This is a genomic window from Alteromonas sp. W364 (assembly GCF_031846205.1).
Taxonomy (GTDB): domain Bacteria; phylum Pseudomonadota; class Gammaproteobacteria; order Enterobacterales; family Alteromonadaceae; genus Glaciecola; species Glaciecola blandensis.
This window is the reverse complement of record NZ_JAVRID010000001.1, coordinates 173014-230684: the sequence shown is the minus strand read 5'-3', so window position 1 is coordinate 230684 and position 57671 is coordinate 173014. Positions and strand designations below refer to the sequence as shown.

At 42.0% G+C, this 57671-nt stretch carries 50 protein-coding genes, 1 tRNA gene and 1 other RNA gene (2 of these 52 only partly in view); 27 read left to right on the top strand and 25 right to left on the bottom strand.

Annotation, left to right across the window (positions count from 1 at the left end; genetic code table 11):
* Nucleotides 1–145: the 3' portion of a hypothetical protein gene (locus RM556_RS00975; RefSeq protein ID WP_311360083.1), read on the top strand. The gene continues 140 nt to the left of window position 1, outside the view; only the last 145 of its 285 coding nucleotides appear in the window; its start codon lies beyond the left edge, outside the window; its stop codon occupies nt 143–145.
* 40 nt (nt 146–185) lie between these two features.
* Here the strand turns inward: RM556_RS00975 and RM556_RS00970 are convergent, their stop codons facing one another.
* Nucleotides 186–3257 (bottom strand): FAD-binding and (Fe-S)-binding domain-containing protein, encoded by a 3072-nt coding sequence (locus RM556_RS00970; RefSeq protein WP_311373646.1) that lies wholly within the window; start codon nt 3255–3257, stop codon nt 186–188.
* Between the two features lie 264 nt (nt 3258–3521).
* Here RM556_RS00970 and RM556_RS00965 point away from each other — a divergent pair, with 264 nt between their 5' ends.
* Nucleotides 3522–3677 (top strand): hypothetical protein, encoded by a 156-nt coding sequence (locus RM556_RS00965; protein WP_311360081.1) that lies wholly within the window; start codon nt 3522–3524, stop codon nt 3675–3677.
* 316 nt (nt 3678–3993) lie between these two features.
* Here the strand turns inward: RM556_RS00965 and ppsA are convergent, their stop codons facing one another.
* Complete coding sequence (gene ppsA, locus RM556_RS00960; RefSeq protein ID WP_311360080.1) at nt 3994–6369, bottom strand: phosphoenolpyruvate synthase; 2376 nt, start codon at nt 6367–6369, stop codon at nt 3994–3996.
* Between the two features lie 203 nt (nt 6370–6572).
* Between ppsA and RM556_RS00955 the strand changes: the two genes are divergently transcribed.
* Nucleotides 6573–7385 carry a pyruvate, water dikinase regulatory protein gene (locus RM556_RS00955; protein WP_311360079.1) on the top strand — a complete coding sequence of 271 codons (813 nt, stop codon included), beginning with the start codon at nt 6573–6575 and terminating at the stop codon, nt 7383–7385.
* Between the two features lie 18 nt (nt 7386–7403).
* Here RM556_RS00955 and RM556_RS00950 read toward each other — a convergent pair whose 3' ends face one another.
* The gene (locus RM556_RS00950) at nt 7404–7763 is read right to left on the bottom strand and encodes an RnfH family protein (protein WP_311360078.1); all 360 of its coding nucleotides are present in this window, start codon (nt 7761–7763) and stop codon (nt 7404–7406) included.
* Nucleotides 7763–8194 (bottom strand): SRPBCC family protein, encoded by a 432-nt coding sequence (locus RM556_RS00945; RefSeq protein WP_311360077.1) that lies wholly within the window; start codon nt 8192–8194, stop codon nt 7763–7765. The genes RM556_RS00950 and RM556_RS00945 overlap by 1 nt, the downstream gene beginning before the upstream one ends.
* Nucleotides 8195–8309: 115 nt before the next feature.
* Here RM556_RS00945 and smpB point away from each other — a divergent pair, with 115 nt between their 5' ends.
* A complete protein-coding gene (smpB, locus tag RM556_RS00940; RefSeq protein ID WP_311360076.1) occupies nt 8310–8780 on the top strand; it encodes an SsrA-binding protein SmpB in 471 nt (156 codons plus the stop codon).
* A 25-nt stretch (nt 8781–8805) separates the two neighbouring features.
* On the opposite strand, the gene RM556_RS00935 is transcribed toward smpB, so the two are convergent.
* Entirely contained in the window at nt 8806–10029 is a 1224-nt protein-coding gene (locus tag RM556_RS00935) for an NADH:flavin oxidoreductase/NADH oxidase family protein (RefSeq protein WP_311373645.1), read from the bottom strand.
* Between the two features lie 188 nt (nt 10030–10217).
* Between RM556_RS00935 and ssrA the strand changes: the two genes are divergently transcribed.
* From ssrA to RM556_RS00875, 12 genes are all read left to right on the top strand, one after another.
* Nucleotides 10218–10575: a transfer-messenger RNA gene (ssrA, locus tag RM556_RS00930) on the top strand.
* Nucleotides 10576–10773: 198 nt separating this feature from the next.
* Complete coding sequence (locus RM556_RS00925) at nt 10774–12027, top strand: integrase domain-containing protein (RefSeq protein WP_311373644.1); 1254 nt, start codon at nt 10774–10776, stop codon at nt 12025–12027.
* Between the two features lie 11 nt (nt 12028–12038).
* Nucleotides 12039–12296, top strand: coding sequence for a hypothetical protein (locus RM556_RS00920; protein ID WP_311373643.1), 258 nt, complete (start codon nt 12039–12041; stop codon nt 12294–12296).
* A gap of 96 nt (nt 12297–12392) precedes the next feature.
* Complete coding sequence (locus RM556_RS00915; protein ID WP_311373642.1) at nt 12393–13223, top strand: hypothetical protein; 831 nt, start codon at nt 12393–12395, stop codon at nt 13221–13223.
* A gap of 99 nt (nt 13224–13322) precedes the next feature.
* Nucleotides 13323–13607: a hypothetical protein gene (locus RM556_RS00910; RefSeq protein ID WP_311373641.1), complete on the top strand. Its 285-nt coding sequence runs from the start codon at nt 13323–13325 to the stop codon at nt 13605–13607.
* Entirely contained in the window at nt 13604–13990 is a 387-nt protein-coding gene (locus RM556_RS00905; protein WP_311373640.1) for a hypothetical protein, read from the top strand. Before RM556_RS00910 ends, RM556_RS00905 begins: the two co-directional genes overlap by 4 nt.
* A gap of 1 nt (nt 13991) precedes the next feature.
* Nucleotides 13992–14405: a hypothetical protein gene (locus tag RM556_RS00900; RefSeq protein ID WP_311373639.1), complete on the top strand. Its 414-nt coding sequence runs from the start codon at nt 13992–13994 to the stop codon at nt 14403–14405.
* A 25-nt stretch (nt 14406–14430) separates the two neighbouring features.
* Nucleotides 14431–14847 carry a hypothetical protein gene (locus RM556_RS00895; protein WP_311373638.1) on the top strand — a complete coding sequence of 139 codons (417 nt, stop codon included), beginning with the start codon at nt 14431–14433 and terminating at the stop codon, nt 14845–14847.
* A 247-nt stretch (nt 14848–15094) separates the two neighbouring features.
* Entirely contained in the window at nt 15095–15325 is a 231-nt protein-coding gene (locus RM556_RS00890) for a hypothetical protein (protein WP_311373637.1), read from the top strand.
* Nucleotides 15326–15395: 70 nt separating this feature from the next.
* On the top strand, nt 15396–15581 hold the full coding sequence (locus RM556_RS00885; protein WP_311373636.1) for a hypothetical protein: 186 nt from the start codon (nt 15396–15398) through the stop codon (nt 15579–15581).
* A 504-nt stretch (nt 15582–16085) separates the two neighbouring features.
* On the top strand, nt 16086–17858 hold the full coding sequence (locus tag RM556_RS00880; RefSeq protein WP_311373635.1) for a phage major capsid protein: 1773 nt from the start codon (nt 16086–16088) through the stop codon (nt 17856–17858).
* Nucleotides 17859–18107: 249 nt separating this feature from the next.
* On the top strand, nt 18108–20186 hold the full coding sequence (locus RM556_RS00875) for a hypothetical protein (RefSeq protein WP_311373634.1): 2079 nt from the start codon (nt 18108–18110) through the stop codon (nt 20184–20186).
* A 313-nt stretch (nt 20187–20499) separates the two neighbouring features.
* Here the strand turns inward: RM556_RS00875 and RM556_RS00870 are convergent, their stop codons facing one another.
* The 3 genes from RM556_RS00870 to RM556_RS00860 form a co-directional block, all read right to left on the bottom strand.
* A complete protein-coding gene (locus tag RM556_RS00870; protein ID WP_311360074.1) occupies nt 20500–21006 on the bottom strand; it encodes a type II secretion system protein in 507 nt (168 codons plus the stop codon).
* Between the two features lie 110 nt (nt 21007–21116).
* Nucleotides 21117–21317, bottom strand: coding sequence for a hypothetical protein (locus tag RM556_RS00865; protein ID WP_311360073.1), 201 nt, complete (start codon nt 21315–21317; stop codon nt 21117–21119).
* On the bottom strand, nt 21314–23755 hold the full coding sequence (locus RM556_RS00860; RefSeq protein ID WP_311360072.1) for a bifunctional diguanylate cyclase/phosphodiesterase: 2442 nt from the start codon (nt 23753–23755) through the stop codon (nt 21314–21316). The genes RM556_RS00865 and RM556_RS00860 overlap by 4 nt, the downstream gene beginning before the upstream one ends.
* Nucleotides 23756–23967: 212 nt before the next feature.
* Here RM556_RS00860 and RM556_RS00855 point away from each other — a divergent pair, with 212 nt between their 5' ends.
* Nucleotides 23968–24690 (top strand): hypothetical protein, encoded by a 723-nt coding sequence (locus tag RM556_RS00855; protein ID WP_311360071.1) that lies wholly within the window; start codon nt 23968–23970, stop codon nt 24688–24690.
* A 133-nt stretch (nt 24691–24823) separates the two neighbouring features.
* Here RM556_RS00855 and rpsO read toward each other — a convergent pair whose 3' ends face one another.
* The 6 genes from rpsO to rimP all read right to left on the bottom strand — a co-directional run bounded on the left by rpsO (nt 24824) and on the right by rimP (nt 31452).
* Nucleotides 24824–25093, bottom strand: a complete 270-nt coding sequence (gene rpsO / locus RM556_RS00850) for a 30S ribosomal protein S15 (protein ID WP_311360070.1) — start codon at nt 25091–25093, stop codon at nt 24824–24826.
* Between the two features lie 113 nt (nt 25094–25206).
* A complete protein-coding gene (gene truB / locus RM556_RS00845; RefSeq protein ID WP_311373633.1) occupies nt 25207–26181 on the bottom strand; it encodes a tRNA pseudouridine(55) synthase TruB in 975 nt (324 codons plus the stop codon).
* An 87-nt stretch (nt 26182–26268) separates the two neighbouring features.
* Nucleotides 26269–26667: a 30S ribosome-binding factor RbfA gene (gene rbfA, locus RM556_RS00840; RefSeq protein ID WP_311360068.1), complete on the bottom strand. Its 399-nt coding sequence runs from the start codon at nt 26665–26667 to the stop codon at nt 26269–26271.
* A 147-nt stretch (nt 26668–26814) separates the two neighbouring features.
* Nucleotides 26815–29424 (bottom strand): translation initiation factor IF-2, encoded by a 2610-nt coding sequence (infB, locus tag RM556_RS00835; protein WP_311373632.1) that lies wholly within the window; start codon nt 29422–29424, stop codon nt 26815–26817.
* Between the two features lie 24 nt (nt 29425–29448).
* A complete protein-coding gene (gene nusA / locus RM556_RS00830) occupies nt 29449–30942 on the bottom strand; it encodes a transcription termination factor NusA (protein WP_311360066.1) in 1494 nt (497 codons plus the stop codon).
* Nucleotides 30943–30993: 51 nt separating this feature from the next.
* Nucleotides 30994–31452, bottom strand: a complete 459-nt coding sequence (gene rimP / locus RM556_RS00825; protein WP_311360065.1) for a ribosome maturation factor RimP — start codon at nt 31450–31452, stop codon at nt 30994–30996.
* A 437-nt stretch (nt 31453–31889) separates the two neighbouring features.
* On the opposite strand from rimP, the gene RM556_RS00820 reads away from it, so the two are divergent.
* The 4 genes from RM556_RS00820 to RM556_RS00805 all read left to right on the top strand — a co-directional run bounded on the left by RM556_RS00820 (nt 31890) and on the right by RM556_RS00805 (nt 35121).
* Nucleotides 31890–32192, top strand: coding sequence for a 4a-hydroxytetrahydrobiopterin dehydratase (locus RM556_RS00820; protein ID WP_311360064.1), 303 nt, complete (start codon nt 31890–31892; stop codon nt 32190–32192).
* Between the two features lie 169 nt (nt 32193–32361).
* A tRNA-Met gene (locus RM556_RS00815) sits at nt 32362–32438 on the top strand.
* Between the two features lie 179 nt (nt 32439–32617).
* A complete protein-coding gene (locus tag RM556_RS00810; protein WP_311360063.1) occupies nt 32618–34513 on the top strand; it encodes an EAL domain-containing protein in 1896 nt (631 codons plus the stop codon).
* Between the two features lie 89 nt (nt 34514–34602).
* Nucleotides 34603–35121 (top strand): prepilin-type N-terminal cleavage/methylation domain-containing protein, encoded by a 519-nt coding sequence (locus RM556_RS00805; protein ID WP_311373631.1) that lies wholly within the window; start codon nt 34603–34605, stop codon nt 35119–35121.
* A 74-nt stretch (nt 35122–35195) separates the two neighbouring features.
* Here the strand turns inward: RM556_RS00805 and RM556_RS00800 are convergent, their stop codons facing one another.
* Nucleotides 35196–37859, bottom strand: coding sequence for a TonB-dependent receptor domain-containing protein (locus RM556_RS00800; RefSeq protein WP_311373630.1), 2664 nt, complete (start codon nt 37857–37859; stop codon nt 35196–35198).
* 205 nt (nt 37860–38064) lie between these two features.
* Nucleotides 38065–38508, bottom strand: coding sequence for a MaoC family dehydratase (locus tag RM556_RS00795; protein ID WP_311360060.1), 444 nt, complete (start codon nt 38506–38508; stop codon nt 38065–38067).
* Nucleotides 38509–38635: 127 nt separating this feature from the next.
* On the opposite strand from RM556_RS00795, the gene RM556_RS00790 reads away from it, so the two are divergent.
* Nucleotides 38636–39535: a LysR family transcriptional regulator gene (locus RM556_RS00790; protein ID WP_311360059.1), complete on the top strand. Its 900-nt coding sequence runs from the start codon at nt 38636–38638 to the stop codon at nt 39533–39535.
* Between the two features lie 46 nt (nt 39536–39581).
* Here RM556_RS00790 and RM556_RS00785 read toward each other — a convergent pair whose 3' ends face one another.
* Nucleotides 39582–41381, bottom strand: a complete 1800-nt coding sequence (locus RM556_RS00785; protein WP_311360058.1) for an acyl-CoA dehydrogenase C-terminal domain-containing protein — start codon at nt 41379–41381, stop codon at nt 39582–39584.
* A gap of 51 nt (nt 41382–41432) precedes the next feature.
* Complete coding sequence (locus RM556_RS00780; RefSeq protein WP_311360057.1) at nt 41433–43556, bottom strand: 3-hydroxyacyl-CoA dehydrogenase NAD-binding domain-containing protein; 2124 nt, start codon at nt 43554–43556, stop codon at nt 41433–41435.
* A 372-nt stretch (nt 43557–43928) separates the two neighbouring features.
* Here RM556_RS00780 and RM556_RS00775 point away from each other — a divergent pair, with 372 nt between their 5' ends.
* The 3 genes from RM556_RS00775 (at nt 43929) to RM556_RS00765 (ending at nt 46212) form a co-directional block, all read left to right on the top strand.
* A complete protein-coding gene (locus RM556_RS00775; protein ID WP_311373629.1) occupies nt 43929–44852 on the top strand; it encodes a haloalkane dehalogenase in 924 nt (307 codons plus the stop codon).
* Nucleotides 44845–45609 (top strand): SDR family oxidoreductase, encoded by a 765-nt coding sequence (locus RM556_RS00770; protein ID WP_311373628.1) that lies wholly within the window; start codon nt 44845–44847, stop codon nt 45607–45609. The genes RM556_RS00775 and RM556_RS00770 overlap by 8 nt, the downstream gene beginning before the upstream one ends.
* A gap of 204 nt (nt 45610–45813) precedes the next feature.
* Nucleotides 45814–46212 carry a DUF3718 domain-containing protein gene (locus tag RM556_RS00765; protein ID WP_311360054.1) on the top strand — a complete coding sequence of 133 codons (399 nt, stop codon included), beginning with the start codon at nt 45814–45816 and terminating at the stop codon, nt 46210–46212.
* Between the two features lie 117 nt (nt 46213–46329).
* Here RM556_RS00765 and RM556_RS00760 read toward each other — a convergent pair whose 3' ends face one another.
* The 4 genes from RM556_RS00760 to RM556_RS00745 are packed head-to-tail and all read right to left on the bottom strand — an operon-like array spanning nt 46330 to nt 50317.
* Complete coding sequence (locus tag RM556_RS00760; RefSeq protein WP_311373627.1) at nt 46330–47304, bottom strand: NADPH:quinone oxidoreductase family protein; 975 nt, start codon at nt 47302–47304, stop codon at nt 46330–46332.
* A gap of 1 nt (nt 47305) precedes the next feature.
* Nucleotides 47306–48343 (bottom strand): phosphotransferase family protein, encoded by a 1038-nt coding sequence (locus RM556_RS00755; RefSeq protein WP_311373790.1) that lies wholly within the window; start codon nt 48341–48343, stop codon nt 47306–47308.
* A 27-nt stretch (nt 48344–48370) separates the two neighbouring features.
* Nucleotides 48371–49585, bottom strand: coding sequence for an acyl-CoA dehydrogenase family protein (locus RM556_RS00750; protein ID WP_311373626.1), 1215 nt, complete (start codon nt 49583–49585; stop codon nt 48371–48373).
* Between the two features lie 60 nt (nt 49586–49645).
* Nucleotides 49646–50317: a histidine phosphatase family protein gene (locus tag RM556_RS00745; protein WP_311373625.1), complete on the bottom strand. Its 672-nt coding sequence runs from the start codon at nt 50315–50317 to the stop codon at nt 49646–49648.
* Between the two features lie 238 nt (nt 50318–50555).
* Here RM556_RS00745 and hemN point away from each other — a divergent pair, with 238 nt between their 5' ends.
* Nucleotides 50556–51938 carry an oxygen-independent coproporphyrinogen III oxidase gene (gene hemN, locus RM556_RS00740; RefSeq protein ID WP_311373624.1) on the top strand — a complete coding sequence of 461 codons (1383 nt, stop codon included), beginning with the start codon at nt 50556–50558 and terminating at the stop codon, nt 51936–51938.
* Nucleotides 51939–52004: 66 nt separating this feature from the next.
* On the opposite strand, the gene RM556_RS00735 is transcribed toward hemN, so the two are convergent.
* A complete protein-coding gene (locus RM556_RS00735; protein WP_311373623.1) occupies nt 52005–54398 on the bottom strand; it encodes a zinc-dependent metalloprotease in 2394 nt (797 codons plus the stop codon).
* 216 nt (nt 54399–54614) lie between these two features.
* Between RM556_RS00735 and RM556_RS00730 the strand changes: the two genes are divergently transcribed.
* On the top strand, nt 54615–54986 hold the full coding sequence (locus tag RM556_RS00730; protein WP_311360048.1) for a hypothetical protein: 372 nt from the start codon (nt 54615–54617) through the stop codon (nt 54984–54986).
* A gap of 21 nt (nt 54987–55007) precedes the next feature.
* On the opposite strand, the gene recD is transcribed toward RM556_RS00730, so the two are convergent.
* Together recD and recB are read right to left on the bottom strand one after the other, a co-directional pair.
* On the bottom strand, nt 55008–57134 hold the full coding sequence (gene recD / locus RM556_RS00725) for an exodeoxyribonuclease V subunit alpha (RefSeq protein ID WP_311373622.1): 2127 nt from the start codon (nt 57132–57134) through the stop codon (nt 55008–55010).
* Nucleotides 57134–57671: the 3' end of an exodeoxyribonuclease V subunit beta gene (recB, locus tag RM556_RS00720; RefSeq protein ID WP_311373621.1), read on the bottom strand. It continues 3338 nt past the right edge of the window; 538 of the gene's 3876 nt are visible here — the last part of the coding sequence; its start codon lies off the right edge, out of view; its stop codon occupies nt 57134–57136. The genes recD and recB overlap by 1 nt, the downstream gene beginning before the upstream one ends.

Genomic DNA, 57671 nt, shown 5'->3' with positions numbered 1-57671 from the left:
ACAGCAATCGTTAGAATTCGCTAAAATCCAATTTGAAAGCGATATAAAAACGATGTTGGCCGGCAAGCCTTTTGAATACAAAAGAAGCTTCTTTGCACGGAACTCTGAACAAAGCCGTTCAGATAAAACGTTATCAGAAGAATAAACAAATAATGACACGGGCTGGGATCCCCCAGCCTATGTAGTTATTGTTGCTGTAGCGCCATAGAGAGCACTTCAATGGGGTGTTTAGGACGCTCAGATTCAAAACGCTTTACTTGACTACGACAAGAATACCCAGTCGCTAGTATTTCTTGATTATCAACTTTAGATTGCTGTACTACGCCAGACCAACTGAGGTCATAAATCCCCTTTGAATTATTAAGTTGTTCTAATTCGTGCCCATAGGTTCCAGCCATACCACAACAACCAACCGCTTTTATCTGTAAATTCAAACCTGCCTGACGAAACACGTCTTGCCATTGTTGTTCACTTTTAGGAAGGGCTGTTTTTTCAGTACAGTGCGCTAATAAATTGTACTGTTTATCTCTTAGGTCATTGCCTTCACTGCTGCCTGCAGCTAACAATTTGGCTTTTTGTGGAGCAGCTAAATTAGACAGCCACTCTGTTGCTGTTAAGACTTCGAAATGACCCCTCCTATCACCTAATATTTTGGTATATTCATCTCGATAACAAAGGACTAGAGAAGCGTCAATTCCGATCATCGGAAGATTCAAGGATGCTATTTCATTCAGTAGCCCTGCAGTCGTGCTCGCTGTTTTCTCAAATCTATCCAGAAAGCCTTTCACATGCTGCGCTTTACCATTCGGTGAAAACGGCAACAATACGGGTTTCAAGCCTAAAGCCTGTATGACTTTCACTAGGTGCTCGACGCACTCTGCATCATAGAAACTGGTAAAAGGATCTTGCACCACCACAACGTGTTTACTGCGGTCTTGCTCGCTCATACTTTTCAAGATCTTGAGGTCTTTGTCGCAGTTTACGTTTTCCAGTCTTACACGCAGATTTGGTTGCGATAACAAGGGAGCATCCACATAACCTATCGTTTTGCGTATCGCCCCTTTTATGACACCTGCATCTAAAAAGAAATTGAAAAAACGTGGAAACTTAGCCATCGCTGGCGCGAGTGTTTCAACGTTGGCAACAAAGTAATCCTTCAATGGTCTAGCATAACGCTGATAATAAATTGATAAAAAGCGCGCTCTGAAGTCTGGCACATCGACACCGACCGGACATTGGCTAGAGCATGATTTACAGGCCAAGCAACCGTTCATCGCTTCAAATACTTCATGTGAAAAGTCAGCTTGCTTACTCTTGCCATTACGTAGCTTTTGCCACCAAGAGCTATGAAACTGTTTATAAGTCAGTGCGGTGGAATCAACGTCTTCACGACTAAGTAAACGCAACCATTCCCGTATGAGTCCAGCTCGACCTTTTGGGCTATGGCGTCTGTCAGACGTAATTTTACTTGATGGGCACATTGGGGAGCTGGTGTCATAATTGAAGCATAAACCGTTGCCATTGCAGCTCATAGCTGGCTCAAATTCTTGTTTAAACGCAATTGGTATGGTGCGATCAAACGTCGCTCGTTTTGTATCTGCTACTTTGACCAAAGTTGCATCTGAATCTAATGGCGTACATATTTTACCAGGATTCATTTTGTTCAATGGGTCAAAGGCAGATTTGATTTTACGAAGCTCGATGTATAAGTCTTCGCCAAAGAACGCGGGGGCATATTCACTGCGATAGCCTTTGCCATGCTCTCCCCACATCAATCCGCCATATTTTGCAACCAAGGCAACGACTTGATCGGAAATTGTATTGACGAGCAGCTCTTGTTCAATATCACACAGGTCCAAGGCCGGGCGCACGTGTAAAACGCCCGCATCAACGTGACCAAACATACCATATTGTAAACCATGGCTATCCAAAAGGTCGCGGAACTCCATAATAAAGTCAGCGAGGTTTTCTGGCGGCACCGCCGTATCTTCGGCAAATGCAATTGGTTTTTGGCTACCTTTCGTTTTGCCTAGCAAACCTACCGATTTTTTGCGCATGCCATAAATTTTATTAATATCACTGCGCGAATAGGTCACTTGAAAACCGATGACACCATCATCACCATTTTCAGCAGATTGCCTTAGCGATTCAGATAAGCTCGCAATTTTGGCTTCTATTTCATTTTTGTCATCACTGTTATATTCCACCATGTTCAAACCCAACATGGTTTTACCCTCTACATCAGTGATTAAGTCAGCTACGCTATGCCAAACAATATCCGCTCGTGCAAGATTCAGTACAGTACTATCAACGGTTTCAACCGAGGTTGCATTTGCTTCAATCATACTGGGAGCATGACGCAAGGCGGACTCAAACAAATCATATTTGACGTTCACCAGTGCAGTATATTTCGGAATTTTAGTTATGTTTAACTTGGCTTCAGCAACGAAGGCCAAAGAACCTTCTGCACCCGTTATCAAGCGACTGAGGTCTATTGTCTGCTTTTCATCGTTGTACACATGTTCCAAGTCATATCCGGTCAAGAATCGGTTTAAACGCGGGAATTTAGCTAGAATTTGCTGTCGTTTATCTATCGCTGTCGCCAGCACTTGGCGCATAATTCGACCGAGACTACTTTCTTCGTTTGCAATTTCCTTCGCTTGCTCTACAGAGATTGGCTGAGTCTCGATAAGCTCTCCATTCGCAAGGACTGAACGCAAACCCAATACATGATCACTGGTTTTACCATATACAAGACTGCCTTGGCCTGATGCGTCAGTGCTTATCATGCCACCCACGGTCGCTCTATTGCTAGTCGATAAGTCGGGAGAGAAGAAATATCCCATGGGCCGTAGATAATCGTTCAACGCATCCTTTACCACGCCTGACTGTACTCTAACCCACCCCTCGTCAGCGTTGTACTCCAGAATCTTATTCATATAGCGCGAGGTATCAACAACCACACCAGGCGTTAGCGACTGTCCATTGGTCCCTGTGCCGCCTCCTCTGGCACTAAAACTGACACTAGGCCACTGCGATGCAATACTGGCAATTAAGCCCAAGTCGTCGGTGCCTCGTGGGTGCAGCACAGCTTGTGGCAACTGTTGGTAAATACTGTTGTCAGTAGCAACCGCTAATCGACTAGCATAGCTAAACTCAATGTCACCAGCGTACTTGCTCTCGCGTAAGTGGTCTAAAAATGCCCGTACATCTGCGTTAATAGTGTCTCGGGGCGATAAGATAGGTAATGCTGTCAACTAAGCTCTCCTTTTAAGCAAGCTCAAGTATATCTACTACGTTAAAAATGCTCTAGTCGGTTTATGGACCATTTTAATTTTTCTTATATCTTTCTCAAAAGCAAAGCCCTTAACAATAAGTCAATTGTCCCGCCACCTGAATTTAAATATAGCAATTTATACCTAATTAGGTTATTATCTCTTCTGCCGATAGTTTAATGAGAGGACAGAAATAAAGGCGTGCCACACTATTGCGCAACAGGCACCCAAGAATTGGAGTAAGAAATGAAGAAATTTTTCAAAAAGTTATTAAAGAAACGTCACCCCTATGCTCCCGTAGCATATCTAGGCCGCAAGACCGTTGAAGGCTCTATGGGCTGCAAAGTGGTTAAGACCAAGAAGTTATATAAACTCATACAAGAAGAGCAAGCTCAACACTAAGCAAGTGTTAAACAAATAAATCTCTTCTTTTAATCGCAGTGCTCACATTTATCGAATAGCTTACTGTTAAGGCTTGTGCCAACCCAACACGATCAAATGTTAGCTCTGTGATATGAACAAGCGCTCGCCCATAAAATTCTCGTTGGTTCATCTTCATAAAGTTCATAACGGCATGAGAACACAATCACGAATATGAAACATGTTTTTTTATCTACGCAGATCCAAATGAGCTAAAACGAAAAGAGCGCGGTGAATACATTTTCACTGCGCCCTTGTTTTGGCTTCTGTCGTGAGGCCCTTTAAGATTTACACAAGTTTAACCATGCTTTTCAGCTAAGTATAACCATGTTTCAACAACGGTATCAGGGTTGAGAGAAACAGAGTCTATTCCTTGTTCGACTAACCAAGCTGCAAAGTCTTCATGGTCAGATGGTCCCTGACCACATATACCAACATACTTGCCTCGTGCTTTCGCTGCTTTGATCGCCATCGCAAGTAAGGCTTTCACTGCAGGGTTACGCTCATCAAATAAATGTGCAATCAAACCTGAGTCTCTATCCAAACCAAGCGTTAGCTGTGTCAAGTCATTAGAACCAATAGAGAAACCGTCAAAAATGTCGAGGAACTGATCTGCTAACAAGGCGTTTGAAGGCAATTCACACATCATAATAATGCGCAGTCCATTCTCTCCTTTTACCAGTCCTTGATCGGCTAACAACTCAATGACCTTTTCACCCTCTTCCAATGTGCGAACGAATGGGATCATGATCTCTACATTGGTTAAGCCCATGTCATTTCGAACACGCTTAATCGCTTCACATTCCAAGGCAAAACAGTCTCTAAAATCTTCAGAGATGTAGCGACTTGCACCGCGAAAACCTAGCATTGGATTTTCTTCGTCTGGCTCGTATTGGTAACCACCTACCAGATTAAAGTACTCATTTGACTTAAAGTCTGACATACGCACAATCACTTTCTTCGGTGAAAATGCTGCGCCAATCGTCGAAATACCTTCAACTAATTTTTGAATATAAAACTCTACAGGTGATTCATAACCAGCAATCATTTCTGAAATTTCGTCTTTCAACTCTTCAGGCTGCTCATCGAAATTCAATAGTGCTTTAGGGTGAACACCAATCATTCGGTTAATAATAAACTCAAGACGAGCCAAGCCAACACCTTCATGCGGTAAGCGCGCGAAGTCGAATGCTCTGTCTGGGTTACCGACGTTCATCATAATATTCAGAGGTAGATCAGGCATAGAATCTATGCGTGAGGTAATGACTTCGAAGTTTAGTTCTTGGTTATAGATATAACCGGTGTCACCTTCAGCACAACTCACGGTAATCGCATCACCAGTCTCAATACTATCGGTAGCATTGCCGCAACCAACAACCGCAGGAATACCCATTTCACGCGCAATAATAGCGGCATGACAAGTACGGCCACCACGATTAGTAACAATCGCTGAGGCTTTCTTCATGATAGGCTCCCAATCTGGGTCGGTCATATCGGTGACCAGCACATCGCCCACTTCAATCATGTCCATCTCAGCGATTGAACCTAGTACTTTCGCTTTACCAGCACCTATTTTGTGCCCTATCGCACGACCTTCACAAACAATCTTGGTTGCATCACTTGTCAATTGAAAGCGCTCAATGACTTGCATGTCTTCGCGACTGCGCACAGTTTCAGGTCTTGCTTGCACAATGTATAGCTTGCCATCGATACCATCTTTCGCCCACTCAATGTCCATAGCACGGCCGTAGTGCTTTTCAATCGTCTGGGCTTGTTTAGCGAGTTCCATGACTTCTTCATCGTTAAGAGAGAAGCGCATGCTATCGGCTTTATCAATATCAACAATTTCGACTTGTTTTCCGTGCTCAAGGTCATCCGAGTAAATCATTTTGACTAATTTACTACCTAAATTACGGCGAACGATAGCGGGATTACCAGCATCTAGGGTTGGCTTGTGTACATAGAATTCGTCAGGATTCACAGCGCCTTGAACAACCATTTCGCCTAACCCAAATGAGCTGGTTACAAACACAACGTCTTCGAAACCAGACTCGGTATCAATAGTGAACATGACGCCTGAAGATGACATATCACTGCGCACCATGCGCTGGATACCTGCAGAAAGCGCAACGCCTTTGTGGTCATAACCTTGGTGTACGCGATAGGAAATAGCGCGGTCATTAAACAGCGAAGCAAACACGTGCTTGATGGCAACTAACACCGACTCGTACCCTTTCACATTTAGAAAGGTTTCCTGCTGCCCTGCAAAAGAAGCGTCAGGCATATCTTCTGCTGTTGCAGATGAACGAACCGCAAAAGATGCCTCATCGCCAGCTTCACCCTGAAGATGAGTAAAGGCAGATTTAATTTCTGCCTCTAGTTCAGGCTGGAACGGCGTATCGAGTATCCATTGACGAATATTCTTGCCCGCTTCAGCAAGCGCATTGACGTCATCAACGTCCAAAGCATCCAAAACATCGTGTATTTTAGCTTCAACTCCACTTTGTTCTAGAAACTGATTAAATGCGTGTGATGTTGTTGCAAATCCTCCCGGTACTTGAACACCTGCATTCGACAGGTTTGATATCATTTCTCCCAATGATGCATTTTTACCACCCACACGGTTAACATCATCCATGCCCAATTCTTGATACCAAAGTACGTATTCTTGCACTGCTTAAAGCCTCCAGCTTGTTTAATTGCCGATAAGTTTTTTGTCACGTTTTGTTGTAACAAGGTATGATTAATTTCATGCGATAGTACACAGCTGTAAATTACTGTTTACTTTCCGCAGTCGGGATTCTAAATTGTCCCTCATAAGAAAGTAAAATTTAATTTATTTTCGTAATTAATTTACAACAATGTTAAGGAGATGTTGTGCGCACCGCTTTTTACATATCAGATGGTACAGCCATTACCGCAGAAGTTTTTGGGCACGCTTTGCTGTCTTTATTTCCCACAGAATTTCAACATATCACCATTCCTTTTGTTGAAACAGAACAACATGCTCTTGAGGTCTTAGAAAAGATAAAACAGCATTTTGAAGAAAGTGGAGACCGTCCATTAGTTTTTTATACGATGGTAAATAGCGATGTTCGCAAATTAATGAGTCAATCGGTGGGTATTAATTACAACTTTTTAGACCAGTTTGTTGCGCCTCTTGAGAAGGTCATCGGTTTGCCTTCTAAACCAGAAAAACATCGCACACATAGTATCCATGAAAAAACGTATGATATTCGAATTGAAGCCGTAAATTATGCTTTAGCAAATGATGATGGAAGTAACCTCAAAGATTACCATGAAGCTGACATTATTCTAGTCGGTGTATCACGCTCGGGGAAAACGCCTACCAGTTTATATTTGGCACTACAGTATGGAATTAAGGCGGCAAATTACCCATTTACAGAAGATGACATGGGCGATATTTTAAAACTACCGGCAACTCTAAGACGATTTCAGAAGAAACTATTTGGGCTAACCATTGATGCAAATCGATTACATCAAATACGCTCAGAACGCAAAGCCAACAGTCGTTACGCATCTATGCAGCAATGTCGAATGGAACTTAGAGAAGTGGAAAATTTATATCGAAAAGAGAAGATACCGTTTCTAAACAGCACCAAATTCTCTATTGAAGAAATATCGGCAAAAATATTGGCAACCACGGGCTTACAACGAAGAAAGTACTGAACTTAGTAGGCCGCATCACTATTTATCAGTTGGCTGCTCTTTTGCTTTAAGTGAATTAGGTCGGCCGCCTGTTACCTTATCGGCCCTGCCCTCTTCTTTGGCTTTTTCAGCTCGGCGTTTACGTACTTCTTTTGGGTCTGCAATCAAAGGACGATAAATTTCAATTCGATCCCCGTCTGAAAGGTTTTGCGTAAGTTTACATACTCTATTCCAAACGCCTACTTTATTGCTCTCTAAGTCTATTTCTGGGTGTAAACTAAGTATACCAGAGGTGTTAATAGCATCTTCTACACTTGAATTCGCTTCCACACTGACTTTTAACAAACTTTGCTTGTTTGGCAATCCGTAAACCACTTCAATTTCAATAGCATTGTCCATTACTTGTACACTTCCTTCGCACGCTGACTGAATGCGTTTACCATATTGTTAGCCAAGGAATTGAATATTTTGCCAAATGCTAACTCAACTAATTTGTTGGTAAAAACAAAATCAAGATTTAATTCAATTTTGCAGGCTTCATCTGATAGAGGAGTAAAACGCCAACCACCGCTTAAAGACTTAAAAGGACCGTCAGATAAATCCATCTCGATAGACGCCCCCTTTACTAAGGTATTCTTTGTCGTCAAGGTTTGCCGCACGCCCGCTTTAGATAGCACCATCGTAGCCAACATATGAGAGTCGCTTTCTTCAAGCACAGAGCTCTTCTCACATCCTGGCAAAAACTGATCATAGGATTCGACATCATTTACAAGTTCATACATCTGATTTGCACTATAGGCTACAAGTGCATTTCGCTGAATACTGGGCATTAATTACGAGCTACCTTTACTAAATTACGTGTAGTTTATCACTGATACTTAAGAATAACAGAACGAAAAATCAAGTACATAAAGACAAACCCGAGAACCTTGATATAATACGCCTATGAAAAAATCTAAAAATACTAACAATACAATCGCACTTAATAAAAGAGCGCGACATGAATACCATCTTATTGACAAGTTTGAAGCTGGTCTGCAATTACAGGGCTGGGAAGTCAAAAGTATTCGCGCAGGCAAAGCGAACATCACAGACAGTTACGTTTTTATCAAAGACGGCGAAGCCTACGTGAGCAATATTAATATAATGCCTCTCAACCAAGCTTCTACGCACGTTATTAGCGACCCAACTAGGGTACGCAAGTTACTTTTGAAGAAGCGAGAAATTGAAGAGCTAATGGGTGGCCTAGATCGCAAAGGTTTAACCATTGTAGCAACAGCTATGTATTGGAAGGCATGCTGGGTGAAGTTAGAAATTCAACTCGCTAAAGGGAAGCAAGAACACGATAAGCGAGACACAGTGAAAGATCGTGATTGGGCGAGACAAAAAGAAAGAATGATGAAACACAGCGCATAAGGTTTCGCGTGCGCTGTTTACCTGTTTAATCAATAAACTGCTTTCGATAGCGCTTAGTTAACTTTGCCGCTCTTATTTGGTCAATTATCAAACTGATCAAAGGACTGCTCGAGCGACTGGGGCGTTTGCCCTTGCCAAGATTCCTAAGTTGTCGTTTCACCAATGCCATATTGGCTAATCCCGACAAGGTTTTATCTTTCCAGCCAGTGTTCGGGATAAAACCCTCAAAGTCTGCGTTGACGGTCCATTTGTTAACCAACGCAGGATCATAAGCTAAGGCAGATGCAATACCGACTAAGTCCATGCCGCTTGAGAGCACTTCGTTAGCAACAGGTAATCGTTTTACTCCCCCCGTGGTCATCACAGGAATGTTACTATGTTCAGCAATGCGCTTTGCAAACGTTAAAAAGTAGGCCTCTCTGGCAAGCGTTCGTTCGTCACCACTCTTGCCTTGCATTGCGGGGGCTTCATATGAACCGCCAGATAACTCAATAAAATCTAAGCTACTGTCGTTTAGCCATTTCACCACTTGTATAGCATCTTCAACGTCAAATCCACCTCGTTGGAAATCAGCAGAATTTAACTTTACCGACACAATAAAGTCGGTACCACAGGCTATTCTTACTCGCTGAATGACTTCGAGCAATAGCCTAGCGCGGTTTGCTAGCTCTCCACCCCATTCATCATTTCGTTTATTGGTTAAAGGTGATAAAAATTGACTCAACAAATAACCATGAGCTGAGTGAACTTGTATACCGTCAAAACCTGCATCGCGTGCACGTAAGGCTGTATTTTCAAAACGCTGTATCACATCTTGAATCTCTTCTTCAGTCATTGCTTTGGGTGCGGTGAACAAACCGCTATGTTTGCCCATATCAAGTGCTACATCTGATGGAGAAAGGACTTTACCACCCATTTTTTTAAAAACTTGTCGACCAGGGTGATTGATCTGCATGATCACTTTAGTATCATTCTGTTTTGCTATTTCAGACCATTCTCTGAATGCTTTGACCGGCGTATCTTTTTCAAGCACAACTCCGCCAGGCCCAGTCATAGCTAACTTATCGACCATAACGTTACCGGTAATGATAAGACCTACTCCCCCTTTCGCCCAACTAGCATAGAGGTTTTTTAGGGCTGTACCAGGTAACTGATTCGGCTCGGACATATTCTCTTCCATTGCGGATTTTACAAAGCGATTTTTAACTTCAATACCACAATTAAACTGAAACGGCGTAAATGCATTCATGTTGACTTAAAGACCTTAGAAGTAATGGATTAAACAATGCCACTAAGTGTGGGAAATTCAAGTTCAAATATAAATACACTAATATAAGTATATGAATAAACTTAGCTTTAAATAGCAACAAAAAGAACCTCAGTCAGCAAAACAAGCTGTTTTAGCCAAACAAAAGTGTTATACTACAACACTATCTCGGGGCTGCTCTGGATTCGACAGGATTCAATGATGCTTGAGGTGCATGCAGAGGTGCGGTTGGCCTCTTTAAAAAACCGCAAAAAAATAGTCGCAAACGACGAAAACTACGCACTAGCAGCTTAATAACCTGCATAGGCCCTTCCACTCAAGCTTTGGTCACTAGCTGAGGTTCGGAAGGTCATACTAATGACCTAGCGAGGGATGCTTGTCTAAGGCTGAACCGCGAAATAGTATTAGGCCAGTCCGAAAGAACCCTGTTTGTCGGGGTCCGTAGGATTAAATAAAAGACAAACTAAGCATGTAGTACCAACGGTTGACGCTTTCTGGACGCGGGTTCAATTCCCGCCAGCTCCACCACATTCTTAGAATTAAATATTCTAAACGGTTCATAACGAACCAATAAGAACCCTCTAAACCAAGAGAAATCAAGGCTTAGGGGGTTTTTTATTTCCTTTTCATAAATCCTACCATTCGTTTTGCATCGTTGACTTTCTTTTTTATGTGGCCCATTGTTGTAGCCCCAGACACAAAAACGAAAAGCTAGGGCCACAACAAATGCCAAAACAAGTATTACCACTGACAAAGACTCAATTAGAGAAATTGGCGCCAAAAGAAAAAGAATTTAAAATTTCTGATGGTGGCGGTTTGTTCATTCGAGTTAAACCGACCGGTACTATGGATTGGCGTTTTATTTACACCAACCCAATTACTAAAAAACGTCAATCAATGTCATTTGGTGTTTACCCTACCGTTTCACTCACTCGCGCAAGAAATAAACGTGACGAGGCTAGAGAATTAATTTCAGACAATATTGACCCTAAAGCGCATAAAGAAGAAAAGCAGCGTCAAACCCTTGATGATAAATTGACCACTTTTAAATCTGTCATGGATGATTGGATAATAGTCAAAGGCAGTAAGGTTTCTTCTGATCATGCTACTGACATTAAACGCTCATTAGAAATTCACGTATTACCCGACCTAGCTGATCGCCCTATTAAAGAGATAACCAATCGAGAGGTTATTGAAATACTAAAGCCATTAGCCGCTAAAGGTTCGCTAGAAATGGTTAAGCGAGTTTGTCAGCGTATTAATGAGGTAATGACTTTTGCTGTAAATACTGGCCTTTTAGAACACAATAGCTTTGCAGGAATAAGACACGCTTTTGATAACCCTAAGCCTCAGAACTTGCCTACAATCGAAATTACAAAGCTGCCTGACTTATTAAGTGATATCAATCGGGCGAGTATCAAAACAATTACTAGATGCCTAATTGAGTGGCAATTACACACAATGGTTCGCCCGAGTGAAGCCGCTGGCGCAAGATGGGATGAAATAGACTTCGATAAAGAAATTTGGGTAATCCCAGAGCATAGAATGAAAAGAGGTGAAAACGGTGAACATAGAGTGCCATTGACGCCGCAAACTCTCTCTTTGCTTGGTTACCTAAAACCCATATCAGGACACAGAGAATTTCTGTTCCCTGCTGATAGAAACCCCAAAAACCACACACACCCATCAACAGCTAACATGGCATTAAAGCGCATGGGCTACCATAAAAAGTTAGTCGCTCATGGTTTACGCTCAATAGCCAGTACAACGCTTAATGAGCAAGGTTTTGATCCAGAAATAATAGAAACATGCCTATCTCATTTAGATAGCAACACAGTCCGCAGAGCTTACAACAGAGGCGACTATTTAGAACGTAGACGCAAAATTATGGCTTGGTGGTCACAACATATTGAAGATGCCGCACGTGGAAGTATCATGATATCAACAAGCAGTAAAACCCTTAGAATCGTTAATAACTAGTAGGAAAAACCATGAAAATTGAAAACAATGAAATCTTATTCGGCGAACATGCAATACAGTTCTGTTTACTTGATCAGCAGGAAGGCAAGAAAGCGACCTTTACTGACTACAAGACGCTTGTTGATGCTTATAATATCGAGAAACCGCATCGACCCAACTTGCAAATAGTCATGAATCAACTGATTGGTGACACTTTAGGCCATGATCAAGAATTAGACAGTTTCATAGTTGAAGCGAGAAACTACATAAAAGAACACAAGGTCCATTAATCAGTTTTGCCTAGTCTAGGGTAGCTCCCGAACGGCCAATTCCCTATTGGCTTGGCTAGGCGAATTATTTAGGGGTTTATGAGGGGTAAATAGTTTATGAGCGAATTAACAATAATAAATGACACCGTATTTATTAACGGAACATTTTTCTCAAATGCGCTTTGCAAATATATTGATAATTCTGCAAAAGATATTGAGAAAATGATAACTGAGGAACTATTAACTGAATACTACAGCGTAAATGGAATTTATAAATTATTTGCCGATGAATCCTCCACGCAACCACACACAGCCTTTTTGAGCGGGATGGTCAGTACCCGAAAAATTTACAACCCATATGATGAGTTTGAATATAATACTCACGCCCAATTCTGTGAGTACACTCATCAAGAAACTTATTTAATTGATGCGAGAGGTTATTTAATTGATTCATCTCGTGACCTTATCCAAGATGAAAATAGGTTTTATGACTTTTTCGAACTCCTAGATTCTTTGTTGTTTTTGGGGGTCCCAATTGACCATAGAGTTTTTAGAGAGCTGTTTTTAGAAGTTAGCAAGAATCATTGTAATATATTAACTTTTGAAAAAGACGATATGTTCTACTTAAAGAAAATAAGGTTAGGTTCGGTTTCTGACTTAATTGACCAACTGCGAAAAAGGCACCATTTGGATGCTGCTTTACTGAAAAAGAGCACAGAAGGAATTGATGCAGGTCTCAGTCAAGAAACACCGAATCAGGATATTGTCTCTGTACCTGAATCTACATACAAAGTAATTTTTGCACTGCTCGGAATTATTGAAGATAAATTAAGCTTAAAGCGAAATGCCATTCAGCTAGAAATTCAGGAAAGGCATCCGAATGAATGGGGGCTTAAGAAGAGAAACATAGAAAAGATTTTTGGAACAGCCACTAAATCAATGGAATAAAATACCGCAACTAGTTGAATCATTACCGCAATTGCGGTTCTTTTAGTTCGGACAGCAATTACGATTCGTTTTGTTACTTAAACAACAAGGCGAATCAAAATGCACAATTCAGAACTTTATCGTAGACAAGAATTACTCGAGTACCTACGAATCAAATCAACAGCACTACATGACCGCGTTAAAAACAAAACAATGGTCAGCCCTCTTAACTTCGGCGGAAAGCTCAGTGTTTATCCAAAACAAGAAGTTGATGCCATTACCGCTGCCTACTCTCTTAACTACAGTGAAAAACAAATACAGGAGCTAGTAGCTTCACTGGAAGAAAAGCGAACGGAGAGCGCCCAAGCATTCCTTAAACAGCTAAAGATGGAGGGCAAGCTATGAGAATTAGACAAGCAATCCGAGCCATTTTTGAAACTGTTGAAATCCCAACAGACAGAGTAGCTGCTAGCAGATGCTACACGTTTCTTAATGATATAAGTAAAGTGTCAAAGGTTGGAAAATCTATCGCCTCAGAGCAGCTTGAATGGCTCAAGGATGAGATAGAACAGAAAGCCAAGGCAATGCAGCCAGACAGATACACGGATCTTTCTACGCCCCTTATGAGGGATGAATTAAACAAGTTAAAGCACGAGAGAAAACAGGCTCAGGCATTGTTTGATCTAGTAGATGAATTGGAGGTGTTAGCCAGTAAGAAATTACCAAAAAAAGCTAATGCCCTGCCCTCTACTTCTACGTTTTACGAAAACGATTATGAGGGTATGTAGCATGAGAATAGAAAGCGGCAACGCCGCCACCCAGAATATAGATGACAGCATCTGTTTGGTCACAGGTAAGTCTATAGCAAAACGTCCGCCTTTCAAGTTGGAATTAATACTGCTTTGTTTATTGCGAACTGGTAGTGATGGAATGAACCAACCAGAGGCGAGCATCGTTTATGGTGAAACCTGTCTACATAGCTCTGTTAGTGCTTTGCAGCATAAACACGGCATTATGATAAACAGAATACCCGAGAGTTGGCCTCATAGACATGGTGGTAAGACTTACTTCAAGCGCTATTGGCTAGCCACCGCTAAAGATGAAGTTAAAGCCCTGGTGCTATTAAATCAAATCAGAAGTAAACGCGGGATGTATCCTTTACAACTTCGTAAGTATTTCGAGTTGCCAAATAGAGCAGCCTAACCAATTAGGTTAGCTAGGGGTATTTATGAATAATAAGGTAAAAAACAAAAGTAGGAGCATGAAACCCAATGGACGATCTAGTTATGACGGTGGTCTTTTTCTAAAGGCTCTGCATGGAATATTTGATCATCCCGACTATATTTCGATGAAGCCGACAGCTAAAGCGCTGCTTTGGGACTTAGCTAGACAATACAACTTGAAAAATAATGGGGACCTAACACTAGCACCAAAAGTGATGAGAAAATGGGGATGGTCTAAATCAACAATAGATAGACATAAATCAACATTGCTAGATAACAACTGGATTTTCATTACTGGACATAAACCTGCTAGAAATGGTTTTACATATTTGTATGGTCTTACATGGGAAGATATAGATGAATGCGGAGGAAAGCTTTACCCAGAGTCATACAAGCATAAACGTAGGTCAATTCGATTTTAAGGGGTAAAAAATGACCCCTTTAATGTCTGAAAAGGTTCAAATTGGTACTTTAAAGCGCAAATTAACCAAGCTTTTTGTGTTAAAAGGTTCAAGTTGGTGCTTTTCAGAGTTATTTTTACAATTTAAAAGGTTCAACTTGATACTGCTTCTAAGATTCTGCCATAGGCAAAGCTTTTCTCTTTGTCTTTAAGGCTTTAAAAGGGGCTTTTACACAACTTGGCCTGAAAAGGCATTAAATAAGGAAAACATGATGGACATTAAGAAACTACTGAAAGACATATTAAATAGCGATATGGAAGAATTGATGAAACATGATTTGTTAGCCGCTATTAAGGAATTGGAAAAGGCGCGAGAGTTGTTCATAAAGCACCTGACTGAAATTGATTCAACAGACTCAGAGAATATCAAACATCTTCAAAACGCTATTATCGGTATTCATAAACAATTGGAGGACACTAGAAAGTTCTTAGAGGAATAAACAGGCATTACGTACAGGTTCGCCCTGTCCTACATCCTGTTATCTTATTGCTTCAAATAAGGAGCAATAAATGAAATTAGTAAGCAACAACCCCACCACACCCAAACATACGTCAATTCTAACTATGATTGAATTAGCGCAGCAGTTAGATGATTACTTGAATAGCTCAGCACTGGCAATAGAGTCACACCAGTTGAATGTATGCTCGATACTATTGAATGAGATTATAGAGCAAGCAAAGCTTCATAGAGACTAAAAGGTACTAGATATGGCTTTTATATTGCGGGTCAATTCGCTCGTATTTTTTTATTTGTGCGTGGCCTTCAAAAGTGAATTGGTGGTGATGGTTAAACAGCTACAGTGCGCTAATAGGCTAGCATTGTTAGTTTATGTAATCATCAGTCATTCTGGGTCCTCTACACAATCTATGAGGCGGGTCAATTCGCTCACGCTGCTTATCTAGCTGAACAATTCCAAGCATGATCCACCACAATAGAACATAAACATAAAGTTGGTTTTGAAACCTATGCAGAAATGAAAAACTGTGCGCGAATATACCCCCGAGATTTAAAGCTACCAAAGAACCTAGACCCCAGAAACGAGAAAGCCCCACTTTCGTGAGGCCTGCCCGAAGTGATGAACCAATTTAAGGAAAATTCATCATGTGAATGCCGAGCTGAATAACATTCACAGATTGAATATTAGTACATTATAGGTTAAAATACAAACAGTTTTAATCATAAAAACTAAGAGAAAAAAGATGAGTGTAATTAATAAAAAACTCACTCGCTTTTTAGATAAGGGCGGTGATGGGATTAATGAAGAGACCAGAACCGTTGACCTAGCTTTTTCATCCGAAACACCTTATTTGCGTGAATTTGGGATGGAAATTTTAGACCACTCTGCAGGCTCAGTAGATTTAAGTAGGTTGAAGGACGGCGCGCCTTTACTAGTAGATCATGATGTTACTGATGTAGTTGGAGTAGTTGAACAGGTATCAATCGGCTCAGATAGAGTCGGAAGAGTGAAAGTGAGGTTCGGAAATTCTGCGAGAGCAGTAGAAGTTTTTAACGACATAAAAGATAAAATTAGACGTCACGTATCGGTAGGGTACCAGATACTTGAGGGCGAGCTAGAGCAGCAAGGTGCTGACAACTCAACCGTGCCTAATTATCGAGTCACTAAATGGATGCCATTCGAGGTTTCAATTGTCAGTGTTCCTGCTGACATGACCGTTGGAATTGGCAGAAATCTAAATAACGATAATGCAAGGTTAAAAAAAATGACTATTCAAGATACACAAGCGCAAAGCGCACAAGATAAGCAGCGTAGCCAAATTACAGAAATGATTGAAATGGGTAACGCTTATAACGAAATCGAATTAGCACATGAGTGTATTCGCAAAGGCGGAGACATTGGCAAGCTGACTCAAATGATACTAGCTAAACGCTCTGAAGGCAGTGAAATGATAAAATCAGATCCCTTCCCTTCTCATACTCGCGGCAATCCAGCACCAAGCAAAAGAGAATATTCTGTATTGAATGTAATCCGCTCATTGTCAGGTGATAATTCAGTCGACATCGGTTACGAGACGGAGCTAAATCAAGAACTACAGCATCAGCGCGGAGGCAAGAGCAAAGGCTTTTCAATCCCAATAGAGCAGCTAGGTAAACGCTCTATTACAGCAGCCGGTGATGGTGCAAACCTGATTGAGTCGGTATATCAACCAAATTCAATGATTGAGTTTTTACGCAACAAGTCTGTAATCATGAACAGCGGCGCGCAATCAATGCAAGTTGGTACAAGTGGCGATCTAGTTTTACCTCGCCAAACAGGAACAGCATCGGCTGAATGGTTAGACTTAGATGGAACAGACACCATTAGCGAGTCTAACCAAACATTTGACCATGTTGACTTAAAAATGAAAACTCTCACAGCGATGACAACCTATACACATAGAATGTTAAAGCAGGGCTTGCCTGGCATTGAGCAACTAATCATTGCCGACTTATCTGCCAAGTTCGCAAGTGAGATTGATAAGACTGCATTACAGGGTGTTGCTGGTAACTCTAAGATCCCAACTGGGATTTTGAATTACACTGGTGTTTCCAGCTTAACAAGCACAAACTCTATTCCAACCTTTGCAGAGGTTGTAGAAATGGAAAGGCTTTTAGCTGACGATAACATTGATACAGATGGCCTAATGTACGTTACTAATCCAACCATTGGCACTACCTTAAAAACAGTCGAAAAGGCTGCTAACACAGCACAGTTCATTTGGACTGACAGCGGTCAAGGCGAAGGAATGGTTAACGGTTACAAGTCTTGTTACACCAACAACATGCCAGCTGACACAATGCTACTTGGTCAGTTCAGAGACTTGATTATGGCTTACTGGGGTTCAATTGATATAACAGTCGACCCATACGGCGATAACTTCAAGAAAGGTAACGTTAGCGTAAGGGCTATGATGGACTTAGATATCAATCTAAGACGCCCCGAAAGCTTTTGTAAGCTTACTCTTAATCAGTAATACATAAGGGGCTTAAACGCCCCTTTTTCTTATGAACAATAGACTCAAGCAATCAATCAAACGCCAATGGTATTTCCACTTGAAAAGCCATAAGCAAGCCAGTGAGCCAAAGAAAACGACTGAGAAGTAATCTAGGTTCTTATTCGCATAAAAACCTCGGGGGTATATTCGCGCACGTTATTTTTTTAGCTAACAATCCCATAAGGGGGTTCTGGTTCAGGTTGCTGAGAGACCAAAGGTAATAGAACAATGAGTACAGATGAATTTTTATTTAGATTAAAAGCTGACAACAAAGATCTAGTCAGAGAAATGAAGAAAGGCAAAATTGAGATAGAGGGAGTGAGCAAGCAGTTTGACGGTGCCACTCAGAAAAGTGGCGCTTTCACTGTGTCTCTCGCTGGTTTAGCTAAAGGCGCTACGTTAGCCGCTACTGCAATATCAGCCGCTACCACTGCAGTTGTGTCATATGCAACCGTACAAGGTCGCGCAGTTGTTGAGACCGAAGCCCTAGCGACAATGGCTGGGCTAACAGTTGAAGAGTTTAAAAAACTCTCTTTTGTCATGGGTACTGTCGGCATTAGTGGCGAGAAGTTCGGCGATATTATGAAAGACACTCAAGAGAAAGTGGGTGATTTCATTGCTACCGGCGGCGGTGCTTTTCAAGATTTCGCTGACGTTATGGGCCTTACAAAAGAGGAGGCCACATTACTAGCGAAAGAATTTGAAACCATGAGCGGAGACCAAGTGCTTCAACAGATGGTCAATCGTATGGAGGCCGCAGGAAAGTCAACTCAGCAGATGAGTTTTGCACTTGAGGGTATGGCATCCGACACAACGCGCCTAATACCACTATTAAAAGACGGCGGCAAGTTAGCTGGTGAGTTAGGTGATAGATTTGACTCAATGGAAATTCCATTATCAGACGAAGAGCGTGAACAGTTTAAACAATTAGCTGCAAACGTCGACCTTGCACAGATTGCCCTAGTTAACTTTATCAATAACGCGATAAGCCCATTCTTACCAGCGATTAATGAAGCCGCTGAGGGAATGATTAAGTTCTTCAACTCATGGACGGCAGGGCTTGAACTTAATGAGATAGTCGATAACAACGCGCTAATCAAGCAAATCCAAAGCATTGATACGCTTAATATGATTTATGAAGCGGCGCAAGATGAGCAAAATACGCTATTAGAGCAAAGAAACCGAGCGTTAGAGCGTGGTCAGAGTGCTTATGCTGATAAGATTAGCCGAGAAATAGCCGGTCTTACACAAGTCAAAAGCCTGTTAAGTGAGCAGAAAAAAGCGCTTATCGAAATAAATGAAGTTCAAACAGTGGATAGGGCTATCGCTGAGACAGGTGGTGAAACATCTTCAACTGATAAGCCTATCACCGGCGCAATGAGTAATGATGATATTGCCAATGCTAAAAGTGAACTAGAGCAATTCAAAGATGCCAGTCGAACCAAAATAGAGATACTTGAGGAAGAGCGAGACAAACGGATCGCAATCGCAGAAGAACTCTATGGCAACACTCGCAAGTTTAAAGAGTTGGAGTTTTTAGCCGAGCAAGAGTTTGACAGTCAAATTCGTGAGCTAACAGCAACACAGCAGCAGTTAAAGCTAGACACATTGGCTGCAGAAAATGAAGCGCTATTTGAAGCAAAAGATAAAGGCTTAATCTCAGAAGAACAATACCTTCAAAAGCTTAAAGAGTTACAACTTCAATATCTGCCGGCTATGTATGACCGTGAAGCGCTTGAAGAGAAGAATCAAGAGGATTTAGAGGCGCTTGACGAATTACTAAACAATAAAGTAATTAGTTATGAGGCCTACTATCAAAAAATCGGTAAGATTTTGGAGCGTGACGCTAAGACAAAAGAGGAAAACAAGAATAAGGAAAACTGGTGGTCTGAAAGCTCTGTTAAAAAGCAGATGGACGATGGTACCCAATTGCTTCAATCGCTGGGTAATAACTCCAAACAAGCACACAAAATCAAACAAGGCTTGGCTAGCGCAAATGTCACAATGACAACAGCCGAAAATGTCACAGAGGCTTGGCCTGACCCATTCAGAACAGCTGCAGCAATAGCGACAGGATTGACCCAACTAGCCGCGATTAACTCAAGTACACCTGATGGAGGTGGAACTGTAGCCTCTGCCCCTGCCATTCCTGAGGCAACTCCACAGCAACCAGTTCAAGAAACTACAATCACTGATATTTCTGATGGACAATCAAACACCCAGGTTATGCAGTTACAGTTTACTGATGACGTCATTGACGTTATAGCTACCAAGATTGGACAATCTAAAAGTGATGGGAGGACATAGGCATGACGTCGAATTGTTGTAACCCCCTTTGTAGCCCCTCAGATTTAGAAAACTGTAATTTCATATACATTACAGACACTTAAATCCCTTATAACGTGGACGCCAGCTCCACCAATTAAAAAAAGACGCCTTTTGGCGTCTTTTTTGTATATACAATTAAAGCTTATTTCTGAAAGTAGCGCTCATTCATTTTCTTAAGCTCGCCACTTTTATCCGAGCGTGAAATATGTGTACTTTGGCGTGTCGGTACGCTGAGTGTTTTCGGTGCCAAGCAAGAATGCACGTAGGATGATTTATCGCTGCTCAACTAAGCCTAAATAGTATCGTCGATAGTTACAAGGCCTGTCAAAGAATTATAGGTGATACTGTAGTCGGGTGAGGCAACCAAAAAATAAGTGCAAGCGTTTGAAGCATAAGCGACTTGATAATCTTGGCTTGCATCAGTTGCTACTCCAGGGCTACCATCGTTCAATAGTGCACTCCAAACTGAAATACAATCATCAGTGCCATTAAGTGCAATGCTTGCCTCTGCCGTTGATGTAGATTGCGCAGGCCAACCGTTTGCATTAATGTCTATTAAATTATTGCCACTGCCGTAAACATCCAAATCATTTACCTGGCCATTGTTTCCGCTGGCTCGCCATTTATAGTTAGCAAGTTCAACACTTGCTCTGAAAGCCGCTCCTGTGCCATTAACGACCGCGGCATTTGCGTCATCCTGAAAGGATAAAAATTTCGGGATCGCTACAACAGAAAGTATGCTTAACAATACAATCACGATGATAAGCTCTATTAGTGTAAAGCCCTGCTGCTTTTTCATAGACTGACAACTCGCCTTGAGATGATTTTGAGGTTAGGAAAATGGTATCAAAAAAGAAAAATAATCACTTATGAATTGATATACAGGTGTGTGCAGTTTCTTACCTAGCTTTACTCAGGTGTCTCACTGTTTTTAACTCTGTAGTCAGTTAAGAGCTCTACTGGATAGTTATTACGAGTGTCTTTATCAGATTGGCGACTGGGATACTTTATGATACACACACCTGTATCATATTGTTGAGCAGACACGCTGACGCTTGAAATCAAAAGGCCTAAAAGTAATATGAGCTTATTACCGGCTTTGTTAATCATCGTTTTTTCGATACGTCTTTCAAAACAGGAGGTGGATTAAAATATGTTTTCACAAATTCTGGCGCGTCGATCGGTCGGCTAAAGTAGTAGCCTTGCAATAACTCACTCCCATTGGCTTCCAACCAATTAACTTGCTGTTCGGTTTCAACACCCTCAGCAACGGTTATTAAGCCTAAGTTTGTCGATAACTGGATAATAGAACGCACTAGGTTCTCATCTTGTTTGTCTATCGTGATATCGTTAACGAACGAGCGGTCGATCTTCAACTTATCAACAGGTAAATCTTTCAAATGACTCAAGGAACTATAACCCGTACCAAAATCATCGAGTGAAAAGCTAATGCCAATTTTTTTCAAGTCATTAATTTTGTATATCGTGTTTTTCAAGTTATCTAATGCGACACTTTCAGTTATTTCAAACTCTAAATAATGCCCTGCTATTTGATGCTTCCTTAAAACTTCGGTTACCTTAGTAATGAAGGTTTTTTCCGCTAATTGTTTACCACTAATGTTAACTGCTATTTTAAAACCGTCGGGCAGTACACCACGATGTTTTAAATCCGACAGCAAGGCACATACCTTGTTCAACATCCTTTCACCAACATCAATAATTAATGAGCTCTCTTCTAAGAAAGGAATAAACTGGTCAGGAGGGACAATAATATCTCCCCGTTTCCACCGGATTAGTGCTTCAGCAGTTACCAGTTTTTTTGTTTGAGAGGAAACAATGGGTTGCAAAACAAAGAAGAATTCATCTTGGAACATTGCAGATGATATATCTCGCTCCAAGCGCAGTAGTTCTGCTGCTTCGGTTGCCATTTTATCCTGGAATAACGTGGTACAATTTCGTCCATTTTTCTTCGATTCATACATGGCAGTATCTGCATATTGAAGAATTTCATCAGCCGTTTCAAAACCGGGTTTAAATACCACAACACCTAAGCTTGCCGACAAATTATAACGATGCAAGCCTATATCAATTTCTCGATTGATACATAGGCGAAGCTTTTCAGCCAATTCAATAGCCGTTTTGTTTGCGATACTACGGTTATTCGATAGCTGTTCACTATGGCAGAGGAACTCATCTGCACCGAGCCTTGCGATAAAACCAATATCTTTAAAATCGGCGCGTAAGCGTTCAGACAGCTTCACAATTAGCTGATCGCCAACACTGTGGCTCAAGGTGTCGTTAATGCGCTTAAACTGATCCAAATCGGCTAAAATCGCAACGTGATATTGTGAACTTGTGTTAGTACCGTCTTGAGAGTTCAATATTTCGTAGACTTTATTTCTATTCGGCAAATTGGTTAACGCATCGTTATAAGCCAAATTTTCAATTTTTTCTTCCGCTTCAACGCGCTTCGTTACGTCATTACCCACAACCAAGATACTTTGACCATCATAGGTGTGGAATTTTACGAAAGACATCTCCATAACGCATTTGAGTTTATGTGAATCATACACATCGACAATTGTATTCAGCTTGCGGTTGTTGTCAGCTAGAAATTCATCTAAAGCTTTCATTAAACTGGGATCAATCGGGCCAATAACGTCTGATGCAGGCTTTCCTTTTAAGTCAAAGATAGAGTAGCCGTAGAACGACGCTGTTGCTTTGTTTGCGAAAACAAACTTACCGTCACCACTTAAGGAGAAGATCATTGCCGGTGCCGTATCTAATATTAAACGAAAGCGCTGACTTCGTTGAGTAAGTAATATTTGTCCGGTGGCAATACGACCTAAGAGATCGTTTGCGGAGTCTATAATTTTACTAAACTCATCCGTTTCGTGACCTTTAAGATTGCTAATTGATTGTTCGGTAATTGAAGAAGTGTTAACACGTTCAAACCGGCTAGCAAGTCTTGTTAAAGGTGCCGCCAATGAGAAATGAAATAATAAAACTAATGCACATGAAATAATGACATAGCCAGCCAAAGAGATACCAAAGGTACGAATTGCGCGGTTATATACGTCATTTAAAGCAATGTGATTATTAACTCTTACCGTCATACGCCCATAAGTTGCGCCGTTGTCTACTGGCGCACCCGGAATAAATTCATCGTAAGTCAGCAGAACAGTAGATTCGGTATAATTTGGAACGAGAAAAAAGCTAAGTACAGGGTTTGATGTTTGTGTAGAGTTGTTCCTTGCCTCTGCTAGCGTACTGCCGCTTTCATCTTCGATCACAACATATGAGAAGTAGTCGAAATAAGTTAGACCTTTGATTACCAAAGCGGCTAAATCAGAGTCAATCTTCCAAACAGCGTTTGTCGCTGAATCTCTAGCTGCCTCAACGATATTTTCCATCGATGCATTTACACCCTCAGAGCGTGTTTTAAAGTCGACATATGTTTGGAGGAAAGACATTACGAAGCCTAGTAACAATACCAAAATGAGGGAGCGGATCCCCAAAGAGAAGGATATTTTACTGGTTAGCTTCATATAAATCGCTTGTATTACTAGTTCATTGTCCAATATAGGTGATTAATGTATATGTGTCTATACCAAACTGGCGAGACCACGAACGAATTCATATACCTTATTTTGCTTGAAGCCCCAGTAAAAGTATGGTTTGTTTGGTAAATTACACATGATTCTTTGTGCTTTTTCCTTTACCATTGGCTATGTCGATTAACTAATAAGAATTTCATTGTATGTCTCAGAATGATAAAGATTTTGCCCCTATCAATATAGATGTGGATGAGCGTCGCCCAAGTGGTAAGCGCCCTGCTCCTATTGAGAGTGATTCGGCAACGGGTGGCTCAAATGTCTTCACAAGTATTGTACTGGTCGTCGCTATTGCCGCTTGCGCAGGATGTGGTTATCTTTACAGCGAATTACAAAAAGCAAATACAGAAGCGGCAAGAACAGATAGTCGTCTACAGTCACTTGAACAAAGATTGTCCGCCACTGGTGAAGAAATGGGCAACTCTACTGTGGCACTACAAGTGAAAGTCACTGAGCTTGCAGAAAAAACTGAAGAGCTTTGGGAACAAATGGATAAACTTTGGGCGTCTGCATGGCGACGTAACCAAGATGAAATTAAAAATCTACGCGGCGAACTGAATACAACGAAAGCCAATACGAATAATGGTATTCAAAAACTTGAAGGTGAGTTAGCTAGCGCTAGCACAAACGTGCAACAAGTCATGAACCGTATTAATGGTTTGAATGAAAAAATCTCTGCTCAAGCAAATGATATATTGAGTGCAAATGTAAATGCGGAGCAAGCAGGTGAAAAAGTGTCAGCACAAAGCAGCCAGCTAAAGAGTCTGAATGACAAGGTCAAGTTGCTAGAAGCACGCAACGCGTCTTTACTAGATAAAATATCTGACTTAGAAGCATTGCTACAAGAAATCGCAAAGAAAACAGTTTAGTCGTATTCGCTAGGCGAATCACTTCGTCTAGCACATCTATTGGTTTAATACTTACTTAACACAAATACGTCAGATACAAAAAAAGCACCTTTCGGTGCTTTTTTTTGGCTTTGCCTTAATTCGTTATAACGAATTAGCGACGTAGGCCTAAACGCTTAATAAGATCTTGATAGCGCTCAACATTTTTGCCTTTTAAGTAATCAAGCAATTTTCTACGTTGGCTTACCATACGCAAAAGACCGCGACGTGAGTGGTGGTCTTTCTTATGATCTTTAAAGTGGCCTTGAAGCTTGTTGATATTGTTTGTTAACAATGCAACTTGTACTTCAGGTGAACCCGTATCACCTTCTTTAACGCCAAATTCAGCTACGATGTTTGCAATTTCTGCAGTACTTAGTGACATATTTATCTCCAAAAGAGTGTAGTGTTAAACAACAGCATGCCGATCACTAATTCAGTCATGCCAAAGAGAGCGCGTATTATACTCAGCGCGCACGTTTTCACAAGTATTTTAGCTTATTTCTCACCAAAATAGTCTTCTCGATAAACGACTGAGCGTTTTGGCCAGATTTCTATTGTCTTTTCGTCTTGACGAACCACGCTACCTATACCAAAAAACAGCTCATCAGAACGTCGATAAACACGAATTAACTCGTCATTCGCTGATGCGCCATCAAGCACAATGGGTTGACCGTGCAGAAAGTCATCTATTGATTTATCATCTACTCTGACTTCATCTAGGCTCAAAACTGCAGTATCCATAGGTAGTAGCAAAGCATCTAATTTATCGAAGTTTCTTAACTCGCGATCTATGTCTAAGCTTTCTGATAGAGATTGTAACTCTGTGACCGGTATCATTTGGTCAACTGGGTAGTTCGCCACAGAAGTTCGTCTTAGCATAGTGACGTGTGCACCGCAGCCGAGGTCTTGACCAATATCATCAACCAATGAGCGGATATAAGTTCCTTTGGAACAGTGTACTTGCATGTCCACTTCATTGTTTTCAAAGCGCAATACTTCTAAACTAAAGATGTGAATATCTCGTGCTTCTCTCGGCACTTCCATGCCTTGTCGTGCATAATAATACAAAGGCTTACCTTGGTATTTTAAAGCTGAGAACATAGAAGGAACTTGCTTAATATCACCACGATATTTAGGCAGCAAATCATGCAACTGTGCTTCGCTCACGTTGACAGGCTTTGTAGCTATAATCTCGCCATCTGAATCAGAGGTGTCCGTACGCTCGCCTAATTTTGCAGTCACTATATACGTTTTATCGGCATCTAATAGAAACTGCGAAAACTTTGTTGCTTCACCTAGGCAAATTGGCAACATGCCTGTTGCTAATGGATCCAATGCCCCTGTGTGACCGGCTTTTGCTGCACCATAAAGTCGTTTTATCTGTTGCAGGATGAAATTAGACGACTCACCCGTGTATTTATCGACCAATACAACGCCGTTGATCGCCCTACCTTTTTTTCTTCTCGCCATGCCTTAAATCAAATCTCACTACTACGCATTTACAAAATGCTTTTTCTATTCTTGAAACGCTCGGTAAACAAATTTAAAGAAGCGATGTTACTCTTCTTCGTCTTTTCCCTGATTAGACTTTTCTTCATCTTTTGCTCTGGCTTGATTAACCAAAGTAGAAATTCGAATCCCTTCAGTAATCGATTCATCACGAAAGAAATGAACAGCTGGCACAGCTCTCATTCGAATTCTTTTCGCTAGAATAGAACGGACGAATCCCTTTGCGTCTTGCAAACGCACTAGGTCAGCTTTGATTTTTTCCTCATCACTGTTATAAAAAGTCACATATATCTTAGCATGCGCTAAATCGCGCGACACTTCGACACTTGAGATAGTGATCATACCTACATCGGGTTCACGATGTTTAAATTCATTCTGTAGAATACTTGCAATCTCTTTATGCACTTGCTGACTTACACGGTCAGTACGTGAAAATTCTCTTGCCATTTGTTGTCTCCTATTTTCTATTTATACGGCTCAATTTGAGATGAGAGGCATAAACGAAAAAAACGGAGGCCGTAGCCCCCGTCATTATTACTTAGTGTTTATCTACCAAGCTTTGCTAGGAATAAGCACTCACAGTGAATACGAAAATTAGATCTCGCGTTTCACTTCAACGATTTCGAATACTTCTATCTGGTCGCCAACTTTAACATCGTTATAGTTTTTAACGCCGATACCACACTCGATACCTTTCTTAACTTCTTGAACATCGTCTTTAAAGCGACGCAATGATTCTAATTCACCTTCGTAAATCACGACATTGTCGCGTAGAACACGAATTGGATTGCTACGTTTGATGTTACCTTCGGTAACCATACAACCTGCAATTGCACCAATTTTTGGTGATTTAAATACATCTCGAACTTCAGCTAGACCCATGATTTCTTGTTTGAACTCAGGTGCTAACATACCGCTCATCGCTTGTTTCACTTCATCAATTAGTTCATAAATGATGCTGTAATAACGAAGATCGATTTCTTCTGCTTCCAAAATTCGGCGAGCAGTTGCATCGGCACGAACGTTAAAACCAACAACGATTGCACTAGATGCTGCAGCTAGACTTGCGTCAGTTTCTGTTATACCACCAACACCGCTACCAACAATGTTCACTTTGACTTCATCTGTAGACAGCTTAATTAAGCTTTCAGAGATAGCTTCAATCGAACCTTGAACATCTGCTTTCAATACAACATTCAATTCGCTAACGTCACCAGACTCCATGTTCGCAAACATGTTTTCTAGCTTCGCTTTCTGCTGCTTCGCTAACTTCAGTTCACGCTGCTTGGTATGACGTTTAGAAGCGACTTCACGCGCTTTACGCTCGTCGTTCACCACCAATGCGTCTTCACCTGCGATCGGTACACCTGACAAACCAAGAACTTCAACTGGTGTAGAAGGACCGGCAACTTTAATTTCTTTACCATGTTCGTCGCGCATTGCACGAACGCGTCCGTACTCTTCGCCACATAGTAATATGTCACCCGCTTTCAATTCACCTTCTTGAACAAGTACCGAAGCAACAGGGCCTCGTCCCTTGTCCAAGCGAGACTCAATCACGATGCCGCGAGCTGGGCCACTTGCCACTGCTTTAAAGTCGAGTACTTCAGCTTGAAGTGAAATTGCTTCGAGAAGTTCATCAATCCCCATACCTGTTTTGGCAGATACATTCACGAACTGATGTTCACCGCCCCATTCTTCAGAGATAACTTCAAGCTGCGAAAGCTCTTGCTTCACTCTATCTGGATCGGCGGCTTCTTTATCCATTTTGTTCACAGCAACAATCAAAGGAACGCCTGCTGCACGACTGTGCTGCACCGCTTCTTTAGTTTGTGGCATCACGCCATCATCTGCTGCAACAACCAAGATAACGATATCTGTTGCTGTTGCTCCACGAGCACGCATGGCGGTAAACGCGGCGTGTCCAGGAGTATCTAAGAATGCAATTCTGCCATTCTCTGTTTCAACGCTATATGCACCGATGTGCTGAGTAATACCGCCGGCTTCGCCGTCAGCAACTTTAGCGCGTCGAATATAGTCAAGAAGTGACGTTTTACCATGGTCAACGTGACCCATGATAGTCACGACTGGCGCACGAGTTACCTTCTCACCTGTAGAACTTTCAGCAATCAACTCATCTTCTAATGCGTTGTCATTAACGAGTTCATAGCGTTGGCCCATTTCTTCAATGACCAACACTGCAGTGTCTTGATCTAGAACTTGGTTAATTGTCGCCATCTCACCCATTTTCATCATGGTTTTGATAACTTCAGTCCCTTTCTTAGCCATACGGCTAGCAAGTTCACCTACAGTGATAGTCGCGCCAATCTTAACAACGCGCTCAACAGGTTGAGCTGGCTTATTAAAACCGTGCTTAAGGTCTTCACCGGCATTCTTTTTCGACTTTTTACGACGACGTGAAGAGCGCTCAACTTGCATATCTTCTTCATCTTCAGCTTCTTGCGCATAGCGATTCGAGTGAAGGTGAACGTCTTCAGCTTCTTGCTTCTTACGACGTTCTTCTTCTTCTTTCCAGCGCTTGTCATTTTCTTCAGCTAATTTACGTGCTTCATCAGCCGCTTTTTTAGCATCTTCTTCTAACTTACGCTGAATCTCTTCTTCTTGTTGCTTTCTAATGCGTTCAGCTTCAGAGCGCGCTTCTTCTTGCGCTTTTTTCTCTTCGTCTGTTAGCGTCGGTTCGTTCTTCTTACGCTCTTCCGCTTCTTTCTTCGCTTTTTCAGCACGAGCAGCACGTTCTGCTTCTTGCGCTTTACGCGCTTCCGCTGCTTGCTTAGCTTTCTCTTCAGCCGCCGCTTTCGCTGCTTCTGCTGCTTGCTTCTCAGCTTCGAGTTTCGCTTGTGCTTCAGCGGCTAGACGTGCGGCTTCTTCTTCAGCTAATCGCTGTTCTTCAATATCAGTGCGTTTTACGTAGGTACGTTTTTTACGTACCTCCACTTTAACTGCTTTCGATTTACCTAGGCTGATCGTGCTAGTTGTTTTACGCTGTAAAGTCATTTTCTTAGGCGCTTCCGAGCCCGTACCACCATGAGATTTACTCAAGTGATCTAATAATGTCTTTTTCTCTTCTTCTGTAACAATCTCGCCTGCGGCCTTTGTTACGCCAGAATCTTTGAACTGCTGAACCAAACGATCAACGGTTGTGCCAATATCTGTGGCGAGCTTTTCTATGGATACTTCTGCCATATTCTTTACTATCCCCCTGCTGACCTATTCTTCATTAAACCAAACGATATTACGCGCAGCCATGATAAGCTTTCCTGCGGTTTCTTCGTCTAGTTCTTCAATATCGCTAATCTCATCTGTACCCTGCTCTGCAAGACCTTCTAAATCGGTCACGCCTCTGCTAGCAAGTACAAATGCAACGTGTCTGTCCATCCCTTCAAGGTCTAATAACTCTTGAGTAGGTTCTGAACCTTCTAAAGACTCTTCGTTCGCCAGCGCTCTGGTAGTTAACCACGCTTTTGCACGATTACGCAGCTCTTCAACTGTGTCTTCATCTAAACCGTCAATTGCGAGTAATTCACTTACAGGTACATAAGCTATTTCTTCTAAAGAAGTAAAACCTTCATCGACTAATACAGAAGCAAAGTCTTCGTCTATATCAAGACCAGACGTAAATACTCCAAGTACTTTCGCGTTTTCTTCTTCGTGTTTCGTATTCAAGTCTTCAACTGTCATTACGTTAAGTTCCCAACCAGTCAATTGACTAGCAAGGCGAACGTTCTGACCGCTTCTACCGATTGCTTGAGCTAAATTATCAGCTTCAACGGCTACATCCATTGTTTTTGAATCTTCATCAACTACGATAGATGCAACTTCAGCTGGCGCCATTGCGTTAACGACGAATGATGCAGGGTTTTCGTCCCACAAGACAATGTCGACACGCTCACCACCAAGCTCACCTGAAACAGCTTGGACGCGTGAACCACGCATACCAACACATGCACCAACAGGATCTAGGCGTTTATCGTTCGTTTTTACAGCGATCTTGGCGCGAGCGCCTGGATCTCTTGCTGCGGATTTAATTTCTAAGGTTTCTTCCGCAATTTCTGGCACTTCCAGTCTAAACAACTCCACCAACATATCTGGGTGAGTACGACTGATAAACAACTGTGCACCGCGTGCTTCTGGACGAATAACGTACAACAATCCACGAACACGATCGCCTGGACGGAACGTTTCGCGAGGGATCATATCGTCACGGTAAATAACACCTTCAGCATTATTACCCAAATCAATAATAATGTTATCACGGTTAACTTTCTTAACCGTTCCAGTTACCAGTTCACCAACGCGATCTTCGTATTCCGCAATCATTTGCGCACGTTCCGCTTCACGGACTTTTTGAACAATGACTTGCTTAGCAGTTTGCGTCGTGATGCGGTCAAACGCGATTGATTCAATCTGTTCTTCTACAAAATCACCTAACTGAATTTCTGGTTCGTCGATTTGCGCAGCAGAAATTGTCATTTCTGCATAAGGGTTCTCTTGTTCTTGATCATCTTCTATCACTAACCAGCGACGGAAGGTGTCAAAGTCACCTGTTTCACGGTCTATAGCAACTCGAACTTCAATTTCGCCTTCGTTCTTCTTTTTAGTGGCGCTCGCTAATGCAAATTCTAACGCTTCAAAAATCTTTTCTCTTGGCACTTGCTTTTCATTAGATACGGCTTCAGCCACCAACAAAATTTCTTTACTCATCTTATAAGCCTCACAGAATGTTTCGATAAAGAAACAAACACTCCCTAATAGTTAATCAAAATTCGGGACCAAATTGCCTTTTTCTATATTAGCAATGGCCAAGGAAAATTCTTCATTATCTACTTTTACTAAAATGTTTTGATCTTCGCATTTTAGTAAAAGTCCTTTAAAGTTTCGTCTTCCATCTTGTGGCATAGATAACTTCACAGAAACAGTTTCACCTACCACTGATTCATAATGCGCTTCTTTAAACAAAGGCCTATCCATACCTGGAGAAGAAACTTCCAAGTTGTATTCAGTTGAAATCGGATCTTCAACATCTAATACAGCACTTACTTGATGACTGACATCTGCACAGTCATCTACATCGATGCCATTTTCATGATCGATATACACTCTTAAAATAGAATGCTTTCCAGCTCTAACAAACTCAACACCAACCAGCTCAAAGCCCAAGGCCTCGACAGGTGCGTTTAACATGTCTGTCAATTTTCGCTCTAGTTGCGACAAATCTACACTCCAAAAACAAAAAAAGGGCTTACAGCCCATACTTTCTCTCGCGTTTTTTACCAAACTCAAGATACAAAAAAGCCCCGGTCAAGCGGAGCTTACAATAACTACAACTGTCTGCTCGATAAGCCTTAGCCTATCAAGACGCTTGACCTGAACGCTACTTTGCCTAGGCCTTATGAACAATCAACAACATCAAATGCTGGCAATCTAAGAACACTATGCAGGGAGCCCGTCCCAAAAACTTGCGCAAAGTATAACGCTGTTGAGCTGCAGACGCAAATATAAGTGTTCGTAACCTAATCTGAACAAGGAATAGGTCACAAAGTCATTAACTCACTTTCATTCGCATTTTTTTTAAGCCATGCTAAACCTATATAAAAGCAATTAAATCAACTAACAAATAATACAACAAACACACTACACAGGAGATGCCAATGCCAGAAAAATATTCGATAGAACAAATAGACGATGCCCTAACAGAATTGAATAGAGAGTTAGAAGATGGGCAAAAGTGGCAGATAAAGGAAGACAAGTTGTGCAAAACCTTTAAGTTTAAGAGTTTCATTCGCGCCTTCGGTTGGATGAGCCAAATAGCGATATGGGCAGAAAAGTTAAACCACCACCCTGAATGGTTTAATGTTTATAACAAGGTAGAGATTGAATTAACCACACATGATGTTGGTGGGATCAGTGAACTTGACTTCAAACTGGCAACTAAAATGGAATTGTTTTCCTAGTTGGTCGCACAAAATCGTTTTAATTCGTACGTAATTCAGTCAATTTGTTTATAGTTTCAACGCTTATGAGTTTTTTTACTAAAAGTTGAAAACTATGGTTGCCAAGCAGTTTTTGCTATGTATAATACGCACCACTTGAGACGGCCAAGTCGTCACAAACCAGAACAATCGCGGGATGGAGCAGTCTGGTAGCTCGTCGGGCTCATAACCCGAAGGTCGTAGGTTCAAATCCTGCTCCCGCAACCACATAAAAAAGACTCATCATTTGATGAGTCTTTTTTTTTATCTAAATTTACACCTGTGCAAATCAGGGGTACAGTTTAGGGCGTGCTGGTTCGATATAGAACTTGTATACAAAAACTTTAGGACTTTATGTGTAGAAACATAAGGCTGCTTTGAGTCGCAATACCCACCAATGGTAAAGAATGTCCGAACAAAATAGCACTTTCAAAGAAGCGCAGAAGGACTTTGTCGAAACAGATGTACTAAGGAAGATACGAAGACACAGGTTAATGCAGATATGTGCTGCAACAGCTCTGGGTTTGCTCGCCTCACTTTTAGTCGCTAGAGGCGTCACTTTTTGGATTTTCGCTGCAGGTTTATCATTCCTTGTACTTGCTTTTGGTCTAGCGTACAAGAATTTCACCCTCTCATCAGCGTCTGTATTACTCGCCTCCATGTCGTTAATGTTGTTTTCTTTCGCATTAACTGGTGCTGGTTTATTCGATCTTGCTATTCTAGGCTATCCTGGCCTATTGATTTTCTCAGCGATATTAGGCGGCGTAGTTCTCTTTTTAAGTATGCTAAGCGTCATCATATTGCAGTGTTTAGCATTGACCTACATGACGATGGAAGCGATTATTACACCAAACGTTCCTGTCTTAAGTTGGATTCACCTCACATTTATACTAGTTATTTTTATCGTCATTGGCTTCAGTGTTTACATCTTAGTTAACGACATAAAACGCTTGATGCGATGGCTCCAAACAGAAAACCACAAAGTGGAAGAGAGCCGTAATCAAATACAACATTTAGCGCATCACGACTCTCTGACCGGTCTGCCAAATAGAAGTTATGGGCAGATCTTATTCGAGCAATCACTCGCAGCAAGCCAATCTAAAAATGTTAACCTAGGCATTCTCTTTATTGACCTAGATAACTTTAAGCCAGTTAACGATGCACTTGGACATGAAGCTGGCGATACTCTGCTGGTTAAATTGAGCAAGCGTCTACGTGAAATGTTAGCTAATACTCAGCACCTAGTGAGGTTCGGTGGTGATGAGTTCTTGATCATATCGCCCTATGAGGACAAGAGTGAATTAGAGTTACTCGCTGTCACCGTGATCAACGAGTGCACTAAAGGTTTCGAAGTCAAGCAAACCAGATTAGTGCTTTCAGCATCAATCGGCATTGCATCAAGTCCTGAACACGGCGATGACTTTAAGCAGCTTTGTAGAAAAGCCGATATTGCAATGTATCGAGCGAAAAAAGATGGTCGCAGCACCTTCCACTTTTATGAAGAGAGCTTAGAACAGGCGAGTGATGATAAATTTAGCCTCTTACAGCAAATTAGACCGGCTGTAAAAAACCAAGATTTTGAACTTTATTATCAACCCATCATAGATATGACTAACGCAAAAGTCATTTCAGTGGAGGCATTGCTAAGATGGCCACAAGCAGATGGTAGCTTTATTCCTCCAGATAAGTTCATCCCACTGGCAGAAACCTGTGGTGCAATTAATGATTTAGGAAAATGGGTCATAGAAGAAGCCTGTCGGTATTGTGCGTCGATGCGAGCCAGCGGATTTACTGACCTGAGAGTCTCCGTCAATTTATCTGTTATGCAGTTTAAAGATGGTCAATTAAATAGGATAGTACAAGAAGCGCTAGCTCAGTCAGGACTTCTGGGGGAAGCGCTTGAATTTGAGCTAACAGAATCATTACTTATCGATGAAACAGAACAAATTCAGAAACAATTACACATGTTGACAATGCAAGGTTGTACTATTGCGATTGATGACTTTGGCACTGGATACTCAAACCTAGCCTACTTAAGAGAGTTTAAAGCGAGCCGCTTAAAAATAGATCGCTCTTTTGTGACCAATATTTGTACATCTCATGATAATGAGCTCCTCGTTTCTGCCATTATCGAATTAGCGAAAAACTTAGGCTTAGAAGTTGTCGCTGAGGGTATCGAGGATGCTGAAACACTGGCAAAACTGCAGTCCCTATCTTGCAAAAAGGGACAAGGATATTTGTGGTCGAAGCCTCTTCCAGCGAAAGACTTGCCTACGTTTCTGAATAAATACTTGCCGCATTAATAAAAACATTGATAATTTGTCGACCCTCATCATTTGCGAACGTCCAAGCGACTCATGGATGAGACATAAACAATAAGGAAAATACTCGAGTGAAATTGCAAACTAAACGTGTTGACGGATTTACTTTAATCGAACTCATCATTGTCATCGTACTATTGGGTATACTGGCGGTTATCGCTCTGCCTCGTTTTGGTGACTTTTCATCTGATGCTCGAATAGCTACGTTAAACGGGATAGCAACACAGATGAGATCGACAATCACTCTTGTACAAAACAAAGCAAGAGCGCAAGGCCTGCGCCCTGTTACCAATAACCCTGGCTCAGGACAGTCTGGGTACATCGTTGATTTTGGTTTTGGCACAACAGAAGTTATGTTCAACACGCTTTGCCCTGAGAGTATTGGTGAGTTTGGAGATGATTTACGCTTGTTAGACTTTATGAATGAATCGTTAACGAGTGACATTAGCACCCGAATCGACAATCAATACACTTTATTGGGATATGATGTGCCTGTAAGTGGAGTGCCGCTAACTCAGGGTTGTTATATCATTTATGACTCTTTTGCTACGCCAAACTGCACAGTAACTGTCGTGACTGAAGATTGCTAATGCGTTTACACTTTTCTTGTTCATAAAAAAAACCCAGCGATATGCTGGGTTTTTTACTTGGCAAGTTCTACAAATTAAAACTGCATAGCAAGTCTTGCGTAGATTTGACGACCGCGAGGGTCATGAACTTTTGAGTCAAATCCAGCATTTGTAAACACCTGAGGTGGATCTTGGTCAGTAATGTTAATACCACCAATTGTCAGCACGTAATTAGCTTCTGTATCCATTAAACGACCCAGGTCTACGTTAAACTGTGCATCAAATGTGGTATGCGCATCAACTTCTCGGAAACCAAGTGCAGCATTGGTAGCGTCTAGCAAGTTTTGATCGTCATCGTATGCACTGATGTAACGAGCAAATATATTTGCTGAGTACCCTTCGGTTTTCCAGTTAAGTCCTAAATTGAAACGCAGTTCAGGACTGGATGTACCGATGTTGTTAAAGTTTCTCAAACCAGCACCTTCAACGTCACCTGCTTGAGGATCAACTAGGTCATATGCCATTATATAAGTTGCACTCACGCTCGGTGTAAAGGTACCTACGTCTGTCTCCATCTTATAGCTAGTCACTAGGTCAAGGCCAGATGTTTCAAGCGAACTTGCGTTCACATAAGTGGTATTTACCTGTAAAAGTGGACCGTTCAATGGGTCACCTGCACGAATAACGCGCGTTGTATCTTGAGGGTTAGCATTCAAAATAGCTTGGAAACTCTCCTGAATAATGAGGTTTTCGAATTCGAAACTCCAATAATCTAACTCAACTGATAAATCGTCAACTGGCTCAAGTGAAAAGCCCAAGTTATAAGCTGTTGACTCTTCTGGAACCAACTCTTCGTTCCCAGTTGCTCTTGCCGCGGCAAATGCTGCCGCACCCGTCAAAGGATCAACCATTTGATTCAATGACGTTGCACCACCATCTCTTTGGAAGATTGAAGGCGCACGGAAAGACGTTGATATTGAACCACGTAATGACAATTGGTCACTTGCACGATAAGAAACAGCCAACTTCGGGTCGACTGTGTCGCCAGTAGTGCCGCCGTAGTCTTCATAACGTAGGGCAATCTGTATATCTAAATCATCGGTAACAGGCATGGCGATTTCACCAAATAATGCGACCACATCTTGCTTACCCGAGACATCTGCATTACCAATAACAAATGCAAACCTGTCTTGGTTTGAAAGGTCATCATAATCTTGCTTCAGATCTTGATAGCGATATTGCGCACCAAAAGCAACACCCGCTGCACCACCATCCATTTCAAATAGTTCAGTGGAGATAAAGCCTTCAACTACCTCTAAGTTCGATTCAGAATCAATTTCTTGACGAGCGGTAAACGAGTCAATAACGGTTTGACTGTTCGGTGTTACATAAGACGTAGAAAATGGATTGAAATATTCACAACCACCAACACCAGGGGTACCTGTCACTGGATCACAGTTCACACCACCGAAACCGCGAAGGGCGTTTTGGAATTGCTGTGCGAGCGTATCTCTAACAGTAAAATAAAAATCATTACGTGCCGCGGTGTAACTTACTTCCCAAAAGCCATCATCAAGCTCACCTTGAAGCATCGTGCTAAATCTAAAGGTATCCGATTCTGTACGAGCCGGATCACCAGGTTGACCAGTACCCAATTCACGACCGAAAAACTGGACAGGGAATCCAAAGAAATTATCAGGGTGATCTGCTGGAACTGTTGGCAATGTTAGTATTGGGAAACTTGGCGAACCGCCTCGCTCAGCTCTGTTCCTCGCATAACTGATTTCACTGATCCACTCAATTTCATCACTTACGCTATATGTACTTTTAAAATAGGCATTTACTCTCGTTTCATCTGGTACAAAAGAATAAGTTGAACCGAAATCAAAACCACAGAATCCAACATCTGTGCCACCAGGACCAACTCCGGCTGGTGCCAGTAATATAGGCGAGCCTCCGAAATTACTGCAGCCAGGATCGATAATTGGCGTTCCCCCAATAAAGAATGAACCAGGGTTACCTAATGAACTCGTATCGTCTTGAGGTCGACTCAATCGTCGGTCGCCGGTAAACAACGGAGAACGGTTTGTGTAACTTAAAGCAGCCATTACGCTACTGTCATCACCAACAGCCCCCCAAAGACCTTGTACTACATATTCTTTATTGTTGCCGTGAGCACCATCTTGGTAATCAAGTGATACAGATGCGCCCTCGTAATTCTTTTTAGTAATAAAGTTGACCACACCAGCGACGGCATCAGAACCATATAATGCTGAGGCACCATCTTTTACAACTTCCATGCGTCCTATTGCTATCATAGGGACCAGTGAACTGGTATCGACGAAATTCACTCCACCATTGTTAGGCTGAGAATTAACTACTTGACGTTTGTTATTGAGCAACACTAGCGTTGATGCAACTCCTAAACCACGCAAGTTGATATTAGACGTTCCAGCCGTTGCATTTTGAGTAAATGCATCAGGCGTATTTTCAGCTCCGGTGTTGATGGTTAAGGTTTGTGTTATATCACCAATGTTTTTCGCACCGATAGCATCAATAGCTTGACTATCAACAACCGCAAGTGGCGATGGTGAGTCGAAGTTTTCGCTGCGACGGACGAAGCTACCAGTAACGAGAATTAGTTCAACTTCTTTGGCTTCATCTTCTTCAGCGTCTTGTGCGAGTGCAATCGTTGGATATGCGAATAACTGTGAAGCAACAAAGGCAGCAATTGCTGTCTTTTTAGCAGTAAATTTCATATTGGTCCCCAAAACTCCGTCATTCTTGAAATCCATCCAACAACGCGGAATATTATTATCATCTGTTAGTGTGCGGCTATACCAATCGTATAGCCTACACTGATAGTAGGTGGAGATGGCCCATTTGTAAATAAATTGTTACTTATATGTAACCATTAATAGTTAGGATGGTCAGACCACATGCTGAAATTTCATTATCAACATGCTATGCGCCGAGCAATAAGGTAAGAAAAGTGCCTATCATCGCTGGTTTGTCGCGCCCTTTTATATTAACTTGTACCGCTACCTTAAATAACTTCCCGCTTGGCTTCACTTCAATATCACTGACCTCGAAAGTATATTGCAATTGATCATTTACTCGCACTGGCTCTAAAAACCGAAGCGTATCGATACCATAATTGAGCATCGTATTCTTTTTCGGATCAACGGTAATTACCTGTTCAAACATTTTTGGCATCAGCGATGCAGATAAAAAACCATGAGCGATAGTCATGCCAAAAGGGCTTTCCTCTCGGCATCGCTTTTCGTCTATATGTATCCATTGGTGATCCTCTGTTGCATCAGCAAACTCGTTGATCTTTGCTTGATCCACCGTGAACCACTCGGAATTGGGTAATTTGTCCCCAATAGTCAATTGTGAAAACTCCATAACGATCCTTTTTTTATTATTAAATTGAATTGATTTCTAATTATACTATCATTGCTATTAATGATTCATCTCGACTTAATTGTCGAATTGATAATAACAATAACGTGACATAGGAAGAAATTATAAGATGAATTTAAATCGTATCGATCTTAACCTTTTCGCTGTATTTGATGCTATTTATACTGCGGGAAGTCTTACCAAAGCGGCAGATGTACTTTGTATTACACAACCCGCTGTCAGCAACTCTTTAGCTAGATTGAGAGAAATGTTGAACGATCCTTTATTCGTCAGAACCGGTCACAGTATGACCCCAACGCCCGTTGCGCAAAATATTATAGGGCCTGCACGTGAGGCTTTAGGATTATTGCGGAAAAGTGTACAGGAGTCTCACGTATTTGATCCCAGTACAGCGCAAAAAGCATTTAATTTTGCCAGCCGAGACTTACTCGAGGTGAGCATTATGCCAAGACTAATGTCACGTTTACAAAGCTGTGCGCCAAATATCACGCTAACAAACTATGAAATAGCACGTACAAATGTAGTTTCAGCAATGGCCAGTGGTAGTCTCGACTTCTTTGCAGACGCGTCTGCCTTTACAGATCCTCATTTATTAAAGCAAAAAATCGCTGAGGACCGTTTTGTCGTAATGGCACGCAAGAATCACCCTGAATTGAAAAATGGTTTAACTCTCGACACATTCTTGAAGCTCGGCCACATTAATGTGTCACACCGTAAAAAAGGCGCTGGTCCGATAGACATCGAATTAGACAAAATGGGTAAGAAGAGAAAAGAGGTCATGCGTGGACAGCACTTTTTGACGGTACCAAGTGCAATTGTGAAAACCGATCTTATTGCCTGCCTACCCTATCATTTGGCGAAACATTATGATCTCGCGATCTATGAGATGCCCTTCGAGCTACCGAAACTTGAGTACTTTCTATATTGGCATGTTAGTGCCGACCATGATTATGCTCACATGTGGATGCGTGAACAAATTCAAGAAGTGGCAAAAACCTATAATCACTAAACAAAAAAGCCCGCATCATAGCGGGCTTTTTTTGTGTACTTAATACCTAGCCTTGGAAAAAGTGCTCTGCATCCATTTGCATAAGATTTTCAGAACCTGAACTGATAGCGGATACTAGTGATCTTGTACGCGTTAGCATGCGGTCAAAGTAGAACTTTGCAGTTTGCAGCTTCGCATTATAAAAATCGACTTCAGTCGTACCTTCATCGAGCTTCTGTTGTGCCACAACTGCCATTTTCAACCAGAAGTAACCCACAGTCACATAGCCTGCATACATTAGATAATCTACCGCTGCTGCACCCAGCTCTTCTGGGTTATTAGCTGCTGATAAGCCAATGTCTTGCGTCATCTGAAGCCACTCATCAACATGTGACTCGACCGCATTAGACCAGTGTCCAAACTGTTGTTTATCTCTAATCGATGCACAGTATTCTTTGATTTCACCAGTGAACACTTTAAGAAGTTCACCATTAGAACCCATGATTTTACGAGCTAACAAATCAATTGCTTGGATACCTGTCGTACCTTCGTACATAGTACAAATACGGGTATCACGCGCTAGCTGCTCCATGCCCCACTCTTTGATATAACCGTGACCACCATATACTTGCATACCGTAACTAGTGGTTTCTTGTGCTGTTTCAGTTAAAAACGCTTTTACAATTGGAGTCAGTAAAGCCAGCTTAGCTTCTGCCATTTGCTTCTCTTGAGCGTCAGCTGCGTGCTGACTAACATCAACGAGCTGCATGCAGTAAATCGATAACGCTCTATTACCCTCACGCAATGCCTTTTGTGTAAGCAACATACGTCTAACATCTGGATGCACGATTATCGGATCAGCTGGCCCATCAGGATTTTTAACACCTGACATTGATCTAAACTGAGTACGGTCTTGCGCATAGGTAAGCGCGCCTTGGAAAGCGGCTTCTGTCGCAGATAAGCCTTCAACACCTGTGCCGATACGTGCCATATTCATAAACACGAACATACAGTTCAGACCACGGTTAGGCTCACCAATTAATATAGCGTTTGCAGCATCAAAGTTCATGACACAAGTAGCGCTACCTTTAATGCCCATTTTATGCTCAATTGAACCACATTTAACCGTGTTACGATCTGTAATATTTCCATCTGCATCAACATTATATTTAGGTACAATAAACAAAGAAATGCCCTTTGTGCCTGCCGGTGCATCAGGTAAGCGAGCAAGTACGATATGTACAATATTGTCTGACATGTCATGCTCACCAGCCGATATAAATATCTTAGTACCGGTCAGCTTATAAGTACCATCTTCTGCTGGTTCAGCCTTACATTTCAACATACCAAGGTCTGAACCACAGTGCGGTTCTGTCAGACACATGGTGCCGGTCCAGCTGCCCTCTACGAGTTTCTCTAAGTAAACTTTTTTCTGCTCAGGCGTACCATGCGCTTTTAGAGTTTCCATACAACCTTGACTCAAACCTGGGTACATAGCCCAACTGTGATTTGCGCCAGAGAACCATTCAGCCATTGAGGTAGATAATGAATAAGGAAGCCCTTGGCCACCAAACTCTACTGGGTGAGACATTGACGGCCAACCACCCTCTACATATTGACGATACGCTTCTTTAAAGCCTGTAGGAGTAGTTACCTCACCATCATTAAAGGTACAGCCTTCATCATCACCAACAGCATTAATCGGCGCCAAGATATTCTCTGCAAATTTTGCCGCTTCAGCATATATTGCTCTAACAAGATCATCTGTGGCATCTTCAAAACCCAGTCTTTGATAGTGCTCTTCGAAACCTAATAGTTCGTTTGTCACGAATAAAGTATCTCTTTGTGGGGCTTTATAATTTTGCATAACTTCCTCAATTTTGTTTCGGATGAGTGAAATCACTCATTGTTTCAATTCTTATTTCACTGATGAGAATGATTTTCCGGCATCAGCCAATTCGTTCAATAAATCAGACGGCTCAAACCAATGTTTGCCGTACTCTCCCAGACTTTCTTTGTAATAGTTCAAACGGTCTCTCACTTCAGACAAACCAACTTCATCTGCATATTGCATCGGTCCACCGCGGAAAACAGGGAAACCATAGCCATATACATAAATAACATCGATATCACTAGACTTCGCAGCAATACCTTCTTTCAATATGTCCGCACCTTCATTAATAAGAGGATAAATACAACGCTCAAGAATTTCTTGGTCGCTGATTTCACGTTGCTTTATACCTAAGCGCTCGGCTTCCTCTTTTGCAATAGCAATGACCTCTGGATCAGGAATAGGCTTTCGGCTACCTGGTTCATACAGATAGGCACCTCGTCCTGACTTCAAGCCATTACGACCTTGTTGCACAAGCTTGTCGGCAACCACACAATAGCTTGGATCGTGAGCGATAAATTCTCGGCGTGACTCACGAACAAAGTAACCGATATCAAGGCCGGCCATATCGCCCATAGTGAACGGGCCCATGGGCAAACCAAACTTGCCGATGACTCTGTCTACTTGCTCTGGACTTGCGCCTTCTAGCATCAAGCGATTTGCTTCACGGCCATAGGGTTCTATCATTCTATTCCCCACGAAACCGAAACAAACACCAACTAAAACACCGACCTTACGAATCGTTTTAGCTAACTTCATAGAAGTTAAAATCACATCATCTGCTGTCTTTTCGCCTTTGACGATTTCTAACAACTTCATCACGTTGGCTGGCGAAAAGAAATGCAGACCAATAACATCCTGCGGTCGCGAAACTGCAGAGGCTATTTCATTCAAGTCGAGGGTAGATGTATTAGAAGCGAGAATAGCACCTGGCTTACATACTTTATCGAGTGCACCAAACACTTCCTTTTTCACCGACATTTTTTCGAACACTGCTTCGATAACTAAATCGACGTCTGCAAGCGAATCATAGTCAGTGGTCCCAGAGAGTAAAGCCATTCGCTCTTCTACTTGCGCTTGGGTAAGCTTACCTTTTTTCGCTGAGTTTTCGTAATTGCGACGAATTAACGCTAAGCCCTTATCGAGTGCCTCTTGTTTCATTTCTAACATAACGACTGGGATGCCGGCGTTCGCAAAATTCATTGCGATCCCCCCCCCCATCGTCCCAGCACCAATAACACCTACTTTATCAATTGATCTTGGCTTCACATCTTTGCTCAAACCTGACACATGAGAAGCGGCACGTTCAGCAAAAAAGAAATGTTGCTGCGCTCTTGCTTGAGGCGTTTTCATACACTCCATGAAAAGCTCGGACTCTCGGCTTAAGCCATCTTTAAAAGAATGCGTAAATGCGGCTTCAACCGCTTTTACACAATGACCTGGAGCGAAAAACCCGCGTGTTTTAGCAGCAACCCCCTCCGCATATGCTGTAAAGAGCCCTTTAGTTTGTTCATCAAAGCTCAAGTTGATATCACACACTCGTTTAATTGGTAGCTTATCGGCAACCACTTTGTTCGCGAATTCAATAGCGGCTTCTACAGTTTCCTCAGGAGCATCAACCACATGATCGAATACACCGCCTAATTTCACGACACTAGTAGGCGCACCTGTCACGATCATGTCTAAGGCTGTTTTCGCGTCGGCTAAACGAGGCAAGCGTTGAGTACCGCCAGCGCCAGGTAAAATACCCAAGTGTACTTCAGGCAAACCGACTTTATTTTTGCTATGTGTCACCCTGTAGTGGCAAGCCAACGCTAACTCCAAGCCTCCGCCAAATGCGTTGCCAGTTACAGCAGCAACCACCGGTTTGCTAGCCTGCTCAATAATCTCGAGCACCTCTGGCAGCATCGGTGATAAGTCACCGCCACTAAACTCAGAGATGTCAGCACCAGCTGAAAATAAAGGGAGCTTTGAATACAGCACAATCGCACTAACGCTGTCATTTGCTAATGCTTCATTTACGCTGTCAATCACACCAATACGCACTGCTTTAGACAAGGCATTTACCGGTGCACTATTCAAACCTATAAGAGCGACATCGCCCTGCGTGTGATAGCTAATCGGTCCAAACTCTTTTGCATCCTGTGACATAATTCACTCCCAAAATAATCATTCGTTTTATGCATACTGTCCAGATTAAGATAAAGGTCCCAATCAGCCCACTTTATTGATTTTATAAGTTGAAATAAGTTTGGCTGATTTTCACTGTAATAGATGCTCGTGCTTGATTCTTCGGAATAATGCGCCTTATTAATTGCGTCATTAGCCGATAGCTGTTGTGTAATAAATAGATAACTATTTACATAAAAAATACTCAAACTCCCCACCAGAGCATATACTTAATGAGATGCAACAATTCTTTAACATATCAATTAACGTAGAATATGAGATCAGCGAGAGCTAAGTAAACAACGTAGACTGAGGTCATCGTTTTAACGATATGACAATGACAAAGGAATTTTAATGGAATATCTGCGCACACCTGCGAATTGCTTTGAGGCAATCCCGAATTATACCTTCCCAGAAAACCACCATGTTATTGATGCTAAATCTGGGATGAGAATGCATTATGTGGATCTCAGACCCCGTGAAACATCAAAAGGCATCATTCTGATGTTGCACGGTGAGCCTAGTTGGAGTTTCTTGTATCGGGAAATGATAAATATGGCAGTTGCTCAGGGTTATCGGGTAATAGCGCCAGATCTCATTGGGTTTGGAAAATCTGATAAGCCCATTGACCCAGATTACTATACCTATGCAAATCATCTGGCTTGGCTGAGGTCACTAATCAGCTCGCTTGCACTAGAAGAGATAAATTTAATATGCCAAGACTGGGGCGGCTTATTAGGCTTGCGCCTAGTCGCAGAGCAACCGGATAAGTACTCATCTGTCGTTGCTGCTAACACCTTTTTGCCAACAGGTGATCAAGGCGCTAATGACGCTTTCAAACAATGGCAACATTTCAGTCAGACTGTGCCAATATTTCCCGTAGGTGATGTACTCCAAAAAGCAACTGTAACCGAGCTACCCAAAGATACTATCAATGCCTACAATGCGCCATTTCCAACGGAAAAGCACAAGGCTGGTGTGCGCAAATTTCCCTTGCTAGTACCCATAAGTTCGGATAATCCCGAAACTGAAAACAACAGAAAGGCATGGAAGGTGTTAGAAGTATTTGAAAAACCGTTTTTGACTGTGTTTGGAGATTCAGACCCTATCACTGCCGGTGCAGAAAAAATATTTCAGAAAAAAGTACCAGGATGTCACCAACAGTGTCACAAAATATTAAAAGGTGGCGGTCATTTTTTACAAGAAGACGTTGGCGAAGAGCTCATGACTGCCGCGTTAGCATTTTATGAAGAAAATAGAGGAACAAAGAATGGATAGTCTACTAGATTTTACCAATAAAACAGCAATTATTACTGGTGCCGCCAATGGCTTTGGGCGACTCTTAGCGCAAGCACTTAATAAACGTTCGTGTCAGTTAGTGTTAAGTGATATTAATCAGACAGGCTTGGAAGAAACGCTGAATTTACTCGAGCGTCCAGAGCTAGCTACCATTGTATGTTCAGATGTAGCCAAAGAAGAAAGTGCGAAGGAGCTTGTTGCGATCGCATTGAAAAGGTTTGGCTCATTGGACATGGCAATTAACAATGCTGGTATCGCTCATAAAATGGCTGCTAGTCATGAACTTACTGAGGAAATATTCGACCAACAGTTTGCTGTCAACGTTAAAGGTGTGGCTTTTGGTATGAAGTATCAAATACCAGCAATGTTGAAAGCAGGCCGCGGACATATACTGAATGTAAGTTCTCTTGCAGGTTTAGGCGGCGCGCCAAAAGCTGGTGCATACGTGGCAGCCAAACATGCAGTTGCTGGTCTTACCAAAACGGCCGCTGTCGAATATGGTAGATATAATATTCAGACTAATGCAATTTGCCCGTTTTTTAGCCCAACTAATATTATGGATGTAGAGGGACTCGACAATGAGGAAGTTAGAGCGACTCTAGCAAAAGGTACTCCGATGAAAAGGCTGGGTGACCCTCAGGAAATGGTGAATGTCATGATACTCATGCTCTCCCCAGGCAATACGTATATGAATGGACAAACTATTGCCGTAGATGGTGGAGTCACGTCCTGGTAGGCCTACAGAGCTTTCAAGCGAATTTATACGACCTTAGTAGCAAAAAAACCAGAACACATAAACCCATGATTTAATTAAAAAATAAAAATATTGACCTGATTTTTTGGTATTTCATAAAATACCTTTGTATTCGCGCAATTAATGAACATTATCCTCGGGCTGTTTAATATTCAACTCGTCCAAACAAACCAAGGTGTAATTATCATGTTGAAAACGAAATTATGTGTTCTAGCTGCTGTATTACCTTTGACTTTCGCTTCTGCGCCAAGTCAAGCCAATGAAGTTGCTGCCGCACTTTCAAACATTTGTAACATTGTTGTCGCTGACGATAAAAGTGAGTTACGTAAGAAAATCAAAACAGTGAGTTCTAACTTTAGACTTAAACTGAAAGACTATTATACCGGCGTTAAATGCAATGGTAATAGTATGATCCGCACTGCAGTTTTGAACGACGCAGTTGAAGCAGGTACTTTATTAGTGAAGAAAATGCCTAAAAAGCACCTTGCTGCTCCTGAAGAAGATGGCAAAACATTACAAGCGTGGATAGATGAACAAGGTAAAGGTGATAGTGCAATTGCTGTTGCGCTCCTAGACCGAATCTAAGACTTTTCAAACCATATTGAAAACCAGTTCAACATGGTAGGCGGAGGAAACTTTGCCTTTAAGGTGACTCTAACGAGTCACCTTTTTTATTTCTAGTTATTTCTAAATAATAGTCATCTATGGCTTAATGACCACTTTCCCCTTCACTTTTCTATCCGTCACTTTATTGATAGCTGCAATAGCGTTTTCTAATGAAAAGCGTTCATCAACAACCACTTTAATCTTACCCTGAACATACCATGTCAGTAACTCTTTCATATTTGCCATGAAGTCCTGTGGTTGATGCTGAGTGAAGGAACCCCAGAATACGCCAAGTACTGCAAATCCTTTAACCAATGCTAAATTCACTGGGAATTTTGGAATCTCTCCCCCTGCAAAACCAATCACGAGTAATCGACCATTCCATGCCATACTGCGACTGCAGGTATGAAACATATCACCGCCGACACATTCATAAACCACGTCAGCGCCCTTGCCATTCGTGTGCTCTTTTATGGTTGCTTTCAAATCTTCATTACTATAGTTGATGCAAATATCGGCACCATTTTGTTTGGCTACTTCACACTTGTCATCCGTTGAACAAACAGCAATCACCTTCGCTCCCATGATCTTCCCAATTTGGACAGCTGCCAAGCCAGTGCCACCAGCAGCACCTGTTACCACGAGTACATCATCAGCGCTAAGTTGTGCACGTTGCTTCAAAGCGTGGTGGGCTGTTGCGTGGGCAGTCACGAGGGCTGATGCCTCGTCCAAGGGTATACCATCTGGAATGGGTATCGTATGAGAGGCAGGCAAAGCAACTTGTTCCGCATAGCCGCCTAACATACAAAGCCCGATAACATTTTGTCCTACTTTCAAGTGCGGAACGCCTTCACCTACTTCGGCTACGGTTCCTGCAACCTCACTACCCGGAATAAAAGGTAGCTCAGGTTTCATTTGATACAAACCCTGAACGAGTAAACTGTCAGGAAAGTTAACGCCGGCTGCCGCTACATTGATGACAACCTGCCCTTTCTCTGCGCTAGGTGCTGGTACATCGGTAAACTCCAACTGTTCTACTGGCGCAAATTCTTTACAAACAATCGCTTTCATATTAGTTCCCTTCTTTTGTTGCGCTTAGCGCTAATTGAGATAACGGCTTCAACAATGCTTCTAGTTCCAAGGCTTTTGGATTTGACGCATTGCCATCCTTTGCTCTTTTCACTACCCCTTGAACGATAGAGAACAGTCTAAAGAAACTAAACACAATGTAAAACTGCCAATTCGGAATATCAGCAATTCCCATTCTTTCGCAGTATTTTTCAAGGTATTCTTTTTCGCTCATTATGCCAAGCTCAGCTCGATTAACACCGCCTAAACCAGGCACGTTACCCATATTAGCAGGAAGGCGAAGCTGCATACATTGGTAAGCAAGATCAGCATAAGGATGACCGAGTGTTGAGAGCTCCCAATCCAAGATGGCAATTAATGAATGGGTATTATTATCAAACACCATGTTATCGAGTCGGAAATCTCCATGTACAATCGCTGTTTTTCCATCATCTGGGACTAAGTTTTCGTTAAGCCACTGAATGAGTTGATCTGCATCTGAATTTTCTTCGGTTTTAGACGCATAATACTGCTTCGTCCAGCGGTCAAGTTGCCTCGCAAAATAGTTACCTGGTTTGCCAAAATCGCTCAACCCGACTTTTTCGGGATTAACCTGATGAAGCTCGCTCAAGGCTAAGTTCATCTGATCATAAATGGTCGCTCTTGCCGCATTATCCGTTCCTAGCTTTTTCAAGCTAGCATCCCAATAAATATCGCCATCAATAAATGACATGAGATAAAACTGGCTACCGATAACCTGCGGGTCAGAGCATAAATGGATCGCCCTTGGTACTGGCACAGCCGTAGTTTGAAGCGCCGCAATAATACGATACTCTCGATCCACAGCGTGCGCAGATTTTAGTAGTTTGCCTAAAGGCTGTCGCCTCAAAACAAATGTCCCTTCAGACGTCGTTAATTTGAATGTTGGGTTACTTTGGCCGCCCGAAAATTTCTCAATTTTACGCAGCTCACCTAAGTCTAAGCCCACACTTTGTACATAGTCTTGCAAAACGCCTATATCTGGCGTCGTTTCAAAAGACATCATTCTCAGCCTATTTTTTCAAAGTGCTTATTCAGCAGCCTGCTTCACTAGATTACGACCAAGTTGCATCATATGAACTTGATCAGGCCCATCAGCTAGCCTGATGGTTCGAGCGTATGCCAAGGTAGCACTGAGCACAGTGTCTTGTGATGTCCCCATAGCACCATGCATTTGTATTGCTTCATCTATTACTTCGCAAGCCATCTTAGGCGCTACAATCTTTATTGCAGCAATGATGTTTTTCGCTACCTTGTTGCCATATTTATCCATATGATCTGCTGCTTTCAGGGTCAGTAGCCTGGCTTGTTCAATCTTACAATACATGCTTGCAATACCTTCTCTCACCGACTGTTGCTTACTTAAAGGTTGACCAAACGCTACTCTTTGTTCAACACGCTCACAAGCCATATCTAAGGCTCTTTGTGCACAACCTATCAAACGCATACAATGATGAATTCGGCCCGGACCGAGACGCCCTTGTGCAATTTCAAAACCCTTGCCTTCGCCGACCAATAAGTTTGATGCGGGCACTCTTACATTGTCGAACAATACTTCAGCATGACCAACAGGTTCATCTAAATAACCCATTGCAGACATAGGACGAACAACAGTTACTCCGGGCTGGTCAAGAGGCACAAGAATTTGAGATTGTTGCTGGTGTCTTGCCGCTTTCGGATCAGTTTTACCCATGACGACCATGATTTTACAATTCTCGTTCATCGCGCCACTGGTGTACCATTTGCGACCATTAATAACGTACTCATCGCCATCACGAGTAATAGAAGTTTCAATATTAGTAGCATCTGATGATGCGACTTCTGGCTCAGTCATCGCGAATGCTGAACGGATCTCACCGTTTAACAATGGCTCTAACCATTGTTTCTTTTGTTCATCATTCCCATACTTTGCTAAGACTTCCATGTTGCCGGTATCGGGCGCGCTGCAGTTAAAAATTTCTGAGCTCCACAAAGACCGTCCCATTAGTTCGCATAAAGGCGCATATTCTAAGTTAGACAAACCCGCACCGTGAGGTAGATATTCTTCAGGTAGAAATAAATTCCAGAGACCAGCTTCCCTCGCCTTCGCTTTAAGTTCTTCCATTAAATCAGGCGTTTTCCAAGGTGACTGACCACTGTGTACTAAGTCGTGATACTTTTCTTCGTTTGGATACACATGCTCTTGCATAAAAGCATCCAATTTTTCAATTCGAGCTTTAGTTTCTTCACTGTAATCAAAGTTCATATTTCTATCCTTTTTCACTCATCGTGTTTATATTCTGTCGCCCAGTTTCTGTCTACATAGCTAACTGTAGGTAATTAATGGGATATGCTCGGGTGTATCTAAATGCCCAACGTTATTAAAGCTACTGAGTTGAATCCCATCTTTGTTGAAGTAAAAATGGCTAACGCTGGTGTTCTTAATCTGTAAATTAAAATTCACTGTTTTATCGATACTCAAATCCAGCATATTCATCATCGTAATCGCAATAGCACCGCCAGAACTTGCTACCAGTACATGCTTAGCCTCAGAGGCACATACATTATCAACAGCTTGTTTCACCCGACCGGTAAACTGCTCCCATGTTTCGGGTAATGCTCCTGGCAACTCACCTTTTGACCAAGCAAGCATTGCAGCTTTGAGTAAGCGATAGAAAGCGGCTCTTGGCGCGTTACTCGCAGGCCTTTGGTCAGGAAATACTTGCAGATAGGCACTAACCACAGCATTGAAATCAAATTCATTCCAACCGGCATCTATCTCTTGAGCTAAACCGCAACTCAAGCCTTTTTGGATCCCGCTGGCAGTTTCCTTGTGTCGGAGCATGTCGCCAGTAATGATGCTATCAAAACGAATATTCCGTTGAGCAAAGTACTCACCTAATAATTCTGATTGCTTGATACCCACATCACTTAGTTTGTCATAATCAGCAGCTCCAAAAGATGCTTGACCATGTCTCACTAAATATAACTGCCCCATAGGTCGTTTCCTTATCATTCATTATCAGCGCCAATCTTGCGCTTAAGTGCCGCACTAAAAAAACACTTATCGTTAACAAAATGTTATTTCCTTTGGGTTAATAAGTGTAATTGATTGTAGTGATATAGTCTGATTAGCGAATGATATGTGGGAAAACGCTGTTTGAGATCAATATTTGGGGGGACAATGATAGATATACTGCACCTAAATTCGTACTTAGCATAAAAGAAGAGTTTGCATGGCAACCCTAGAATATTTTGACAAGAGCATTCTGAACAAATACAACACCGCAGGACCACGATACACTTCTTATCCTACGGCACTGTCGTTTCATGATGGCTTTACAGAAAATGAATTTGAATCCTTAATTGTCGAACAGTCTCAAGGTAAATCAAAACAGGCACTGTCTTTATATATTCACATCCCTTTCTGCCATTCGCTCTGTTATTACTGCGGATGCAATAAGATAGTGACGCGCCACAAGCATAAAGCCGATCAATATTTAGCGTTTCTGTTCAAAGAGATTGAACACCGTAGTCAACAATTTTCTGCCTTTCAAGTGTCACAAATCCACTTAGGTGGTGGCACCCCTAGCTTCTTAGATAAAACACAGCTGCAAACTTTGATAAACAAATTGAAGGCTTCATTTACCTTTTCTAACGAACTAGAAGCAGGCATTGAAGTTGACCCAAGACAAATTGAGTTAAGCTACGTTGATGATCTTGCCAGTGTTGGGTTTAACCGTTTAAGTATTGGTGTTCAGGATATCAACAAGCAAGTCCAAGAAAAAATAAATCGGGTACAAAGCACCGAGTTTATTTGTCAGTTAGTAGAGCGAGCGAAACAGTTTAATTTTCGTTCTATCAATTTGGATTTAATTTATGGCCTCCCTCTGCAAACCGCAGAAACCTTTATTGAAACACTGGAAAAGGTGATTGAGATTGACCCTGATCGCATTTCAATGTTCAGCTATGCTCATCTGCCATCGCAGTTTGCTGCACAACGGAAAATCAAAGATGAATGGCTACCTGACGCAGATAGTAAGTTCGACCTCCTTCGATTAGGCATCGACTACTTAACTAAAGCTGGCTATGTATTCATAGGCATGGATCACTTTGCCAAGCCCGATGATGAATTAAGCAAAGCGCTTAAAGCGGGTCACTTGCATAGAAACTTCCAAGGCTATACCCCTAAATCGCATTCAGCGCTGTTAGGCTTGGGCGTCAGCTCCATAAGTAGTATTCATTCGTTTTATGCGCAAAATGAAAAAGATCTTAAAAGTTACTATCAAGCTGTCGAGAGTCAGGGTTCTGCAATTATTAAAGGGCTTGCTCTTAACAATGATGATCAGATCAGAAGAGATGTCATTCATAGCCTAATGTGTAACTTCGCATTGAATAAGCGAAGCATTGAAGATCGCTATAGTATTCATTTTGATGAGTATTTTTCTGACGCCTTACAAGACTTGCAAAGCTTTGTGAACGATCAGCTGGTGACAATAGACGAGCACTCTATTCAAATCGCAGATAGAGGAAGAATGTTGGTGCGAAACATTTGCATGAGCTTTGACCAGTATTTGTCTCAACCTGCTCATCAACTGCGCTATAGTCGCGTTATATAAATTCACAAAAAAAGACGACTCACCTGTTAAAGGTAAAGTCGTCTTTTGTTCTTACTCACTTTTCGTTTATATGGGTGAACCCGGCGGCAATTGTTTCACTGCAAAGCTTCCCAGCCAAACACCACTTTGCCAATAATGTTCAATATACTTCAAGAGCACTTTGCCTTCAGGCGATTTATCTTTCCTTTTCAACCACCCTTGGTAAGACAACAACTGCGCTTGCATTTGTAATTTAACATCGGGTGATAATTCATCTGACATCATGGTATCGAAGTAAATACTAAGTGCAGTCTGTCGAATACGCTGTTCTAAAGTATCGCTCGACTTCAGCTTGATCAGTTTTTCAAAGACGTTCTTCGTTACGGCCTCTACGCTAGGAATCGACTTATCAATACTATGCTGGTAGGCGAGCCTATTAAGCCTAATTGGCTCAAGTAGCATGTTAATTGAGTAACCAGCTGCGGCCTCTGCGGCACTAATTGGGTCAAATGCAATGCCCATGCGTCCTTTAAAGCTTTCTCGATTCCGGTTGCTACCGTAGGACTTAGGGTTAATTAAAGCACTGATCTCATTAGATAGGCGCAAATAGTCGGCACTAGCACTTTCAAGCATCAGGTCAAGGGCTTTGAACTGTTGCTCGCCGCTTACAAAACTATTGCCCTTTAAGCTTTTACCCTGTTGTTTCACTTCATAATCGTAGTTCACACCAGAAATCTGCTTTACTAGAGCATCAAGCTGATAACGGTGAGAGTAATAAATAGGCACTAATCTTTCTTCTAGTGAAGATAAAGCCTCACCTAGTGGGAGTGAGTTTGCCCCGAAGTTTGCTAGCGCATCATTTCGGACCGCTGACATTCGCTCGAATTCTTTTATTGCGTTACTTCCATTATCCCATAGGTGACCATCTGCAGAGGCTCTTTTGGCGATACGGGCATCAGGATCAGACTTATACAAGAATCCTTTCTCTTGCGCCTTAGCAACAAGCTCTGCCAATGCTATCGCTTCATTTTGATTGTTTGTGAAATCTTGATAACCATAAGCAATTACAAACTTATCCCAATCGCCTATCCCTTTATCGTATGCATTTGCTAGGCTAATTTCACCATCAACAAGTTCAAACAGAGGGTGTGGGTAATCCATCACAGAAGCGCGATCGTTTTCGCTTGCTGCGAAGTTATGAGCGATACCTAAAGTATGTCCAACCTCGTGTGCAGATAACTGACGGATGCGGTCGAGTGCCATATTAAGTTGTGGTGAGGTATCTGGCTTATCTTCAGTAAACGGACTAGTCATGCCCAGAGCAATGAGAAAATCTTGTCTTACTCGGAGAGAACCTAAAGTGACATGCCCCTTGATAATCTCACCTGTTCTAGGGTCAATGACTGAACTACCATATGACCACCCTCTTGTTGCTCGATGCACCCATTGGATAACGTTGTAACGAACATCCATCGGATCGGCATCTTCAGGTAATACCTTTACTTGAAAGGCATTTTTATAACCGGCTGCGGTAAATGCCTGATCCCACCATAGTGCGCCCTCTTTCAGAGCTGTCATAACCGGCTCAGGAATACCCGGGTCAAGGTAATAGACAATCGGCTCGATTGCTTCGCTATGTTGTGCTTCGGGGTCTTTTTTCGCTAAACGGTGGCGAGGGATAAACTTGCGTTCCATGTCAGCGTCAATCGGCACAGAGTAGTCGATATAACTGTGTTTCCAGAAACCAGAATAAGGATGAAACGTTCTGGTTTGATAATTATCATCCGGCAATTGAATGAAAGAGTGATGCAAGTGCACTGTCACGCTCTTTGCATCCGGGGCTACCTGCTGGATGTAACTCCCCTGGGGGCTGCCAGCAAAAGTGACAAGCGCTTCAAGTTCAGTGTTTAAATCAAATGCTTTCGTTCTTGGAAGATAAATACCGGAACGGCTAGTATCGCGAGAATAAGATCCCTGCCCCGTACGACTGAGTTTGCTTGCTACACCATGTATGTCGGAGAGTAAAAAGTCAGTATAGTCAAAATATATAAAATCATTGTCTTCATGCGCTAGTGTAAAACCCGCGATGATTGAATCGGCGAATGCCTCATCGATACTCTTACGCTCAGCTTCATTTGATGAGCTTGCACGATAAGTCGTATTAAGCTGTTTCAATAAGATTTTATTTCCAAATCGTTGGAAAGTGATTAATCTGGTATCGCCAAGTTGGCCACGATCAAGACCAATATCATTTGAGCCGACGCCTTGCGGTAAACTACTTTGAAAGAGCATTTGTTGCTCAAGTTGTTCTTTTCTCAACGCCAAATAGACTTTATCATCTGCCTTGGAGTACAGCACATCGACAAAACCGTTTATTTGAGTTTTACCATCTAAAAAGCTTTCATCATTTGCTAGGGCTTGCCATTGACATGCTAATATCAGCACGAAACAGCTTAGAGCACTTTTCACATTAAATCGCATTATTTCCCTCTCCCTAAAATTGTTTCTTATTATTATTTATTACTTTCAAAAGCGATTCATTGAAGCTTGACGCCGTTGTGACGCCATTACCCTTTTGATTGATCTATATCATCACACCTTTCCACCAGCATACTATACTTCAGGCTAAGAAGAATTACCTTGCAATGAATTGACACAATTAATTGCCCGTGTAACTGAATATAATAGAGTTAGTCGATGCCATTATCCAGTGTAAACGTACGCCACGACAAAGGCTTATCAAAAACCATTCTCTCCTTAGTTGCCGATGAGACAACGCTAATTACGCTCTCAGACCGACCGGTATTCGGCGTAAATCTTACCTTTAGAGAAGATATTGCAAGCTTGGAAAATATGATTGTTTACCCAGGCCAGGTTATCGGGTGGATAGATTATTCGGACTTAAGCAAATTGGCGTGCTTACATCACCAACAATACTTTGATGCTCAGCAATTTATTCGAGTCGAGAGCAACCAGTTGTCATTCGCTCAAGCAGTCAAAATTCATAAAGTAAATTCCGATTTACGCAAATCTAAAGCGATCCTTGCTTTTTCGATTATGAGTAATTAACTTTTACGCTGCCAAACAAATCTAGCCAACAAGAGGTGCTCTTAACTTGTCTGGTAAGCCACTAAAACGCACTCCCTTGTTTTTGATCGCTTTTATTAATATCTCTTTACTGCTTATGACATTCAGACGTTTTTTTGCTCGTGTCACCCCAGTGTATAATAATTCCCTACTCAGATTATCATTGAATACAGTAGGCAATACCAAATCTACTGCCTCGAACTCCGAGCCCTGCGTTTTGTGAATTGTCATTGCGTAAACGCGTTCGTATTGTGGCAGTGAACTAATACTGTAGCGGCGAATCTGAGTAAAATTAGCATTGGCAAACCAAGCCATTAAGCGTTGGCTTTCGTCTTGCCAGATGATGCCTACATCCCCATTATATATCCCAAGGCGGTAATCGTTTTGAACTACCATTATCGGCAGGCCTTGATAGATGCCATTGATGTCAACTGCACAATTTTGGCGCACTAAGGCTTTTTCTATATGATAATTTAAGGATTGTGTACCAAAGACGCCGGTATTGGTTGGTGTTAAGCAACGGTAGCTGGTTAATGATTGAAGCGCTTGTAATGCTGATCCCGCAAAAAACATCGCTTTGTAATTTGCCGCCATATTCATAATCAATTGTGGCGCAAGCTCATATGCATTTGTGTATGCAGCCTCGCCTGAATAAAATGCCAATCCCTTGGTTTTGCTCGCTGATGCTGGTGTGCTCGCCGATGCTGGGTCCAAATGGCTATTTACCAAATGGCTATCATACATCTCTGTAAGCGCAAGCAAAGCCCGCGGAGAGTCGGTATTGACATCAAGAATAAGGTCACTAAAACCTTTTACGACCCCTTCAGAGCGGCGTGTCTGTTGCAACAGGCTGACATGATCGTGTAAATATGCCTGTTCATCATTTTGCCGACGATTTAAGGCCTCAAGATTCATGTGTGGCGCAATTGTGCGTAATAACTCGATATGCCTAGCACTGTAACCATTACTGCGAACGATACTCGCATCGTAATTGCTCACTAAGTCCTTCAGCACCACACCACTTTCAACTGAGGGTAACTGATTAGCATCCCCTAATAAAATTAGCTTTGCGTGTGTTGGCATGGCTCTGATGAGTTTGGCCATCATTGCAATATCAACCATTGAGACTTCATCAACTAGCAATAAATCACAGTCTAGTTTCTTATTTTCATTGAATTTAGCATCAATACTCTGAAAACTAATACCGAGAAGTCGATGCAATGTTTTCGCTTGATTCATGTCTCGAAGTTGTTTGCATGCACCGACAAGGGGTGAATGCTGTTCCAATTGATTGAGTTCATTGTCAATCGATTGTTCCAAACGTTGCGCTGCTTTTCCAGTCGGCGCAGCCAGTAATATTTTGGCATGACGTGTGTTCGAAGTATCCGCCCTTACTAATTCTTGTTTTGGTTGTAGGATTAGCCACGTAAGTAATACGCGCGCCGCGGTATAGGTTTTTCCGGTTCCTGCACCACCGCTAATGATAGACGTTTTTGAAAGCATCGTATTCAATACCGCAAGCGCTTGCCAGTCAATATTCTTGGCTTGCACTTCGTGCGAATCTGGAAATAATAAAGGCCAGACTTCACTGACTGTCTCGCGTATTTGCCTTAAGGCCTCGCCACTGGCAAACTCTTGCTGGTTTTGCTTAAAATACGTCGCTATTTCTTCTTCATAGTGCCAATACCTGGCAGTAAACAACAAGGTTTTTCCCTCACTTTGAAGTACCAAATCTTGTCGTTGCGTGTTTTGCGCCAGAAACGCATTGATATCAGAAATCAAACTAGCAACACTACCAAACGTAAATCCTTTGCTTTCATCGACTTCAACCACACCTTCCCCGAGGTTTTGCCACAATACTTTTCCAGCAATACTATTAAGCTCTAAACAGCTGTTCCCCATACGTTGATACATTGAAAGAGCAAGTAGAATATGAAATACCTGCTGCACTTGTCCTTTTTCTAAAGGTACCTTCGACGTGTCATGAGCTTGCTCTTTGCTGAATCGAGGCGCTAACAACTGGCAAGCAAAAAAATAGTCAATCGCTTCAATCCCTTGGAGCCGAGCCATACAATGTTCGCTAGAGCGGTACAATTCAAATTGTTGAACAAGAGCAGTGTCCAATATCATTATTTAATCCCCTGCTTATCATCTGATATCCGCGTATGTTCCGGGCCTTCAAATATCCCTTGGAGACGCTCTAGCCACACGAACTCAATATCGTCGAAAAAGACGCCAGAATGGCAAGTTAGTTCGTTGCTGACTTTATATACCGGTGACTCTGGTGCCATGCCACGTAAATAAAAATAATACACACCACCGAAATGCTGCTCAAATTGATAGTTTGGCAACGTTGCCTTTAAGTATTTATGCAAAGCAAGGCTATATAACAAATATTGGAGGTCATATAGGTGTTGCTGATTATTTTCATGACAAGCTAAAAAGGAGTATGACTCGAAGTCGTTTCCAAGATGCGTTGACTTGTAGTCCGCCACAAAATACCGACCTTGATGTTCAAAAATAAGGTCAATAAATCCATGCATCATTCCTTGTAGATCTTGAATATGCTGCATGTTTACCTTTAGGGCTTCACAACGAAATTTTGCAGCACGGCTATCTCTATAGTCATTGAGTACTCGCCCGAGAGCTTGCACATTAACGTTTGCC

What these genes read in the sequence shown, in the direction of transcription:
- RM556_RS00965 (WP_311360081.1), top strand. Translation starts at nt 3,522, where the DNA reads ATGAAGAAATTTTTCAAAAAGTTATTAAAGAAACGTCACCCCTATGCT.
- RM556_RS00950 (WP_311360078.1), bottom strand. Translation starts at nt 7,763, where the DNA reads ATGGACAATGCTATTGAAATTGAAGTGGTTTACGGATTGCCAAACAAG.
- RM556_RS00945 (WP_311360077.1), bottom strand. Translation starts at nt 8,194, where the DNA reads ATGCCCAGTATTCAGCGAAATGCACTTGTAGCCTATAGTGCAAATCAG.
- smpB (WP_311360076.1), top strand. Translation starts at nt 8,310, where the DNA reads ATGAAAAAATCTAAAAATACTAACAATACAATCGCACTTAATAAAAGA.
- RM556_RS00935 (WP_311373645.1), bottom strand. Translation starts at nt 10,029, where the DNA reads ATGAATGCATTTACGCCGTTTCAGTTTAATTGTGGTATTGAAGTTAAA.
- RM556_RS00925 (WP_311373644.1), top strand. Translation starts at nt 10,774, where the DNA reads ATGCCAAAACAAGTATTACCACTGACAAAGACTCAATTAGAGAAATTG.
- RM556_RS00920 (WP_311373643.1), top strand. Translation starts at nt 12,039, where the DNA reads ATGAAAATTGAAAACAATGAAATCTTATTCGGCGAACATGCAATACAG.
- RM556_RS00915 (WP_311373642.1), top strand. Translation starts at nt 12,393, where the DNA reads ATGAGCGAATTAACAATAATAAATGACACCGTATTTATTAACGGAACA.
- RM556_RS00910 (WP_311373641.1), top strand. Translation starts at nt 13,323, where the DNA reads ATGCACAATTCAGAACTTTATCGTAGACAAGAATTACTCGAGTACCTA.
- RM556_RS00905 (WP_311373640.1), top strand. Translation starts at nt 13,604, where the DNA reads ATGAGAATTAGACAAGCAATCCGAGCCATTTTTGAAACTGTTGAAATC.
- RM556_RS00900 (WP_311373639.1), top strand. Translation starts at nt 13,992, where the DNA reads ATGAGAATAGAAAGCGGCAACGCCGCCACCCAGAATATAGATGACAGC.
- RM556_RS00895 (WP_311373638.1), top strand. Translation starts at nt 14,431, where the DNA reads ATGAATAATAAGGTAAAAAACAAAAGTAGGAGCATGAAACCCAATGGA.
- RM556_RS00890 (WP_311373637.1), top strand. Translation starts at nt 15,095, where the DNA reads ATGATGGACATTAAGAAACTACTGAAAGACATATTAAATAGCGATATG.
- RM556_RS00885 (WP_311373636.1), top strand. Translation starts at nt 15,396, where the DNA reads ATGAAATTAGTAAGCAACAACCCCACCACACCCAAACATACGTCAATT.
- RM556_RS00880 (WP_311373635.1), top strand. Translation starts at nt 16,086, where the DNA reads ATGAGTGTAATTAATAAAAAACTCACTCGCTTTTTAGATAAGGGCGGT.
- RM556_RS00875 (WP_311373634.1), top strand. Translation starts at nt 18,108, where the DNA reads ATGAGTACAGATGAATTTTTATTTAGATTAAAAGCTGACAACAAAGAT.
- RM556_RS00870 (WP_311360074.1), bottom strand. Translation starts at nt 21,006, where the DNA reads ATGAAAAAGCAGCAGGGCTTTACACTAATAGAGCTTATCATCGTGATT.
- RM556_RS00865 (WP_311360073.1), bottom strand. Translation starts at nt 21,317, where the DNA reads ATGATTAACAAAGCCGGTAATAAGCTCATATTACTTTTAGGCCTTTTG.
- RM556_RS00860 (WP_311360072.1), bottom strand. Translation starts at nt 23,755, where the DNA reads ATGAAGCTAACCAGTAAAATATCCTTCTCTTTGGGGATCCGCTCCCTC.
- RM556_RS00855 (WP_311360071.1), top strand. Translation starts at nt 23,968, where the DNA reads ATGTCTCAGAATGATAAAGATTTTGCCCCTATCAATATAGATGTGGAT.
- rpsO (WP_311360070.1), bottom strand. Translation starts at nt 25,093, where the DNA reads ATGTCACTAAGTACTGCAGAAATTGCAAACATCGTAGCTGAATTTGGC.
- truB (WP_311373633.1), bottom strand. Translation starts at nt 26,181, where the DNA reads ATGGCGAGAAGAAAAAAAGGTAGGGCGATCAACGGCGTTGTATTGGTC.
- rbfA (WP_311360068.1), bottom strand. Translation starts at nt 26,667, where the DNA reads ATGGCAAGAGAATTTTCACGTACTGACCGTGTAAGTCAGCAAGTGCAT.
- infB (WP_311373632.1), bottom strand. Translation starts at nt 29,424, where the DNA reads ATGGCAGAAGTATCCATAGAAAAGCTCGCCACAGATATTGGCACAACC.
- nusA (WP_311360066.1), bottom strand. Translation starts at nt 30,942, where the DNA reads ATGAGTAAAGAAATTTTGTTGGTGGCTGAAGCCGTATCTAATGAAAAG.
- RM556_RS00820 (WP_311360064.1), top strand. Translation starts at nt 31,890, where the DNA reads ATGCCAGAAAAATATTCGATAGAACAAATAGACGATGCCCTAACAGAA.
- RM556_RS00810 (WP_311360063.1), top strand. Translation starts at nt 32,618, where the DNA reads ATGTCCGAACAAAATAGCACTTTCAAAGAAGCGCAGAAGGACTTTGTC.
- RM556_RS00800 (WP_311373630.1), bottom strand. Translation starts at nt 37,859, where the DNA reads ATGAAATTTACTGCTAAAAAGACAGCAATTGCTGCCTTTGTTGCTTCA.
- RM556_RS00795 (WP_311360060.1), bottom strand. Translation starts at nt 38,508, where the DNA reads ATGGAGTTTTCACAATTGACTATTGGGGACAAATTACCCAATTCCGAG.
- RM556_RS00790 (WP_311360059.1), top strand. Translation starts at nt 38,636, where the DNA reads ATGAATTTAAATCGTATCGATCTTAACCTTTTCGCTGTATTTGATGCT.
- RM556_RS00785 (WP_311360058.1), bottom strand. Translation starts at nt 41,381, where the DNA reads ATGCAAAATTATAAAGCCCCACAAAGAGATACTTTATTCGTGACAAAC.
- RM556_RS00780 (WP_311360057.1), bottom strand. Translation starts at nt 43,556, where the DNA reads ATGTCACAGGATGCAAAAGAGTTTGGACCGATTAGCTATCACACGCAG.
- RM556_RS00775 (WP_311373629.1), top strand. Translation starts at nt 43,929, where the DNA reads ATGGAATATCTGCGCACACCTGCGAATTGCTTTGAGGCAATCCCGAAT.
- RM556_RS00770 (WP_311373628.1), top strand. Translation starts at nt 44,845, where the DNA reads ATGGATAGTCTACTAGATTTTACCAATAAAACAGCAATTATTACTGGT.
- RM556_RS00765 (WP_311360054.1), top strand. Translation starts at nt 45,814, where the DNA reads ATGTTGAAAACGAAATTATGTGTTCTAGCTGCTGTATTACCTTTGACT.
- RM556_RS00760 (WP_311373627.1), bottom strand. Translation starts at nt 47,304, where the DNA reads ATGAAAGCGATTGTTTGTAAAGAATTTGCGCCAGTAGAACAGTTGGAG.
- RM556_RS00755 (WP_311373790.1), bottom strand. Translation starts at nt 48,343, where the DNA reads ATGTCTTTTGAAACGACGCCAGATATAGGCGTTTTGCAAGACTATGTA.
- RM556_RS00750 (WP_311373626.1), bottom strand. Translation starts at nt 49,585, where the DNA reads ATGAACTTTGATTACAGTGAAGAAACTAAAGCTCGAATTGAAAAATTG.
- RM556_RS00745 (WP_311373625.1), bottom strand. Translation starts at nt 50,317, where the DNA reads ATGGGGCAGTTATATTTAGTGAGACATGGTCAAGCATCTTTTGGAGCT.
- hemN (WP_311373624.1), top strand. Translation starts at nt 50,556, where the DNA reads ATGGCAACCCTAGAATATTTTGACAAGAGCATTCTGAACAAATACAAC.
- RM556_RS00735 (WP_311373623.1), bottom strand. Translation starts at nt 54,398, where the DNA reads ATGCGATTTAATGTGAAAAGTGCTCTAAGCTGTTTCGTGCTGATATTA.
- RM556_RS00730 (WP_311360048.1), top strand. Translation starts at nt 54,615, where the DNA reads ATGCCATTATCCAGTGTAAACGTACGCCACGACAAAGGCTTATCAAAA.
- recD (WP_311373622.1), bottom strand. Translation starts at nt 57,134, where the DNA reads ATGATATTGGACACTGCTCTTGTTCAACAATTTGAATTGTACCGCTCT.